Origin of the sequence: Nitrospirillum amazonense (assembly GCF_029594735.1) — a bacterium.
Taxonomy (GTDB): Bacteria; Pseudomonadota; Alphaproteobacteria; order Azospirillales; family Azospirillaceae; genus Nitrospirillum; species Nitrospirillum amazonense.
In genome coordinates this window covers 452,704-506,603 of sequence record NZ_JARPAF010000002.1, presented here as the reverse complement: position 1 = coordinate 506,603, position 53,900 = coordinate 452,704, and the positions used below count along the sequence as shown (strand labels likewise).

At 68.1% G+C, this 53,900-nt stretch carries 61 protein-coding genes and 3 tRNA genes (2 of these 64 only partly in view); 42 read left to right on the top strand and 22 right to left on the bottom strand.

Translation table 11 applies throughout. From position 1 onward, the window contains the following. Positions 1-642: the 3' end of an ATP-dependent DNA helicase gene (locus tag P5F91_RS08475; protein WP_277907006.1), read on the top strand. It extends 2,349 nt beyond the left edge of the window; only the last 642 of its 2,991 coding nucleotides appear in the window; the start codon falls outside the window, past its left edge; its stop codon occupies positions 640-642. A 41-nt stretch (positions 643-683) separates the two neighbouring features. Here the strand turns inward: P5F91_RS08475 and P5F91_RS08470 are convergent, their stop codons facing one another. After that, on the bottom strand, positions 684-902 hold the full coding sequence (locus P5F91_RS08470) for a hypothetical protein (RefSeq protein ID WP_145610682.1): 219 nt from the start codon (positions 900-902) through the stop codon (positions 684-686). Positions 903-1,179: 277 nt separating this feature from the next. Between P5F91_RS08470 and P5F91_RS08465 the strand changes: the two genes are divergently transcribed. The 20 genes from P5F91_RS08465 (at position 1,180) to P5F91_RS08370 (ending at position 21,102) form a co-directional block, all read left to right on the top strand. After that, positions 1,180-1,539: a DUF952 domain-containing protein gene (locus P5F91_RS08465; RefSeq protein WP_145610683.1), complete on the top strand. Its 360-nt coding sequence runs from the start codon at positions 1,180-1,182 to the stop codon at positions 1,537-1,539. Further along, entirely contained in the window at positions 1,539-2,606 is a 1,068-nt protein-coding gene (locus P5F91_RS08460; RefSeq protein WP_277907005.1) for a quinone-dependent dihydroorotate dehydrogenase, read from the top strand. Before P5F91_RS08465 ends, P5F91_RS08460 begins: the two co-directional genes overlap by 1 nt. An 81-nt stretch (positions 2,607-2,687) precedes the next feature. After that, entirely contained in the window at positions 2,688-3,914 is a 1,227-nt protein-coding gene (locus tag P5F91_RS08455; RefSeq protein ID WP_277907004.1) for an EAL domain-containing protein, read from the top strand. An 18-nt stretch (positions 3,915-3,932) separates the two neighbouring features. Next, positions 3,933-4,820, top strand: a complete 888-nt coding sequence (locus P5F91_RS08450) for a TIGR01459 family HAD-type hydrolase (RefSeq protein ID WP_277907003.1) — start codon at positions 3,933-3,935, stop codon at positions 4,818-4,820. A gap of 172 nt (positions 4,821-4,992) precedes the next feature. Further along, complete coding sequence (locus P5F91_RS08445) at positions 4,993-6,138, top strand: DUF2807 domain-containing protein (protein ID WP_277907002.1); 1,146 nt, start codon at positions 4,993-4,995, stop codon at positions 6,136-6,138. 146 nt (positions 6,139-6,284) lie between these two features. Beyond that, positions 6,285-8,042 carry a sensor histidine kinase gene (locus tag P5F91_RS08440; protein WP_145610688.1) on the top strand — a complete coding sequence of 586 codons (1,758 nt, stop codon included), beginning with the start codon at positions 6,285-6,287 and terminating at the stop codon, positions 8,040-8,042. 50 nt (positions 8,043-8,092) lie between these two features. Next, positions 8,093-8,368: a hypothetical protein gene (locus P5F91_RS08435; RefSeq protein WP_145610689.1), complete on the top strand. Its 276-nt coding sequence runs from the start codon at positions 8,093-8,095 to the stop codon at positions 8,366-8,368. Between the two features lie 95 nt (positions 8,369-8,463). After that, positions 8,464-10,353 carry an ABCB family ABC transporter ATP-binding protein/permease gene (locus P5F91_RS08430; protein ID WP_277907000.1) on the top strand — a complete coding sequence of 630 codons (1,890 nt, stop codon included), beginning with the start codon at positions 8,464-8,466 and terminating at the stop codon, positions 10,351-10,353. A 48-nt stretch (positions 10,354-10,401) separates the two neighbouring features. Beyond that, positions 10,402-10,692, top strand: a complete 291-nt coding sequence (locus P5F91_RS08425; protein ID WP_277906998.1) for a CopG family ribbon-helix-helix protein — start codon at positions 10,402-10,404, stop codon at positions 10,690-10,692. Next, complete coding sequence (locus P5F91_RS29865) at positions 10,647-10,970, top strand: type II toxin-antitoxin system RelE/ParE family toxin (RefSeq protein ID WP_422394457.1); 324 nt, start codon at positions 10,647-10,649, stop codon at positions 10,968-10,970. The genes P5F91_RS08425 and P5F91_RS29865 overlap by 46 nt, the downstream gene beginning before the upstream one ends. A gap of 96 nt (positions 10,971-11,066) precedes the next feature. Next, positions 11,067-12,080, top strand: a complete 1,014-nt coding sequence (gene meaB / locus P5F91_RS08415; RefSeq protein ID WP_145610693.1) for a methylmalonyl Co-A mutase-associated GTPase MeaB — start codon at positions 11,067-11,069, stop codon at positions 12,078-12,080. Between the two features lie 2 nt (positions 12,081-12,082). Then, positions 12,083-12,574: a DUF6265 family protein gene (locus P5F91_RS08410; protein WP_145610694.1), complete on the top strand. Its 492-nt coding sequence runs from the start codon at positions 12,083-12,085 to the stop codon at positions 12,572-12,574. A 259-nt stretch (positions 12,575-12,833) separates the two neighbouring features. Next, positions 12,834-13,130: a 50S ribosomal protein L28 gene (rpmB, locus tag P5F91_RS08405; RefSeq protein WP_145610695.1), complete on the top strand. Its 297-nt coding sequence runs from the start codon at positions 12,834-12,836 to the stop codon at positions 13,128-13,130. A 146-nt stretch (positions 13,131-13,276) separates the two neighbouring features. Continuing rightward, positions 13,277-14,065, top strand: a complete 789-nt coding sequence (locus P5F91_RS08400) for a queuosine precursor transporter (RefSeq protein WP_145610696.1) — start codon at positions 13,277-13,279, stop codon at positions 14,063-14,065. Positions 14,066-14,121: 56 nt separating this feature from the next. After that, positions 14,122-15,384: a tRNA guanosine(34) transglycosylase Tgt gene (gene tgt / locus P5F91_RS08395; protein WP_145610697.1), complete on the top strand. Its 1,263-nt coding sequence runs from the start codon at positions 14,122-14,124 to the stop codon at positions 15,382-15,384. Positions 15,385-15,490: 106 nt separating this feature from the next. Next, the gene (locus P5F91_RS08390) at positions 15,491-17,098 is read left to right on the top strand and encodes a lysine--tRNA ligase (protein WP_277906996.1); all 1,608 of its coding nucleotides are present in this window, start codon (positions 15,491-15,493) and stop codon (positions 17,096-17,098) included. Between the two features lie 57 nt (positions 17,099-17,155). Further along, on the top strand, positions 17,156-17,338 hold the full coding sequence (locus tag P5F91_RS08385; RefSeq protein ID WP_145610699.1) for a hypothetical protein: 183 nt from the start codon (positions 17,156-17,158) through the stop codon (positions 17,336-17,338). A gap of 97 nt (positions 17,339-17,435) precedes the next feature. Continuing rightward, entirely contained in the window at positions 17,436-18,446 is a 1,011-nt protein-coding gene (gene ltaE / locus P5F91_RS08380) for a low-specificity L-threonine aldolase (RefSeq protein WP_277906995.1), read from the top strand. A gap of 93 nt (positions 18,447-18,539) precedes the next feature. Continuing rightward, positions 18,540-19,199 (top strand): MarC family protein, encoded by a 660-nt coding sequence (locus tag P5F91_RS08375; RefSeq protein WP_186454741.1) that lies wholly within the window; start codon positions 18,540-18,542, stop codon positions 19,197-19,199. Positions 19,200-19,383: 184 nt separating this feature from the next. Beyond that, positions 19,384-21,102, top strand: coding sequence for an acyl-CoA dehydrogenase family protein (locus tag P5F91_RS08370; protein ID WP_145610702.1), 1,719 nt, complete (start codon positions 19,384-19,386; stop codon positions 21,100-21,102). A gap of 52 nt (positions 21,103-21,154) precedes the next feature. Here P5F91_RS08370 and P5F91_RS08365 read toward each other — a convergent pair whose 3' ends face one another. Both P5F91_RS08365 and pspF read right to left on the bottom strand, forming a co-directional pair. Continuing rightward, positions 21,155-23,443 carry a transglycosylase domain-containing protein gene (locus P5F91_RS08365; RefSeq protein WP_246134381.1) on the bottom strand — a complete coding sequence of 763 codons (2,289 nt, stop codon included), beginning with the start codon at positions 23,441-23,443 and terminating at the stop codon, positions 21,155-21,157. A 302-nt stretch (positions 23,444-23,745) separates the two neighbouring features. After that, a complete protein-coding gene (pspF, locus tag P5F91_RS08360; protein ID WP_277906993.1) occupies positions 23,746-24,822 on the bottom strand; it encodes a phage shock protein operon transcriptional activator in 1,077 nt (358 codons plus the stop codon). Positions 24,823-25,069: 247 nt separating this feature from the next. Between pspF and P5F91_RS08355 the strand changes: the two genes are divergently transcribed. The 7 genes from P5F91_RS08355 to P5F91_RS08325 all read left to right on the top strand — a co-directional run bounded on the left by P5F91_RS08355 (position 25,070) and on the right by P5F91_RS08325 (position 28,329). After that, positions 25,070-25,240, top strand: coding sequence for a hypothetical protein (locus P5F91_RS08355; protein ID WP_157999463.1), 171 nt, complete (start codon positions 25,070-25,072; stop codon positions 25,238-25,240). A 14-nt stretch (positions 25,241-25,254) separates the two neighbouring features. Next, positions 25,255-25,926, top strand: coding sequence for a phage shock protein PspA (gene pspA, locus P5F91_RS08350; RefSeq protein ID WP_004272574.1), 672 nt, complete (start codon positions 25,255-25,257; stop codon positions 25,924-25,926). A 7-nt stretch (positions 25,927-25,933) separates the two neighbouring features. Beyond that, complete coding sequence (gene pspB, locus P5F91_RS08345) at positions 25,934-26,164, top strand: envelope stress response membrane protein PspB (protein ID WP_040845458.1); 231 nt, start codon at positions 25,934-25,936, stop codon at positions 26,162-26,164. Next, entirely contained in the window at positions 26,161-26,697 is a 537-nt protein-coding gene (pspC, locus tag P5F91_RS08340) for an envelope stress response membrane protein PspC (protein WP_145610704.1), read from the top strand. The genes pspB and pspC overlap by 4 nt, the downstream gene beginning before the upstream one ends. Positions 26,698-26,918: 221 nt before the next feature. Then, positions 26,919-27,155: a hypothetical protein gene (locus P5F91_RS08335; RefSeq protein ID WP_138918615.1), complete on the top strand. Its 237-nt coding sequence runs from the start codon at positions 26,919-26,921 to the stop codon at positions 27,153-27,155. A gap of 14 nt (positions 27,156-27,169) precedes the next feature. Next, complete coding sequence (locus P5F91_RS08330) at positions 27,170-27,385, top strand: hypothetical protein (protein ID WP_040845461.1); 216 nt, start codon at positions 27,170-27,172, stop codon at positions 27,383-27,385. 107 nt (positions 27,386-27,492) lie between these two features. Beyond that, positions 27,493-28,329, top strand: a complete 837-nt coding sequence (locus tag P5F91_RS08325; RefSeq protein ID WP_186454742.1) for a substrate-binding periplasmic protein — start codon at positions 27,493-27,495, stop codon at positions 28,327-28,329. Between the two features lie 187 nt (positions 28,330-28,516). Here the strand turns inward: P5F91_RS08325 and P5F91_RS08320 are convergent, their stop codons facing one another. Beyond that, positions 28,517-29,182, bottom strand: coding sequence for a 3-oxoacid CoA-transferase subunit B (locus P5F91_RS08320; protein ID WP_145610706.1), 666 nt, complete (start codon positions 29,180-29,182; stop codon positions 28,517-28,519). A 12-nt stretch (positions 29,183-29,194) separates the two neighbouring features. Next, a complete protein-coding gene (locus P5F91_RS08315; protein ID WP_145610707.1) occupies positions 29,195-29,899 on the bottom strand; it encodes a CoA transferase subunit A in 705 nt (234 codons plus the stop codon). Positions 29,900-30,164: 265 nt separating this feature from the next. Here P5F91_RS08315 and P5F91_RS08310 point away from each other — a divergent pair, with 265 nt between their 5' ends. After that, the gene (locus P5F91_RS08310) at positions 30,165-30,800 is read left to right on the top strand and encodes a MarC family protein (protein ID WP_145610708.1); all 636 of its coding nucleotides are present in this window, start codon (positions 30,165-30,167) and stop codon (positions 30,798-30,800) included. Between the two features lie 153 nt (positions 30,801-30,953). Here P5F91_RS08310 and P5F91_RS08305 read toward each other — a convergent pair whose 3' ends face one another. From P5F91_RS08305 to P5F91_RS08290, 4 genes are all read right to left on the bottom strand, one after another. Further along, the gene (locus P5F91_RS08305; protein ID WP_145610709.1) at positions 30,954-31,394 is read right to left on the bottom strand and encodes a gamma-butyrobetaine hydroxylase family protein; all 441 of its coding nucleotides are present in this window, start codon (positions 31,392-31,394) and stop codon (positions 30,954-30,956) included. A gap of 11 nt (positions 31,395-31,405) precedes the next feature. Beyond that, entirely contained in the window at positions 31,406-31,591 is a 186-nt protein-coding gene (locus P5F91_RS08300) for a Trm112 family protein (protein ID WP_040845462.1), read from the bottom strand. Positions 31,592-31,795: 204 nt separating this feature from the next. Next, positions 31,796-32,461 (bottom strand): LON peptidase substrate-binding domain-containing protein, encoded by a 666-nt coding sequence (locus P5F91_RS08295; RefSeq protein WP_277906992.1) that lies wholly within the window; start codon positions 32,459-32,461, stop codon positions 31,796-31,798. Positions 32,462-32,486: 25 nt separating this feature from the next. Beyond that, positions 32,487-33,419 (bottom strand): thioredoxin family protein, encoded by a 933-nt coding sequence (locus P5F91_RS08290; protein ID WP_088870617.1) that lies wholly within the window; start codon positions 33,417-33,419, stop codon positions 32,487-32,489. A gap of 310 nt (positions 33,420-33,729) precedes the next feature. Between P5F91_RS08290 and P5F91_RS08285 the strand changes: the two genes are divergently transcribed. The 3 genes from P5F91_RS08285 (at position 33,730) to P5F91_RS08275 (ending at position 35,448) form a co-directional block, all read left to right on the top strand. Next, positions 33,730-33,804: transfer RNA gene (locus tag P5F91_RS08285), tRNA-Gly, on the top strand. Positions 33,805-33,903: 99 nt separating this feature from the next. Then, a tRNA-Gly gene (locus P5F91_RS08280) sits at positions 33,904-33,978 on the top strand. 231 nt (positions 33,979-34,209) lie between these two features. After that, complete coding sequence (locus P5F91_RS08275; protein WP_277906991.1) at positions 34,210-35,448, top strand: MFS transporter; 1,239 nt, start codon at positions 34,210-34,212, stop codon at positions 35,446-35,448. Between the two features lie 20 nt (positions 35,449-35,468). On the opposite strand, the gene P5F91_RS08270 is transcribed toward P5F91_RS08275, so the two are convergent. Further along, a complete protein-coding gene (locus P5F91_RS08270; RefSeq protein WP_277906990.1) occupies positions 35,469-36,365 on the bottom strand; it encodes a LysR substrate-binding domain-containing protein in 897 nt (298 codons plus the stop codon). A gap of 135 nt (positions 36,366-36,500) precedes the next feature. Between P5F91_RS08270 and P5F91_RS08265 the strand changes: the two genes are divergently transcribed. Both P5F91_RS08265 and P5F91_RS08260 read left to right on the top strand, forming a co-directional pair. Then, complete coding sequence (locus P5F91_RS08265) at positions 36,501-36,890, top strand: tautomerase family protein (RefSeq protein WP_277906989.1); 390 nt, start codon at positions 36,501-36,503, stop codon at positions 36,888-36,890. Between the two features lie 24 nt (positions 36,891-36,914). Beyond that, positions 36,915-37,316, top strand: a complete 402-nt coding sequence (locus tag P5F91_RS08260) for a hypothetical protein (RefSeq protein ID WP_277906988.1) — start codon at positions 36,915-36,917, stop codon at positions 37,314-37,316. On the opposite strand, the gene P5F91_RS08255 is transcribed toward P5F91_RS08260, so the two are convergent. After that, positions 37,307-38,125 carry an SDR family NAD(P)-dependent oxidoreductase gene (locus tag P5F91_RS08255; RefSeq protein ID WP_277906987.1) on the bottom strand — a complete coding sequence of 273 codons (819 nt, stop codon included), beginning with the start codon at positions 38,123-38,125 and terminating at the stop codon, positions 37,307-37,309. The two genes, P5F91_RS08260 and P5F91_RS08255, sit on opposite strands and share 10 nt — an antisense overlap. A 110-nt stretch (positions 38,126-38,235) precedes the next feature. Here P5F91_RS08255 and P5F91_RS08250 point away from each other — a divergent pair, with 110 nt between their 5' ends. Further along, positions 38,236-38,874, top strand: coding sequence for a TetR/AcrR family transcriptional regulator (locus P5F91_RS08250; protein ID WP_145610717.1), 639 nt, complete (start codon positions 38,236-38,238; stop codon positions 38,872-38,874). A 6-nt stretch (positions 38,875-38,880) separates the two neighbouring features. Here P5F91_RS08250 and P5F91_RS08245 read toward each other — a convergent pair whose 3' ends face one another. From P5F91_RS08245 to P5F91_RS08235, 3 genes are all read right to left on the bottom strand, one after another. Further along, entirely contained in the window at positions 38,881-39,879 is a 999-nt protein-coding gene (locus tag P5F91_RS08245; RefSeq protein WP_145610718.1) for a transporter, read from the bottom strand. A gap of 167 nt (positions 39,880-40,046) precedes the next feature. Then, the gene (locus P5F91_RS08240; protein ID WP_145610719.1) at positions 40,047-40,466 is read right to left on the bottom strand and encodes a CopD family protein; all 420 of its coding nucleotides are present in this window, start codon (positions 40,464-40,466) and stop codon (positions 40,047-40,049) included. Positions 40,467-40,598: 132 nt separating this feature from the next. Beyond that, positions 40,599-41,354 carry an SDR family oxidoreductase gene (locus tag P5F91_RS08235; RefSeq protein WP_145610720.1) on the bottom strand — a complete coding sequence of 252 codons (756 nt, stop codon included), beginning with the start codon at positions 41,352-41,354 and terminating at the stop codon, positions 40,599-40,601. A 139-nt stretch (positions 41,355-41,493) separates the two neighbouring features. On the opposite strand from P5F91_RS08235, the gene P5F91_RS08230 reads away from it, so the two are divergent. From P5F91_RS08230 to P5F91_RS08220, 3 genes are all read left to right on the top strand, one after another. Further along, the gene (locus P5F91_RS08230) at positions 41,494-42,411 is read left to right on the top strand and encodes a LysR family transcriptional regulator (RefSeq protein ID WP_145610721.1); all 918 of its coding nucleotides are present in this window, start codon (positions 41,494-41,496) and stop codon (positions 42,409-42,411) included. A 122-nt stretch (positions 42,412-42,533) separates the two neighbouring features. After that, complete coding sequence (locus P5F91_RS08225; RefSeq protein ID WP_145610722.1) at positions 42,534-43,088, top strand: flavin reductase family protein; 555 nt, start codon at positions 42,534-42,536, stop codon at positions 43,086-43,088. A gap of 85 nt (positions 43,089-43,173) precedes the next feature. Then, the gene (locus P5F91_RS08220) at positions 43,174-44,070 is read left to right on the top strand and encodes a DMT family transporter (RefSeq protein WP_145610723.1); all 897 of its coding nucleotides are present in this window, start codon (positions 43,174-43,176) and stop codon (positions 44,068-44,070) included. A gap of 6 nt (positions 44,071-44,076) precedes the next feature. On the opposite strand, the gene P5F91_RS08215 is transcribed toward P5F91_RS08220, so the two are convergent. Beyond that, positions 44,077-44,946: an NAD(P)-dependent oxidoreductase gene (locus P5F91_RS08215; RefSeq protein WP_145610724.1), complete on the bottom strand. Its 870-nt coding sequence runs from the start codon at positions 44,944-44,946 to the stop codon at positions 44,077-44,079. Positions 44,947-44,972: 26 nt separating this feature from the next. Continuing rightward, on the bottom strand, positions 44,973-45,671 hold the full coding sequence (locus P5F91_RS08210) for an SDR family NAD(P)-dependent oxidoreductase (protein ID WP_145610725.1): 699 nt from the start codon (positions 45,669-45,671) through the stop codon (positions 44,973-44,975). A 265-nt stretch (positions 45,672-45,936) separates the two neighbouring features. Here P5F91_RS08210 and P5F91_RS08205 point away from each other — a divergent pair, with 265 nt between their 5' ends. Continuing rightward, positions 45,937-46,293 carry a GIY-YIG nuclease family protein gene (locus P5F91_RS08205; RefSeq protein WP_246134382.1) on the top strand — a complete coding sequence of 119 codons (357 nt, stop codon included), beginning with the start codon at positions 45,937-45,939 and terminating at the stop codon, positions 46,291-46,293. A 171-nt stretch (positions 46,294-46,464) separates the two neighbouring features. Here P5F91_RS08205 and P5F91_RS08200 read toward each other — a convergent pair whose 3' ends face one another. Beyond that, a complete protein-coding gene (locus P5F91_RS08200) occupies positions 46,465-47,172 on the bottom strand; it encodes a glutathione S-transferase N-terminal domain-containing protein (protein ID WP_088870631.1) in 708 nt (235 codons plus the stop codon). 164 nt (positions 47,173-47,336) lie between these two features. After that, positions 47,337-49,805, bottom strand: a complete 2,469-nt coding sequence (locus P5F91_RS08195; RefSeq protein WP_145610726.1) for a glycoside hydrolase family 31 protein — start codon at positions 49,803-49,805, stop codon at positions 47,337-47,339. Between the two features lie 250 nt (positions 49,806-50,055). Between P5F91_RS08195 and P5F91_RS08190 the strand changes: the two genes are divergently transcribed. Continuing rightward, entirely contained in the window at positions 50,056-50,907 is an 852-nt protein-coding gene (locus P5F91_RS08190; RefSeq protein WP_277906986.1) for a pirin family protein, read from the top strand. A 45-nt stretch (positions 50,908-50,952) separates the two neighbouring features. Here the strand turns inward: P5F91_RS08190 and P5F91_RS08185 are convergent, their stop codons facing one another. Both P5F91_RS08185 and P5F91_RS08180 read right to left on the bottom strand, forming a co-directional pair. After that, positions 50,953-51,159 (bottom strand): helix-turn-helix transcriptional regulator, encoded by a 207-nt coding sequence (locus tag P5F91_RS08185; RefSeq protein ID WP_277906985.1) that lies wholly within the window; start codon positions 51,157-51,159, stop codon positions 50,953-50,955. Then, the gene (locus P5F91_RS08180; RefSeq protein ID WP_277906984.1) at positions 51,159-51,554 is read right to left on the bottom strand and encodes a hypothetical protein; all 396 of its coding nucleotides are present in this window, start codon (positions 51,552-51,554) and stop codon (positions 51,159-51,161) included. Before P5F91_RS08180 ends, P5F91_RS08185 begins: the two co-directional genes overlap by 1 nt. 350 nt (positions 51,555-51,904) lie before the next feature. On the opposite strand from P5F91_RS08180, the gene P5F91_RS08175 reads away from it, so the two are divergent. Both P5F91_RS08175 and P5F91_RS08170 read left to right on the top strand, forming a co-directional pair. After that, entirely contained in the window at positions 51,905-52,375 is a 471-nt protein-coding gene (locus tag P5F91_RS08175; RefSeq protein WP_277906982.1) for a hypothetical protein, read from the top strand. A gap of 76 nt (positions 52,376-52,451) precedes the next feature. Then, a tRNA-Arg gene (locus P5F91_RS08170) sits at positions 52,452-52,528 on the top strand. A gap of 76 nt (positions 52,529-52,604) precedes the next feature. Here P5F91_RS08170 and P5F91_RS08165 read toward each other — a convergent pair. Both P5F91_RS08165 and P5F91_RS08160 read right to left on the bottom strand, forming a co-directional pair. Beyond that, positions 52,605-52,871 carry a MafI family immunity protein gene (locus P5F91_RS08165; protein ID WP_145610731.1) on the bottom strand — a complete coding sequence of 89 codons (267 nt, stop codon included), beginning with the start codon at positions 52,869-52,871 and terminating at the stop codon, positions 52,605-52,607. A 70-nt stretch (positions 52,872-52,941) separates the two neighbouring features. Then, positions 52,942-53,900: the final stretch of a S9 family peptidase gene (locus P5F91_RS08160; RefSeq protein WP_145611104.1), read on the bottom strand. Its footprint extends 1,018 nt past the window's final position; only the last 959 of its 1,977 coding nucleotides appear in the window; its start codon lies off the right edge, out of view — the gene reads right to left on this strand; it ends in the stop codon at positions 52,942-52,944.

The following is a 53,900-nucleotide window of genomic DNA, read 5'->3' as shown; positions in this document are numbered from 1 at the left end:
GGCGGCGGCGCCATCGGCCTGTTCACGGCGGTGCAGCGCCTGCGCGCCGTGCATGAGCGCATCGGCGCGCCGCTGGAGGCCGCCGGCCTGCCGCTGCTGTCTCAGCACCTGGACGGGCTGGACGTGGCGACGCTGGTCGACATCTTCCGGGGGGAGGACAACGCCTGCCTGCTGGGCACCGACGCGGTGCGCGACGGCGTGGACGTGCCCGGCCGGTCCCTGCGCCTGATCGTCTTCGACCGCGTGCCCTGGCCGCGGCCAGACATCCTGCACAAGGCGCGGCGCGATTATTTCGACCGCACCGCCCGGCGGCGGCATTACGACGACATGATCACCCGGCTGCGGCTGCGCCAGGCCTTCGGCCGGCTGGTGCGACGGGCCGACGACACCGGCGTGTTCGTGTTACTGGACCCCATGATGCCCAGCCGGCTGAAGGGCGCCTTCCCGGGCGGGGTGGAGCCGCAGCGCGTGGGCCTGGCCGAGGCGGTGCGCATCACGCGCGACTTCCTGCATGCGCCGGGCCAGGGGCCGGATCTCACCCTGCCGCCCCTGACGAGACCCGCGCCGTCAAGGCTGTCATCACCGCACGAGGATCCGTGGGGGGACGAGCCCTTTCATCTGCAGGGCTTCGACCTGGAATGACCTCCACCAGCCTCAGGCTGGCTTGAGCATCCCTGTCGGCGTTAAGCCGACTTCAGCATAGACGTGTAGATGGCCCAGGCGGTGGCGACGCTGACGCCGCCGGCGCGGGCACCGGCAGCCAGCATCTCGGTCGTGGGCTTCAGCGGCACGGGGGTGTGAGTCATCACCGGATCCGCCAGCGCGGTGCGGCCGCCGCCCACCGTCAGGAAACCGGCGCTCAGGGTTTGGTCATCACGGTGCGGCGCGTCCAGCAGGCTCATCGTTCCATTCCCCTCGATTGCAGGTGTGGAGGCGGTTCGACGCAAGACTGATGCCATCGCAGCCGTCGCCTATTTCCGACGGGTAGATCCGGCGCTGCCCTAAGGAACGGGCCGCTTTCCGTTTGCGTCCGGGTACCGGTCACAAAATTTCAACGTCGGCGCGTTGTCATTTTGCGACGAGACCTGCGGCATTCGTCTCAATTTGCGACTCCCACATTTTCCCATCCTGCTGCACAGCGAAATGCACTAGGGTCGGCGCCAAGATGGGGGCGACAGCATGAGCGATGTGATTTTCCATATGTGCCGCGCGGACGAATGGCTGGCGGCCCTGGCGGCCGGCGTCTATCCGGGATCCTCGCAGGACCAGGCGGATGGCTTCATCCATTTCTCCACCGCCAGCCAGGTGGTGGAAAGTGCCGCCAAGCACCGCGCCGGCCAAACCGGCCTGCTGATCCTGACGGTGGACACGGCCCCCTTGGGCGAGGCCCTGAAGTATGAGCCGTCACGCGGCGGACAGCTGTTTCCCCACCTGTATGGCGGCCTTCCGGTGAGCGCCGTCCTGCGCGCCGACCCGCTGCCGCTGGGCGATGATGGCCGCCATGAGTTCCCGCCGCATGTCCTTGAGGGAACGGTCTGATGAGCCTGGCCTATCGCCTCGCCCGTCCCATCCTGTTCGCCATGGATGCGGAGCGGGCGCACGACCTGACCATCAACCTGCTGAAGGTCGGCGCCCTGCCCCCCGCCCTGTTCGGTGCCGGCGGCCCGGATGACCCGGCGCTGAGCCAGACCGTGTTCGGCCTGACCTTCCCCAACCCGGTGGGCCTGGGCGCCGGCTTCGACAAGAACGCCCGGGTGCCGGACGCCATGCTGGCCCTGGGCTTCGGCTTGGTGGAAGCCGGCACCGTCACCCCCCGGCCGCAGCCCGGCAACCCCAAGCCCCGGCTGTTCCGCGCCGTGGAGGTCGAGGGCGTCATCAACCGCTTCGGCTTCAACAACGAGGGGCTGGAAACCTTCGCCCGGCGGCTGGAGGACCGGCGCGGCCTGGGCCGCACCGGGATCGTCGGCGCCAACGTCGGCAAGAACAAGGACACGGCGGACGCGGCGTCCGACTACATCATCGGCATCCGCCGCCTGGCGCCCCTGGCGGATTACCTGGTGGTCAACGTCTCCTCCCCCAACACGCCGGGCCTGCGCTCGCTGCAGGGGCGCCAGGCGCTGACCGACCTGCTGGCCGCCTGCCTGGCGGCGCGGGGAAGCCATCGCACGCCCCTGTTGCTGAAGGTGGCGCCGGACCTGACCGAGGATGACAAGGTAGACGTGGCGGAGGTGGCGCTGGCCAGCGGCATCGACGGCCTGATCGTGTCCAACACCACGCTGGATCGGCCGGACGGCCTGACCCCCGCCCACCGCGCAGAGGCCGGCGGCCTCAGCGGACAGCCGCTGTTCGACAAGTCGACCTCCGTGTTGCGCGATTTCTACCGCCTGACGGGCGGCAAGATTCCCCTGGTGGGCGTGGGTGGTATCGGGTCCGGTGTGCAGGCCTACGCCAAGATTCGCGCCGGGGCCAGCCTGGTGCAGATCTATTCCGCCTTGGTCTACCAAGGCCCCGGCCTAGTCGCCGTCATCAAGCGCGACCTGGCCGACCTGCTGCGCCGCGACGGTTTCACCAACGTGGCCCAGGCGGTAGGGGCGGATCACAAGTAACGTACAAGGTTCCAGCAACTGCCAGGCCCGCAAGCGCGGGCCCCGGAGTGTGTACCGAAGGGCGGAACGAAGGACCTGAACATGCACGTGCTACGTCACATCATCTTCGCCGCCTGCTATGTCGCCGTGGCGGTGGCCGTGGCCTTGGCCCTGCCGCTGGCCGGCGTGGGCGTCGATCGGTCCTATGGCCTGCTGCTGGGCTTGGTGGTTTTCGTCTTCGGCGGCCTGCTGCATGAGTTCTATGCCCGCATGGAGCAGGCGGAACGGATGGAGCACCGGCTGGACCGCCTGCTGGACCGCCAGCGCGACGTGCTGGCCGCCCTGGACCGGCTGATGCGGCCCGGCACCGAGGCCGGCGGCGCGGTCGCCGCCGTGGTCAGCGACGCCCGCATGCTGCGCACCCTGGCCGACCAGATGCCCGCGGGGCCCGCCACCGCCATCGAACCCGCCCCGCAGGCGCCGCCGCCCCAAGTCGCCCCGGCGGCGGCCCGCGCCACCAGCGTGCCCAGCCTGGGCTCCGCCTATGGTCCCCTGCCTGGTGAGGCGCCGGCGGCGGAGGACGACGGCCCGGTGATGAACGGCATTCGCGAGGCGCTGCGGTCGGACCGGGTGGACATCTTCCTGCAGCCCATCGTCAGCCTGCCGCAGCGTAAGCACCGCTTTTACGAGGTGTTCTCCCGCATCCGGCTGGAGGATGGCAGCTATCTCACGCCCGACCGCTATCTGGGCGTGGCGGCCCGCCACAACCTGATGGCACCCATCGACAACCTGCTGCTGTTCCGCTGCGTCCAGTTGCTGCGTGAGACGGAGAAGCGGCACCAGAACGTGGGCTTCTTCTGCAACATCTCCGCCGCCACGCTGAACGACGGCACCTTCATGCGGGAATTCGTCCAGTTCATGGGCCAGCATCCCAACCTGGTGCAGAAGATCATCTTCGAGCTCAGCCAGGCCGACCTGATGCAGGGCGACATCTTCGCCACCGGCTTCCTGGACGGGCTGCGCAGCCTGGGCTTCCGCTTTTCCATGGACCAGGTCGATCGCTTCGACGTCGACTGGGACCAGCTTGCAGCGCACGAAATCCGCTTCGTGAAGCTGGACGCTGCCCGCCTGCTGGACCCCGACGGCCGCTTCGCCAACCCGGACAAGGTGACGCTGCTGAAGCGCCAGCTGGACCGCAACAACATCGACCTGATCGTGGAAAAGATCGAAACCGACCAGCAGCTGCTGGACCTTTTGGATCTGTTCATCGACTTCGGCCAGGGCTACCTGTTCGGCGAGCCGCGTATGGCCCGCCGCCTGCCTTCCTGAGAGTAGATTGTTCCCCTCATGAGCCCTGCCATTCCCTTATTTACCGGCCTGTCGCAGCTGGCGGACCGCTACGACGGATTCGTCCTGGATTTGTGGGGGGTCGTGCATGACGGCATCGCCCCCTATCCCGGCGTGCCCGAATGCCTGAAGACGCTGCGCGCCCGAGGCAAGCGCGTCTGTCTGCTGTCCAACGCCCCCCGCCGCGTGGATGCCGCCGCCGCCCGGCTGACGGAGATGGGGCTGACCCCCGACCATTACGACGCGCTGCTGACCTCGGGCGAGGCGACGCACGACGCCCTGCGCGATCCGCCGGACGCCTGGCACCGGGCCCTGGGGCCCAAGCTGCTGCACATCGGCCCCGACCGCGACGCCGGCGTCTACCTGGATCTGGGGGGCCGCTTGAAGGTTGACCGGCCGGAGGAGGCCGACTTCGTCCTGAACACCGGCATCGTCGATTTCAGCGAATCGCTGGCGGATTACGAGCCCACCCTGGCCGCCTGCGCCGCGCTGAAGCTGCCCATGGTCTGCGCCAACCCGGACCTGGTGGTGCATGTCGGGCCGCAGCTGGTGATCTGTGCCGGGGAACTGGCGCGGCGGTATGAGGAGCTGGGTGGCGATGTGCGCCAGCACGGCAAGCCTTATCCCGGCGTCTACGCCCGCTGCTTCGACCTGCTGGGCGGCATGGCGCCGGACCGCATCCTGGCGGTGGGCGACAGCCTGCGCACCGACATGGCCGGCGCCAACGCCGCCGGCATCGACGGCCTGCTGATCGCCGGCGGCATCCACCGTGAGGAACTGGGCGTGGCCGATCCGCTGACCGACCTGCCCGATTTGGACCGGCTGGCGGAAATCGCGGCCCAGGCCGGCCTGCGCATCAGCGCCGTCATGAACCGCCTGGGTTGGTAAGGCGCGGGGGCGCGCACCTGCCCCGGAGGTAAACCGCCTGCGCGCCTCACCGCCCCTGGCGGTCGTGTAACAGGCGGGTTAAAAGTGTAACGGTTAGGCAAACACTGCGGACAGGCGGGACCAAGTGGCCAATAGTCGGGGGAATTCTACGATGTCGCGCAGGGTGCGCCCCATGGAAACCAGTGTCGCCTCCCCCCGTCCCCGCCTCACGCCCGGCATACCCGCCGGCGGCGTCATCGCCGCCCTGGTCGCTGTCGGCTCGCTGGGCTTCATGCTGCTGGGCAGCCATGGCCACGGCTCGTCGCATTCGGTCAAGGTGGTGAAGATGGATGGCGTCATTCCGCCCATTCCCCCCATCCCGCCGATTCCGCCGATAGCGCCTGCGTCCCCCGCGTCGCCCACCGCCCCCATCAGCCGGGCCGACGCCGACCAGATCCGCCGCGATGTGGAAGAGGCGATGCGCGGGCTGGACGTCGAGTCCATCAAGCAGGAGGCCAAGGCCGCGGCGATGGCCGCACGGGCCGCCGCCCGCGATGCCCGGGCCCTGAGCGACAGCACGCAGGAATTCCCGGCGCAGCAGGTGGTGAATCTGTCCAACCTGTCCGGCAACACCATCATCCGCCCGTCCAGCAGCGCCACCACCATCGGCATTTCCGCCAGCGGCGGGGCGGTGCGCGCGGCGGCCGAAGACGGCGCCCTGCAGGTATCGGGCAGCGGCCGGTCGACCGAGCTGACCATCACCGTTCCATCCCACACCAAGCTGGTCGCCGCCGGGCTGTCCGGCGAGCTGACCGTGGATGGCGAACTGGACGGCGACGTGGTGCTGGACCTGCGCAAGGCCCAGGTGTCGCTGAAAAAGGTCAAGTCGCTGCAGGCCAACATCGTCGAGAGCGCTGAGATCAGCGTGGACGAGGTGGCGGAGTCGCTGAAGTTCGTGATCGCCGGCCATGGCGACCTGCATGTGGGCCGCGCGTCGGAGGCCGAAGTGCGCGTCATGGGCCAGGCCGACCTGTCGCTGGGCACTATCGACAAGGCGCTGCGCCTGGCCGTCTATGGGAACGGCGACATCTCCGCCGACCGGGTGGATGGCGTCATCGAGGCCGTCATCAACGGCAAGGGCGACGTGCACATCAACGACGGCAATGCCAGCGCCCTGAAGGTGGCCGTCCTGGGGCAGGGCGACTTCACCTTCGACGGCACCGCCAAGGATCCCAACCTGTTCATGGGCGGCAGCGGCACCATCACGGTGGCCAAGCACACCGGCACGCCGCGCATCGGCAAGTCGGGCAGCGGCGAGGTCGTGCTGGGCGGCGAATAAGCGCCCCTCTTCCCTATCCTGGCCTTCCGCTGATTGCGCCGGACCGTTGCCCGTGCCTACAGTATGTCCATTGGTAAAACCCAGCCGGCCAAGCACCTGACCTTTCGGGGCAGCGGCCCGCGCCGGTAAAAAGGACGGGACCCAGGGTGCGGTTGGGGGCGGCAACACGGATTTGCCTGGGCTACGCCTTGCTGGGCGGGTCGTGGGTCCTGGGTTCCGACATCGCGCTGGACATGATGCTGGGTCCTGTCCACGCGGCATGGGTGGGGCCGGTCAAGGGCGTGGGATTCGTCGTGGTCACGGCGCTGTTGCTGCACCGCGTGTTGGTGCGGGCCCTGGCCGCTGACGCGCGCAAGACCCGGGAGCTGGCCCTCAGCCAGGCACGCTACAACGCGTTGGCCGACATGGCGCCCGTGGGCATTTTCCATGTCGATTCGACGGGCCAGATCACCTACCGCAATCCGCGCCTGCGCGAGATCACCGGCATGCCGGCGGAGTTGGAGCCGGGCGGTAGCTGGGAATGGTGGCTGATCCATCCCGAGGATCACAAGCGCGCACAATCCCGCTGGCTGGCGGCCACCCAGCAGGGGGAACGCTATGCCGAGGAGTTCCGCATCTGCCGCCCCGACGGCCGCATCGTGTGGGTGCTGTGCGAGGCCTTGCCCGTGACGGCGCGCGAGGGCGAGCGTCTGGGCTATGTCGGCATGGCCATCGATCTGACGGCCCAGCATCAGGCAGCCGAGACCATGCGCCAGGAAAAGGAACGGTACGAGCTGGCGACCGGCGGCTCCGCCGTCGGCATCTGGGACTGGCATCTGGGCGACGGCAGTCTGCACTTGTCCGGCCAAGCCCAGACCCTGCTGCGCCTGCCGGCGGGCAGCCAGGGCCCCCGCCGCGTGCTGGGCATGATCCCCAAGGCGGAGCGGGCGCGGGCCTTTTCCCACGTGCGCAACCACCTGCGCCTGCGCCAGCCCTTCGACCTGGAACTGCCCATGGTCTGCGCCGACGGGGTCACCCGCTGGTTCCACGTGCGCGGCCAGGGCGTCTGGCCGGCGACGGACACCGGGGACGCGCCCCCTCGACCGGCCCGCCTGCTGGGCTCGCTCATGGACATTACCGTGCGCAAGGAGACGGATGGCCAGTTGGCCCGCGCCCGCCACGACGCCGAAATGGCCAGCCGCAGCAAGAGCGCCTTCCTGGCCAGCATGAGCCACGAGTTGCGCACGCCGCTGAACGCCATCATCGGCTTCAGCGAATTGATCACCCAACAGACCTACGGCCCGGTGGGAGACGCGCGCTACGCCGACTATGCCGAGGACATCCGTGTCAGCGGCCTGCATCTGCTGGAGCTGGTGAACGACATCCTGGACGTGGCACGCATGGAGGCGGGCCGGTTCGAGCTGGAGGACAAGGTGGTGGACATCGCGGCCGAGGTCGCGGTGGCGGTGCGCCAGATCCAGGCCGGCAACCTGCAGCGCAAGATCGAGATCACCGTGGTCGGCGCCGCCGGCCTGCACGCCATGCTGGACCCCACGGCCCTGCGCCAGGTGCTGTTGAATCTGCTGGGCAACGCCGTGAAGTTCACGCCCGACGGCGGCCGGGTGACGGTGTCGGCCGACATCCGGCGCGAGGGGCTGGCCCTGTCGGTCATCGACACAGGCCCCGGCATCTCCCGCTACGTGCTGGAGAACCTGGGCACTCAGCCCTTCCTGCAGGCGGAGCCCTCGCTGCGCCGGCGCCACGGCGGCAGCGGCCTGGGCCTGTTCATCGTCCGCCGCCTGATGGACCTGCACGGCGGCACCCTGATGGTGGAATGCCCGCCCGGCGGCGGCACCCACGTCACCGTCATTTTCCCGCCCGACCGCCAGGTGCCGCCCGGCCCGGCGCTGGCGATGTTGCCGTGACCGGGGCATGATGGGGCCGTTCCGGTCCCCGTATCCCGAGGGCGCCCCCCATGTCCCCGTTCAAACGGCCGTCCAAGCCGTTGTCGACCAAATCCAAAGGTGCTGCCCCCACCTCGGCGCCCACTTCGGCTGGGACGGCCGAGGTGCCGTCCACCCTGGACGACGTCCTGGCCGCCGGCGCCCGGGACGGCCTGCGCCGCGACCGGGGTTACGCCCGCTTCCGCGCCCAGGCGGACAAGGCGGCGGCCGCCGCCGACAAGGGCGACGACCGCGCCTACCGCCTGCTGGCCGAAGCCATCCGCCAATTGCTGAACGACAGGCGCTGACAGGTGACGGCCGTCGCTGCGCCACGGCCGGACCGCCCGCAATCACATAGCCGCCCCGCCCTACCCCATCCGCCCCGCCGCCCCATCTAGTGCTGATGACCCAGACCGCCATCCCCACCCATCCGTCACCCGCCGCGCCGGAACCCCGGCCCACCCGTCCGCAGATGGGGGAGGGCAAGGCGTTGGCCATGCTGCTGCCCTATGTCTGGCCCAAGGGCGAGTGGGGCACGCGGGGGCGGGTCATCCTCTCCCTGCTGCTGTTGCTGGGTGCCAAGGCGGCCAGCGTCACCATCCCCGTCTTCTATAAGCATGCGGTGGACCAGCTGGGCGAGGGCATCAAGGCCAACGCCGCCGTGGTGCCGGTGCTGGCCATCCTGTCCTATGGCCTGGCGCGCGTGCTGTCGCTGGCCTTCGGCGAACTGCGCGACAGCGTGTTCGAGCGGGTGGCCCAGCGCGCCATGCGCAAGGCGGCGCTGAGCGTCTTCCGCCACCTGCACGGCCTGTCGCTGCGCTTTCATCTGGAACGGCAGACCGGCGGCCTGTCCCGCTCTATCGAGCGGGGTACCAAGGCCATCGAGACCCTGCTGTCCACGGCCCTGTTCAACATCCTGCCCACGGTGCTGGAGATCCTGCTGGTCACCGGCATCCTGTGGCGCCTGTTCAACATCTGGTTCGCCCTGGTCACCTTCGTGGCCGTGGGCGGCTACATCGCCTTCACCGTCGTCATCAGCAACTGGCGCACCCGCATCCGCCGCCAGATGGTGGAAAGCGACACCAAGGCCAGCGCCCGCGCCATCGATACCCTGCTGAACTATGAGACGGTGAAGTACTTCGGCAATGAGGAGCACGAGGCCCAGCGTTATGACCGCGCGCTGAAGGTCTATGAGCAGGCGGCGGTGCGCACCCAGACCTCGCTGTCCATCCTGAACGTGGGCCAGAGCTTCATCATCGCCGTGGGCCTGGTGATCGTCATGTGGATGGCGGCCAGCGGTATCGAGGCCGGTACCCTGACCCTGGGCGATTTCGTCCTGGTGAACACCTATATGCTGCAGCTGTACCAGCCGCTGAACATCTTCGGCTTCGTCTATCGCGGGGTGAAGGAAGCCCTGATCGACATGGAGAAGATGTTCGTGCTGCTGGCCGTGGACCGCGAGGTGGCCGACGCGCCGGGGGCCAAGCCCCTGGCCATCGGCGGCGGGGAGGTGCGGTTCGAGGACGTATCCTTCGGCTATGATCCGCGCCGGCCCATCCTGAAGGGCATCAGCTTCACCGTGCCCGCCGGCCGCACCGTGGCCATCGTCGGGCCCAGCGGCGCCGGCAAGTCCACCCTGTCGCGGCTGTTGTTCCGCTTCTACGACGCCAACGGCGGCCGCATCCTGATCGACGGGCAGGACATCACCCAGATCACCCAGGCCAGCCTGCGCGCCGCCATCGGCATCGTTCCGCAAGACACGGTGCTGTTCAACGACACCATCCGCTACAACGTCGCCTATGGCCGCACTGAGGCGACGCAAAGCCAGGTGGAGCATGCGGCGGCGCTGGCCCACATCGACGGTTTTATCGCGGGATTGCCCGACGGCTGGGACACCACGGTGGGCGAGCGCGGCCTGAAGCTGTCCGGCGGCGAGAAGCAGCGCGTGGCCATCGCCCGCACCATCCTGAAGAACCCGCCCATCCTGATGTTCGACGAGGCCACCAGCGCCCTGGACACCCATACCGAGCGGGAAATCCAGCGCAACCTGCGCGAAGTGAGCCGCGGGCGCACCACCCTGGTCATCGCCCATCGCCTGTCCACCGTGGTGGACGCCGACGAGATCATCGTGCTGGAGGAAGGCCGCGTGCGGGAGCGCGGCCGCCACGCCGACCTGCTGGCCCTGGGCGGCGCCTATGCCGACCTGTGGGCGCGGCAGCAAACGGCGGATCCGGTGAAGGAGGGGGGTGTGGCTGCACCACATACCGTCTCAACTGAGACCGTTCCAGGGTGATGGGCGCGTGCTACACTGCACATACCGTGTAACACATGAGGCGGTCCCATGACCGAGACGACCTTCACCTTCAGGGTGGATGAGACGCTGAAAACCGCCTTCGCCGAGGCGGCCAAGTCCCATGACCGTACGGGCGCCCAGCTGTTGCGCGACTACATGCGTGATTTTGTGCGACAGCGGCAGGAGGCCGCCGATTACGATGCTTGGTTCCGGGCCGAAGTCCAGGCCGGGATCGATGAAGCCGATGCCGGTGACACGGTATCAGCGGAAGAAGTGGAGGCGGAAGCGGAAGCGTGGCGGGCAGAAGCACGACGCAAATTGGCCGGCTTCGCCTCGTGAGGCTGGTTTGGACGCGTTCCGCGACCATCAATCGCAATCGCATTCGAGAGTATATTGCCCAAGAGGACTTGGCCGCAGCTTTAGCTTTGGATGAGCTTTTCTCTAAACGGGCCGTTCTCCTGGTAAAGCATTATGGGGTGGGGCGGCCAGGCCGCATCGCCGGAACGCGTGAGCTGGTCATCCACCCCAATTACATCATGATCTATGAGGTGATTGGCGGCACCGTGCGGATACTCCGCCTGCTGCATGCTGCCCGCCAATGGCCACCTAGGCGATAGCCCCCAACTCGCAGCTTTTTGACATCGGCAATCGCCCGGACCAAAGTTCTGGGGTATGGACCGTCGAAGGACCCTTTGCCTGAGGCCGGCTGCGTCATGATCGCCGATACCCCCCTGCACCCCGAGTCGCCTGCTGATCCGACTGGCTTGGCGGAACCGCTGCTGGCGGGGGACCGGCGGGCCCTGGCGCGGGCCATCACCCTGATCGAATCGACCCGCGCCGACCATCGCGCCCAGGCCGACGCCCTGCTGGCCCGGCTGCTGCCCCATGCCGGACGGTCGGTGCGGGTGGGCATCACCGGCGTGCCGGGCGTGGGCAAGTCCACCTTCATCGAGGCCTTCGGCCTGCACGTCATCGGTCGGGGCCACAAGGTGGCGGTGCTGGCCATCGACCCGTCCAGCCAGCGCACCGGCGGCTCCATCCTGGGCGACAAGACCCGCATGGAGCGGCTGTCGCGCGATCCGGCGGCCTTCATCCGCCCCTCACCCGCCGGCAGCACCCTGGGCGGCGTCGCCCGGCGCACGCGCGAGGCCATGCTGCTGTGTGAGGCCGCCGGCTTTGACGTCATCGTGGTGGAGACGGTGGGGGTAGGCCAATCGGAAACGGCGGTGGCCGACATGGTCGACCTGTTCCTGCTGCTGCTGCTGCCGGCCGGCGGCGATGAGTTGCAGGGCTTGAAGAAGGGCATCGTGGAACTGGCCGACCTGGTGGTGGTGAACAAGGCGGACGGCGACCTGGTGGCCCAGGCCCGTCATGCGGTGGCCGAGTACCGCCATGCCCTGGCGTTGCTGCGGCCAGCCACGCCGGACTGGACCGTGCCGGTGCTGAGCTGTTCCGCCATCACCGGAACGGGCGTGGACGGAGTGTGGGACACCATAGGGCGGTTCCGCGACGCGCAGGCCGCCAGCGGTCGGCTGGAGGGGCGCCGGGCGGATCAGGCACGCGCCTGGATGTGGAACGAGATCCGTGAAAACCTGCTGTCGGCCTTCACCCATGACCCGGCCGTGCGCGACCAGCTGCGGGACGCCGAATCGGCGGTGACGGCCGGAACCCGGACGCCCGCCATGGCCGCCCGCAGCCTGCTTGCCCAATTCCGCCGTGAGGAATGAGTATGCGCCGCCCCGCCATCGCCCTGCTGTCCCTATTGGTGTCCACCCCCGCCTGGGCGGAGGATTGCAGCCTGGAAGGCCTGCATTGGCTGCAGGGCGCCTGGGGCAACACCGCCGTTGACACGGCGGGGGAGGAGCGCTGGGTGCTGCTGCCCGGCGGCGCCTTGGCCGGCAGCGCGTGGGAGACGGCCAAGGACGGCACGCCCCATTTCGTGGAAGCGCTGAGCCTGTCGCTGACCGATGGCAAGGTGACGCTGCGCATGCGCCACTTCGACGGCACGCTGGCCCGGGCGTGGGAGGACAAGATGACACCGGTCACCTTCACCGCCACCCGGTGCGGCCCCGGCGACGTGGTGTTCGAGGGCGTGGGCGGCCACGCTGGCGAGCGCATCACCTATGCCCGCACCAAGGACAGGCTGAGCTTCGTCGGTGAGTTCATCCACAAGGGCAAGCCGCACCGCGTCGATCTGGAGATGTCCCGGACGGGAGATTGAGTCCAGCGAATAACCCCAAGAAAAAGCGGCCGAGCATTGACTCCCGCATGCCGACTGGTCATCAGTGGCGCCCATGGTCGCCGGCCCCTGTTCTACGCCTGATTCTCCATCAGGCCATGGCAGGGATGCCGACGACTGGCCCCTGAATTCTCCAGGGGCGCCCTTGACTCTCCGCCGCCCCTTCGGTTATATCGCCGCTTCCCTCCGGAGCGGTGTGCGCCCGGGGTTGTCATTCTTGTTATTCCGTGAAGGTGCTCCAATGGCCCGCAAGTGCGATGTGACCGGCAAAGGTCTGCAGTTCGGCAACAACGTTAGCCATGCCAACAACAAGACCCGCCGGCGTTTCCTGCCCAACCTCCAGGAGACCTCGCTGCTGAGCGACGCGCTGGGCACCATGGTCCGTCTGCGCCTGTCCACCAAGGGCATCCGCACGATCGAGCACAAGGGCGGCCTGGACAGCGCCCTGCTGGACATGAAGGACAGCGAGCTGTCGCTGGATGCGCGCCGCGTGAAGCGCCGCATCGCCAAGGTCCTGGCCGCCAAGGCCGCCGCCTAAGCATCGCACGCCTTCCGGGAATGGGGCGGCTCCATGGGTGCCGCCCCGATCCTTGTGAGGGAATGCGGTTAGACGGGTCCGCCCGCGGCCTATCAAGCATTCCCTGCGTGACGATCGCCTTGCCTGCGGGCTGGGGCCTCACATCCATGACGCTCTCGCCCGCCGCTCTCGTCGATTTCCTGAACGGCCTGCCGCCAGCCGCACTGCTGGTGGGCCAGATGCTGTTCTGTTTCAGCGCCATCCTGGCGCTTGCCCGGCTGTTCGGACAGTCCGGCCTCTACATCTACATCATCGTCGCCATCATCGGCGCCAACGTCGAGGTGTTGAAGGCGGTTCAATTCCCCTTCTATGAACACCCCGTGGCCATGGGCACGATCCTGTTCAGCTCCACCTATCTCGCCACCGACATCCTGACCGAGCATTACGGTCGGAATGCTGCGCGGCGCGGCATCTATCTCAGCTTCGCGGGCTATTTGCTGTTCACGCTGATGATGCTGATCACCCTGGGTTTCCGCCCCATGACGGCGGAACAGGCGGGCGATGACATGGCCTGGGCGCTGTCGACGCAAGACCATCTGGCCGCATTGTTCCTGCCGGCCCCGGCGCTGTTCCTGTCCGGCATGGCCTCATACCTGGCCAGCCAGCTGTGCGACGTCTGGATCTATCAGAAGATCCGGGGCGCCACGGGGCAGCGGCACCTGTGGCTGCGCAACAACGGTTCCACCATGGTATCGGCGCTGATCGACAACACCGTCTTCAGCCTGCTGGCCTGGCGCGTCTTCGCCGAGACGCCGGTGGACTGGCACGCGCTGGTGTTCACCTACATCCTGGGCACCTATCTGATGCGGGTGGCCGCCAGCCTGCTGGACACGCCGTTCATGTACCTGTCGCGCCGCGCGCTGAAACCGCACCTGCCAGCCAAGGCGACCGCCTGACCGGCCCTTCATCCCTTTTGTTTCCCCTCATCCCTTTTGTTTCAGAGTCCGTCCCCATGTCCGACCTGCCGACCTCATACCCCGGGTTCTCGTTCGAGATCACCCACAAGGCCCCCGACAGCCGGGCGCGCCTGGGCCGGCTGACGACGCCGCACGGCACCATCTCCACCCCCAACTTCATCTTCTGCGGCACCAAGGCGTCCATCAAAGGTGTCACGCCGCAGCAGATGCGGGCGGAGAAGACGGACATCATCCTGTCCAACACCTATCACCTGATGATCCAGCCCGGTGCGGACATCGTCGCCAAGATGGGCGGCCTGCACCGCTTCATGGGCTGGGACGGCCCCATGCTCACCGATTCGGGCGGCTTCCAGATTTTCTCCATGGGCCACGGCTCGGTGGCGGACGAGATCAAGGGCCGGCGCACCCAGACGCGCGACACCACCCTGCTGAAGATCAGCGAGAAGGGCGCCACCTTCCGCAGCTACATGAACGGCGAGAAGCTGTTCCTGTCGCCTGAGCTGTCCATCGACATCCAGCGCAAGCTGGGCGCCGACCTGATCGTGCAGTTCGACGAATGCACGCCCTTCCATGTCGACCGCGCCTATACCGCCAAGTCCATGGCGCTGAGCCACCGCTGGGGCGATCGGTCCTTGAAGGAATTCGCCAAGGGCGGGGGCATGAGCTACAACGGCCTGCCCCAGGCCCTGTACGGCATCATCCAGGGCGGGGTGTATGAGGACCTGCGCAAGGAAAGCGCGACATACACCAAGGACCGCCCCTTCTTCGGCACCGCCGTGGGCGGCAGCCTGGGCGCCAACACCGCGCAGATGGATGAGGTGGTGGCCATGACCATGCCCCACACCCATCCCGACCGGCCGGTGCATCTGCTGGGCATCGGTGGCATCCGCGACATCTTCGCCGGCGTGGTCCAGGGCATCGACACCTTCGACTGCGTCAGCCCCACCCGCATCGCCCGTCACGGCTGGGCCCTGGCGCCCAAGGCGAAGGGAGAGCGGCTGAACATGCGCAATTCCCGCTTCCGCGAGGATCCGCTGCCCATCGATCCGGCCTGCGACTGCTACGCCTGCAGCAATTTCAGCCGCGCCTACATCCACCACCTGCTGAAGGCGGGTGAGTTGCTGGCCATGCAGCTGCTGTCCATCCACAACGTCGCCACCATGAACCGCCTGCTGCGCGACGTGCGCGAGGCCATCGCCACCGGCACCCTGCCCGAGGCGCGCCAGCGCTGGGTGTACGATCCCCAGGAGCAAGAAAATGGCGAGGGGGAACCGGCAGCGCAGGGCGGGGCCGCCTAGACCCCGGATTGACCGTATTCCTGGCAGCGCCTAGGGTGCCGAGCCCGACTCGGCACTGGTGTGGAGCCGGGCGTTTTCCACATCCGAATTGACGTGAGTGACCGCGATGGCGACGGAACAGGAACTGGCACGCGAGGCGAAGGCTTGGCCGTTTGAGGAGGCGCGCAAGCTGGTCGCGCGCTACGGCGACAAGGCCCCGCCCAAAGGCTACGTCCTGTTCGAGACCGGCTACGGCCCCTCGGGCTTGCCCCACATCGGCACCTTCGGCGAGGTGGCCCGCACCACCATGGTGCGCCAGGCCTTCCAGCGGCTGGCGCCGGGCGTGCCCACCCGCCTGTTCGCCTTCTCCGACGACATGGATGGCCTGCGCAAGGTCCCGGACAACATCCCCAACCGGGAGATGGTGGCTGAGCATTTGGGCAAGCCGCTGACCAAGGTGCCGGACCCGTTCGGTACGCATGAGAGCTTCGGCCACCACAACAACGCCCGCCTGCGCGCCTTCCTGGACAGCTACGGCTTCGAGTACGAATTCCAGAGCAGCACCGACTGGTACACCTCGGGCCGCTTCGATCACGCCCTGCTGGCCGTGCTGCGCCACTATGACGAGATCATGGGCGTGATGCTGCCGACCCTGGGCGAGGAACGCCGGGCGACCTACAGCCCCTTCCTGCCCATCAGCCCCAGCACCGGCCGCGTGCTGCAGGTGCCGATGCTGGAGATCAACCCGGATGCCGGCACCGTGGTGTTCGAGGATGAGGACGGCAAGAAAGTCGAGACCCCCGTCACCGGCGGCCATGTGAAGCTGCAGTGGAAGCCCGACTGGGGCATGCGCTGGTTCGCGCTGGGCGTCGATTATGAGATGGCGGGCAAGGACCTGATCCCCTCCGTCGAGCTGGCCAGCAAGATCTGCCGCATCCTGGGCGCCCAGCCGCCCGAGGGCTTCAATTACGAGCTGTTCCTGGACGACAAGGGCCAGAAGATCAGCAAGTCCAAGGGCAATGGCCTGACGATGGAGGAGTGGCTGCGCTACGCCCCGCCGGAAAGCCTGGCCCTCTACATGTTCCAGAAGCCGCGGGCGGCCAAGAAGCTGTTCTTCGACGTCATTCCGCGCGCCGTCGACGACTATCTGACCTTCGTCGACAAGCTGAAGAGCGAGGAGCCGGCCAAGGCGCTGGAGAACCCGGCCTGGCACATCCACAACGGCCAGGTGCCGGCGTGGGCCGCCGCTGCGGACCAGCTGAAGACCAACCTGTCCTTCGGCATCCTGTTGAATCTGGCCGGTGCCGCGAACGCCGAGAACGCGGACGTGATGTGGGGCTTCATCAGCCGCTACGCCCCGGCCGCCACCCCCGCCAACAGCCCCTTCCTGGACCGGCTGGTGGGCTACGCCGTCGCCTATTACCAGGACCGCGTGAAGCCCACCAAGGTCTACCGCGCCCCCACCGATGTGGAGCGTGCGGCCCTGGAGGAACTGCGGGCGGCCCTGGCCCGGTGGCCGGCCGATGATCTCACCAATGCCGAGTCCCTGCAGAACGAGGTCTATGAGATCGGCAAGCGCCATCCCTTCCCCGAGCTGCGCGCCTGGTTCCTGACCCTCTACGAGGTGCTGCTGGGCCAGAGCACCGGCCCCCGCATGGGCAGCTTCATCGCCCTCTACGGTGTCGCCGAGACCAAGGCCCTGATCGACCAAGCGCTGGGCGACGGCATCAAGTAAGAAGCCTGTCACGGGCGGGAATGGACAAAAGCCGTTCCCGCCCGCATATAATTCGGCATGACCCAGCGCATCGACACGCAAGATGCTCCCGCCCCGTCGGAGCAGTCGGAACTGGAAGCGCTCCGTGCCGCCATCAAGCTTGGTGCGGATGAGGCGGATGCCGGCCTCTTTTCTACCCGCAACGTGGAAGAGATTATTGCCGAGGGCATCGCCCGGGCCCGCCGACGCGATAACGGCTGACGGCCATTTGACGCGCCGCCTCTCCGATCCCGTCTCCGTCCTTCTGTGGTAAAGATCGCCGCGCCGTTGGCTGACTTCGCCTGAAAGGACCTTTCCCATGATCCGCTACGACTTCCGCAGCGACACCGTCACCCGTCCCTCGCCCGCCATGCGGCAGGCCATGGCGGATGCCGAGGTGGGCGACGACGTGTTCGGCGACGATCCGACGGTGAAGCGGCTGGAGGAGACGGCGGCGGCGATGCTGGGCAAGGCGGCGGGCCTGTACCTGCCGTCGGGCACCCAGTCCAACCTGGCGGCGCTGATGGCCCATTGCGGCCGGGGCGATGAGTACATCGTGGGCCAGATGGCCCATTGCTATCGCTGGGAAGCGGGCGGGGCCGCCGTGCTGGGCAGCATCCAGCCCCAGCCCATCGCCTACCAGGCCGACGGCACCCTGGCCCTGGCCGACATCCAGGCCGCCATCAAGCCGGACGACCCGCACTTCGCCCGAACCCGATTGCTGGCGCTGGAGAACACGCTGGGCGGCCGCGCCCTGCCCCTGTCCTACATGAAGGACGCCGTCGCCCTGGCCCGCCGCCACGGCTTGGCCACCCACCTGGATGGTGCCCGCGTGTTCAACGCCGCCACGGCCCTGGACGTGCCGGCGGCCGAGGTGGCGGCCGGCTTCGACACCGTATCCGTCTGCCTGTCCAAGGGCCTGGGTGCGCCGGTGGGCAGCGTGCTGGTGGGCGAGGGCGACCTCATCACGCGCGCCCGGCGCGTCCGTAAGATGCTGGGCGGCGGCCTGCGCCAGGTGGGCATCCTGGCCGCCGCCGGCCTCTATGCCCTGGAGCACAACGTCGGCCGGCTGGCCGATGACCACGCCAACGCCCGCCGCCTGGCCGGGGGTCTCTCGGCCTTCCCCGCCCTGACTGTCACCCCGCCCGACACCAACATCCTGTTCGTGGCCGTGGCGGCCGACGTGGCCGACGCCTTCAATGCCCACCTGAAGGCCCACGGCGTCGCCGTCACCAGCACCTACGGCATGCAGCGCTGGGTGACCCACCTGGACGTGGATGGTGCCGCCGTGGACGCGGCGCTGGAGACCGTGGCGGCGTTTTTCCGTTGAGGAACCGCACGCTGAGCGGTTGAAGCGCCGCCACCGCCAACGCTACTCTGCCCCCAAGCCGCGACTGGGCGCGGGTGTGGTGCGGGGGTGGCCTTGGATTTATCATCGTTCGTGGCGTCGTGGCAGGAATACAGCAAGTTCGTCATCGCGCTGTTCGCCATTCTGACCCCTTTCGCCGCCATCCCCATCTTCCTGGGATTGACCGAGGGCCGCAGCCAGCGGGAGCGTAACCTGATCGCCCAGCAGGCGGTGCTGACCGTGGCCACCGTCCTGATCGTCTCGGCCCTGGTGGGCGACCTGGTGTTGCGCCTGCTGGGCACCAGCCTGGACAGCTTCCGCGTGGGCGGCGGCCTGGTGCTGCTGCTCATCGCCCTGTCCATGCTGAACGCCAACGTTTCCGCCATGAAGCAGACGGAGGGTGAGGCCAGCGAGGCGGAGGGACGCAGCGCCATCGGCGTGGTGCCCTTGGGCCTGCCCCTGCTGGCCGGCCCCGGCGCCATCACCGCCGTCATCATCCAGATGCAGAAGGGCCACGGCCCCATCCACGGGGGCCTGATCATCGGCTGCATCGTCTTTGTCTGCCTGTTGCTGTGGGGGTCCCTGCGTCTGGCCGGCCCCATTGGCAACCGCCTGGGCCAGATCGGCCTGAACATCATGAGCCGCCTGTTCGGCCTGCTGCTGGCCTCGGTCGCGGTGGAAACCATCGCCACCGGCCTACGCAACCTGTTTCCCGGCCTGGCCGGCGGCGGCTGACTTCCCCTCATCGCCGCCATGGCGCACACTGCCTGACTGGCGCCACGGCCCGAGGCCACGTCTCGGGCCTAGGACGCGACCGCGTCCGCCGGAGCATTTCGGGGAACGCAGTGGACTGAAATGCGAGGATAGCCAAGGCCACGGATGTGGCCGCCCGGCGCCTGAGGGAACAAGGGAAAACTCCATGATCGAGCCGGATGAGGTTCCCCCCACCGCCCGGGGCACCAACCTGTACATCGCCGACATCAACCTGCAGCGCCTGCTGGAACGGCGCGCGTCGGAGGAATTGCAGCGGCATGAGGATCGGTTGGCCGATTTCGGCGCCTGGGCCGGCGGCCCGCTGGATGAGCAGGCGGAATACACCGACCGCTACGCCAACCCACAGCACGTGCCCCAGCCCTACGGTCCCAATGGCCCTCAACCCGGCCATATCGTCTTCAACCCCCGCTACGTGGCCTGCCATGCCGAGGCCTATGCCCGGGGTGCCGTCGGCCTGCCCTATCAGAAGGGCGCATCGGGCCGGCACTTGGCCTGCTTCACCATGGGCTATCTGCTGAGCCAGGCGGACGTGTCCATCCATTGCCCTGTCACCATGACGGGCGCGGTGGCGCATGTGCTGAACACCGTGGCGCCCGAGGACCTGCGGAAGCGCTTCCTGCCGCAACTGACCCGGATGGACGGCCAGGCGCTGTCCGGCGGTACCTGGGCGACGGAGTTGCACGGCGGATCGGATGTGGGCGCCACCACCACGCGCGCCGTGAAGACGGACGAAGGCTGGGCCCTGCACGGGCTGAAATGGTTCACCAGCAACGCGGGCTCCGGCCTGGCCCTGGCCACCGCCCGTCCCGATGGCGCGCCTGCGGGGAGCCTATTGAGAGGAGGCAGGGGCCTGGGCTGCTATCTGGTGCCCAGCCACCTGGAGGAGGGACGCCCCAACGCCTACAGCGTCCGCCGCCTGAAGGAAAAGGTGGGCACACGCGGCCTGGCCACGGCGGAGTTGGACCTCAATGGCGCCACCGCTTTCGAGGTGGCGGGACCGGGCGAGGGGCTGAAGGTCATGATGGCCGCCCTGGAGTACAGCCGCATTCACAACGCCGTCGCCTCCGCCGGCCTGTTGCGCCGCGCCTTCGTCGAATCCCTGGGATGGTCGGCGCACCGCGCCGCCTTCGGCCAGACCGTCATCCATTACCCCATGGTGCAGGACCAGCTGCTGGACATGCAGATGGAACTGGAGGCGGCGGTGGCGCTGTCCTTCGAGTCGGTGTTCGCCTTCGACGCCCTGGCGACGGGGGACAGCGATCCGGAACAGGGCGGCGATTGGCTGCGCCTGGTGACGGCGCTGGCCAAGTACCGTACCGCCGACCAGGCGGTGAAGGCCTGCCGCAATGCTGTCGAGATGGTGGGTGGCAACGGCTACACCGAGGAATTCCCCACTGCCCGGCTGTACCGCGATTGCCTGGTGACCGCCGTGTGGGAGGGGCCGGCCAACATCCAGGCGCTGGAGCTGCTGCGCCTGGTGGCGGGCAAGCGGCCCGGCGACCAGATCTTCCTCGGCCGCGTGGGGGCCGCCCTATCCGACCTGCCCCCGCAGGCGGGCGATACCGCCGGGTTGTTGGAAGGCGCCCTGGAGGAATGCCGGGCCGCCCTGTCCCACCTGCGCCGCAACCCGGACCAGGCGCCCCGCCACGGCCGGCGCCTGCTGGACCTGTTGTCCGACACCCTGGCCACAGCCCTGCTGTGCGAGGAGGCGGTGGCCGACCTGAAGCTGGGCGACAGCCGCAAGATGCTGGTGGCCAACCGCTTCGCCAACCGCGTCCTGGCCCACCACAACCCCATCGCCACGGAGATGGAGCCGGCCCTGGCGGCGTTCGAGGATGTGATCCTGTATCAGCCGGTGGGGTGAGAAGCGCCCGCCAAGGCGCGGATGCGCCGCCGGCGCCTGAGGAACCCCAAAACTACTGCTCTTTCTTCAGCTTGTTCAGCAAGTCGCCGATGGGGTCGGGCTTGTTGGACGGGGTCTGGTCGGGGACGTCCTTGTCGTCGTCCTGGTCCTCTTCCTTCTGCACCGCCTCAGGCTTGACCTGACCGGTGGTGTCGACCGTTGGGACACCGGGGGCTGGCGTGGCGGCGGCGGTGGGGGCCCCGTCCAGGGGCACGGTTTCCACCGTGGGCAGGGGCGGCACGGCCGGGCCGTCGGGGGCCTGGTCCTGAACGGCGGCGGGCTGCAGCGGAATCAGGTCGCGCACGGGCAGGCCCTGCTCCAGGTCGGTCATGATGGCCTTCCACAGCTTGGCCGGCAGGGTGCCGCCGGTGATGCGCTTCATCTCGTCGCCATCGTCGTTGCCCAGCCACACGCCGGTCACGTAATCGGCGGTGAAGCCCATGAACCAGGCGTCGCGATAGTCCTGGGTGGTGCCGGTCTTGCCGGCGATGGGGCGGTCGGCCAGCTGGGCCGATTTGCCCGTGCCCACCTGCACCACGCCCATCATCATGCGCACCAGGTTGGCATCCTCCGCCGCGGCGATGGCATAGCCGGCGCCGCTGCCCTTGCGCTGGTACAGCACGCTGTCGTCGGCGTCGCGGATCTCGGTGATGCCGTAGGGGAAGACGGCGCGGCCGCCATTGGCGATGGCGGTGTAGGCGCCCGTCAGCTCCAGGGGCGTCACCTCGCTGGTGCCCAGGGCCAGCGACAGGTCGCGCCGCAGCGGTGCCGTGATGCCCAGGCGGCGGGCGACGGCGATGGCCCGGTCGATGCCCACGCTCTCCAGCAGGCGGATGGTGGCCGTGTTGACCGAGTGGGCCAGCGCCGTGCGCAGCGGAATCTCACCCATGTAACCGGGCTCGTAGTTCTTGGGCTCCCACTTGCCGCGCTTGTAGGGGGCGTCCAGGATCAAATCGTCCGGCGTGCGGCCCGCCTCCAGCGCCGCCAGATAGACGAAGGGCTTGAAGGAGGAACCGGGCTGGCGCAGGGCCTGGGTGGCGCGGTTGAACTGGCTTTCGTCGTAATCGCGCCCACCCACCATGGCCTTCACCGCCCCATCGGGCGCCATGATGACCACGGCGGCCTGGTGGACGTTGGCGGCGGCGCCAGGGCCGTTCAGGATCTCCGCCACATGCGCCGTGGCGGCGCGCTGCATCTTGGCGTCATAAGTGGTGTGCACCACCAGGTCGCCATGGTTGGGACCGATGAAGGCGTTGACCTGGTCCGCCACCCAGGCGGCGAAGTAGCGGCCGTCGCCTTCCACCGAGGGGTTGGCGCGCGGCTGGGCCGGCTGGTTCACCACCGCCTTGGCCTGTTCCACCGTGATGTAGCCGGCGTCCACCATGGTGGCCAGCACCACGGCCATGCGCTGCTCGGCCCGTTCGTTGTTGGCGCTGGGCGAGTATTTGGAGGGCGCCTTCAGCAGGCCGGCGATGATCGCCGCCTCCCGCAGGTTCACCTCGGTCGCCGACTTGTCGAAATAAGTGCGCGCCGCCGCGTCCACGCCGTAGGTGCCGGAGCCAAGATAGACCCGGTTCAGGTAGGCGCCCAGGATCTGGTCCTTGGTGTAGCGGTGCTCCAGCATCAGGGCCAGCATGGCCTCCTGCACCTTGCGGCGCATGGTCTTGGCCGGCGACAGGAACAGGTTGCGCGCCAGCTGCTGGGTGATGGTGGAGGCGCCCTGGCGCATGTGGCCGGTACGGTAATCGGTCCAGGCGGCACGGGCGATGCCGATTGGATCGACACCGAAATGACTGTAGAAGCGCCGATCCTCCACCGCCAGGACGGCGTGGACCAGGTCCGGCGAGATCTCCGACACCTCCAGCGTCTCGCCGCGCATGTCGCCGAAGCGGGCCAGCTTGCTGCCGTCGGCCGCCAGCACGGTGACCGCCGGGCGGCGCTGGAACTGCGCAACCTGGCTGATTTCCGGCAGGTCGTAGGCGAAATAGGCCACGACGCCGGCCAGGACCATGACGCCCCAGATGCCCAGCACCACCAGCGTCTTCAGCCACCACGGCATGCGCGGACCGCCGGAGCGGCGTTTGGGCGCCGGGCGCCGGCCGGGCGGCGGACGACGGCGCGGCGGCTGTCCGCCACCACCATTGCCGCCACCGGCACCACCGTCCCCCTCATCGGGGCGCGGACGTGGCGCCACACGGGGGGTGGCGGCCTTGGCCGGGGCGGTGGGCTTGCGGCGCGGCGCCGGCTGGCTGCCCACGGGGCGGAAGGCACGCAGCGAGGTGTCGGTGTCGTCAGGGCTCAAGGCGGCGACTCAACTAAGGCGTCCCTTTGGGAGCGCCGGTCATCGGGGAAAAGGCAGGCGGTGACAGGCCCTATCTAGGGGATGGGTGACCCTGCGGAAAGCGCCGGCTGGTCAACCCTGACCTCTTATCCCTTCGCCATCCCCAGGCGCTGCGTCCGCCCGGTGGTGCGGGCGGCCCCATCGGCCCTGATCCAGCGGTAGAGGGCAAAAAGGGCGTTTTCAGGGCGGCGTTTGGTCGCATGTTTTACATGGCCCCTCAAGCGCGGGGCGGACGCAGTCGCCTCCCAAATCAAAAATCCAGATCACTCCGCGGCGCTGCGGCGGTCCAGCAATTCATATTTGCGCAGGTAGCCGCGGAACTGATGGTAGTTCAAGCCCAGGTCGGCGGCGGCGCGTTTCTGGTGGAACTGGTTGCGCTCCAGCGCCGCGCGCAGCAGCGCCTTTTCAAAATCCGCCACCTGCTCCAGGAAGTTGCAGGGACCACTCGGCGCCGTCGTGGCGGGGCCGGGCGCGGTGGAGGAGGTGGGTGCCGCCTCGGACTCCGCTTCCGCCGGTGCCGGGCCGGCGCGCCGATCGCCAGGCATGGCCACGGGGCGGAAGGGGGAATCGAAGGGATCGAAGATGACCTCGTCGATGGGCCGCTCCGCCCCCTGCGCGCGATAGACCGCCCGCTCCACCACGTTCTTCAGTTCGCGGATGTTGCCCGGCCAGGGATAGGCTAGCAGTTGGCTCATGGCCTTGGGCGCGAAGCCGGGAAAGAAAGGCCGCCCCAGTTCGCGCGCCATGGCGATGCCGAAATGGTCGACCAGCATGGGGATGTCGTCGGCCCGCGCCCGCAAGGGGGGGATGGTCACCACGTCGAAGGACAGGCGGTCCAGCAGGTCGGCGCGGAACTTCCCGGCCATGGCCATCCTGGGCAGGTCGGCGTTGGTGGCGCCCACCACGCGCACGTCCACCGACACCGTCTGGGTGCCGCCCACGCGCTCGAACTCGCCATACTCGATGACCCGCAGGATCTTCTCCTGCACCGAGGCGGAACTGGTCGCGATCTCGTCCAGGAACAGGGTGCCGCCGTCGGCCAGTTCGAAGCGGCCGACATGGCGCTTGGCGGCACCGGTGAAGGCGCCCTGCTCATGCCCGAACAGCTCCGTCTCCAGCAGCGTCTCGGACAAGGCGGCGCAGTTCAGCTTGATGAAGGGCTTGTCCCAGCGGGACGACAGGTAGTGCAGGCGGGCGGCCACCAGTTCCTTGCCCGTGCCGCGTTCACCGATCACCAGCGTCGGGCGGTTCAGCGGCGCCGCCCGCGACACATGCTCCATCAGCTGCAGGAAGGACGCGGCCTGGCCGACCAGGGACGGCGGGGTAGCGGAGGAGGCCATGGGTGATTCGCTCGCGGGGCGGAAACTACCGCGTAAGGGGGGCGTTCTGGCCGATCATGGCACCGGTTGGCGAAATTCGCCACATAATCGTGGATTTGGATAAGTCGCCCGGCTCCGCCCAGAGCGCCGTCTGGTGTGTTTTGTTTATTTTCAATATCTTACACTCGCCAGATACAATTGGCACGCCCCTTGCTGATGTAGGGACACACGATCGAATGCAAGGAACTCATCGAAGGGGAATGCAGCGATGACCGACCACACGATCCACGACAAGGCCGGCGATGCCGGCTTCTTCGCCAGCCGGGCCCAGAGCCAACTGGCCATGTTGGCGGACGATTTCCGCGCCGTGCCGGCTGAAGCTTGGATCATCCTTGCGGTCGCCACCGTGTTGAGCAACCTTTTCATCGCCCTTGCCTGAAGGAGACCTGACTCATGGGCATCTTTTCGCGCCTCAGCGACATCATCAATTCCAACCTGAACGCCATCCTGGATCGCGCCGAGGACCCGGAGAAGATCATCCGTCTGGTCATCCAGGAAATGGAAGACACGCTGGTCGAGGTTCGTTCCTCCGCGGTGAAGACCGTGGCGGAGAAGAAGGAGATCGAGCGCCGCCTGGTCGAACTCCGCCGCGAGGCCGAGGAATGGCAGCGTAAGGCCGAGCTGGCCCTGTCCAAGGACCGTGAGGACCTGGCCAAGGGCGCCCTGATGGCCCGCGCCAAGATCGCCGAAGCCGCCGACGGCCTGACGACCGACCTGGGCCGCCTGGATGAGGCCCTGGCGAAGACCAACGACGATATCGGCCAGTTGCAGGCCAAGCTGCAGGACGCCAAGACGCGGGAACGCGCCATCGTCGCCCGCCAGAAGACCGCCACGGCGCGTCTGAAGGTCAAGACCCAGCTTCATGACGACCGCATCACGGACGCCTTCTCGCGTTTCGACCAGATCGAGCGCAACCTGGATGTCCTGGAAGGCAAGGCGGAAGTCCTGGACATGGGACGCAAACGCAGCCTGGCGGACGAGATCGCCGAGCTGGAGAACAACGACAAGGTCGAATCCGAGCTGCAGGCCCTGAAGGCCAAGCTGGCGACCAAGAACCAGGGGTAATCTGTCCATGGACCTGGACGCACTTGTCGCCGTACCCATCATCTTCATGGTCATCGTGGCGCCGGTGTGGATCATCGCCCACTATGTGACCAAATGGCGGGTCGCCAAGACACTGTCGGTCGATGACGAGCGCATGCTGTCGGACCTGTGGCACAGCGCCACTGAAATGGACAGCCGCATCCAGCAGCTGGAGAAGATCCTGGATGCGGAGGCCCCGGGCTGGAGGGCACGGCAATGACTGGTAGAGGCTCTAACCCGCCGCCCTTCCCCGGGCGGCGGCCCCCCGGCGGAACCTCCGGTGGCGGTTCGGGCGGGTATGGCGGCGGCAGCCGCTGGACCAACCCCGCCGCCGGTGCCCAAGGCGGCACCTACGGGGGCGGCGGCACCTTCGGCAGCCCCAACCCCCACCGCCTGTATCGCAACCCCCGCGCCGGCAAGGTGGCTGGTGTCTGCGCCGGCGTCGCCGACTACTTCAGCGTTGACGCCTGGCTGGTGCGGCTGGGCATGGTTCTGGGCTTGGTGTTCTTCTTCCCGGCCACGATCATCGCCTACATCGTGCTGGCCGTCGTGCTGAAGCCGCAGCCCCAGGGGCTGTACGGCAGCAACGAGGAAGAGGTGTTCTGGCGGTCAGTCACCACCCGCCCCGACCAGACCCTGGCCGGCCTGCGCGCCAAGTTCCGCGACCTGGATCGCGAGATCGGCGCCATGGAGACCGCCGTCGCCTCTCGCGAGTTCGACCTGCGGCGGCAGTTCAAGGACCTGGAGAAGTAGGTCTCCAGGTGTGCACGGGGGAATGCGGGGAAGGCCCCTTCGGTCCCCTTCCCCGGCGGCGGCCACCCCGGCCGTTTATTGCGGCAGCCCATCCCAATGGTTGCCAGGGCCTGTCACCAGGCACAAAATAATCTAAGATTGCGTGGCCTGACGGGACCGGCCCGGTCCCGTCGACGCCCCAGGTTTACCCGTCACACGACCCTTAGCAGGTGGCCTTCCCCATGTCGCCGATACTCGTCCCCCTCTTGGCGCTGTGCATCCCCATCGTGGCCATCGTCTTGCGGGCGATGCAGAAGCTGCAGGATATCGAGGCCATGGCCCAGGCGCGCCGCGGCCAGCAGGACCAGCGCTTCCGCTGCTATGATGATCTGGAGCGCCGCGTGACCCAGATGGAGCGGCACGTCACCAGCCCCGAATTCGACCTCAACCGCAAGCTGAGCCAGCTGGCCCAGCGCTGATAGGACGAAGCCCCATGTCCCCCCTGCTGATCCCCCTCGCCGCCCTGATGATCCCCATCGTGGCCCTGGTGACCCGTTACATGATCCGCGCGCGCGAGCTGCAGGCCCAGGGCCTGTCGGATCATGCCGCCGGCGACCTGCTGGCCCGCGCTGATCGGCTGGAGCAGCGGGTGCAACAGCTGGAACGCCTGCTGGACGCCGAATCCCCCGGCTGGCGCGCCCGCGCCTGACCCTTTCTCCTATCCCTTCGCCCCGCCACGGCGCGCTTGAACGGCACCGCGGCGGGGCCTTAGATGGGAAGATCGTCATCTTCCCCGCGATAGGACACCCAGCCCCCGTGCCGCGACCCACCCTTGCCGGGGCTGTCTTGCTGATCACGGCCGCTGTGGCCGGCTTGGCGGCGTTGTTTTCCGATGACGCCGGCGCCCAATCCCCCACCGGCCAATCCCTCACTGGCCAATCCCCCACCGGCCTGCCCGCCGCCCTGGTCTTCGGCATCCTGGAAACGGAACAGCCGCCCCTGGTGGACCTGCGGAACGGCGAAGTGGCCGGCGGCCTGATCAAGGCCATTGGCGACGAGATCGCCCGGCGCACGGGCTTCAAGCCCCTCTATCGCCTGGTCCCCCGCAACCGCCTGGAGGCCGACCTGGCCGACGGCCTGATCGACCTGGCCTGCGGTTACAGTCCCGATTGGCTGCCCAAGGTGGCCATCACCCGCTTCTCACCCCCCATCCTGGTCAGCCACAGCGTGCTGGTCGTCCGCCGGGCCGACAGCGAGCGCTTGCGCACCCTGGGCGACCTGGCCGGGCGGCCCATCGGTGCCATCCTGGGTTTCCGCTACCCGCGCGAGGTGGAGGCGGCCTTCATCGACGGCACCTGGCAGCGGGAGGACGCGCCGTCCGCAGAAAGCAATTTCCTGAAGCTGCGCAACCAGCGGGTGGACGCCATCCTGACCACCGACCTGGAGGCCGACTACCGTCAGACGGTGGACAAGACCTGGGCCCGGGCGCTGACCGTCCTGCCCCAGACGGTGGGCGATCATGAGGAACGCTGCGCCAACGCCCCCCGGTCGCCCTTGGCCATGGAAACGCTGGACGCAGCCATCGAGGCCATGCGGGCCGACGGCACGCTAACCCGCCTGCGCCTGGCCGCCACCGGGCGGGCGGCGAGCTGAGTCTTTCCAGCCCTCAAGCGCCGGGCGCCGGCATCCGCTGGCTGGGCTGATCCTCGCTTTCCGGTCCGCTTGCGCTCCCTGGAGAGCTCCGGCGGCCCCAGCGGGGCCTCCAGCGGGGCCTATAGAATAACAAACGGGCCGCCCCCGAGGGGACGGCCCGCTGCCCATCAAGCGACAAGTCGACGTCTTAGAGGCCCGGCCCCACCTTGAACTCCGCCTCAGTCTTCTGGCGGATCTCGTCCACCGTCACGCCGGGGGCGACCTCGGCCAGGGTCAGGCCGCTGCCGCCTTCCTTGTCGACCTGGAAGACGCCCAGGTCGGTGATGATCATGTCCACCACCTTGGTGCCGGTCAGCGGCAGGGTGCAGGCCTTGAGGATCTTGGGCTCCAACGCGCCGGTCTTCTTGTCGACGGCGCAGTGTTCCATCACCACGACCACCTTCTTGACGCCGGCCACCAGGTCCATGGCGCCACCCATGCCTTTGACCATCTTGCCCGGGATCATCCAGTTGGCGAGATCGCCATTGGCCGCCACCTGCATGGCGCCCAGCACGGACAGGTCGATATGGCCGCCACGGATCATGGCGAAGCTGTCGGCGGAGCTGAAGAAGCTGCTGTAGGGCAGTTCGGTGATGGTCTGCTTGCCGGCGTTGATCAGGTCCGGATCCTCCTCCCCCTCATAGGGAAAGGGGCCCATGCCCAGCATGCCGTTCTCGCTCTGCAGCGTGACGTGCACGCCGTCGGGGATGTAGTTGGCCACCAGCGTCGGGATGCCGATGCCCAGGTTGACGTAGAAACCGTCGCGCAGCTCTTTCGCAGCGCGGGCGGCGATGTCCTCACGGGTCCATGCCATAGGTCAGCTCCTTCACGCGCGCGGACGGGTGGTGCGCTGCTCGATGCGCTTTTCGAACTTGGCGCCCTTGATGATGCGCTGGACGAAGATGCCGGGGGTGTGGATGTGGTCGGGGTCGAAGCTGCCCGGTTCCACCAGCTCCTCGACCTCGACCACCGTCACCTTGCCGGCCGTGGCCATCATCGGGTTGAAGTTCCGCGCCGTCTTGCGATAGACGAGGTTGCCCTCGGTATCGCCCTTCCAGGCCTTGACGATGGACAGGTCGGCGACGATGCCGCGCTCCATCACATAGGTCTCGCCGTCGAACTCGCGCAGCTCCTTGCCCTCGGCCACCAGCGTGCCCACGCCCGTCTTGGTGAAGAAGGCGGGGATGCCGGCGCCGCCGGCGCGGATGCGCTCGGCCAAGGTGCCCTGCGGGTTGAATTCCAGCTCAAGCTCACCGGACAGGTACTGCTGGGCGAACAGCTTGTTCTCACCCACGTAGCTGCTGATCATCTTCTTGATCTGCTTGGTTTCCAACAGCACGCCCAGGCCGAAGCCATCAACACCGGCGTTGTTGGAGACGACCGTGAGCCCGGTCACGCCCGAGAGGCGGATGGCCTCGATCAGGTTTTCCGGGATGCCGCACAGGCCGAAGCCGCCGGCCATGACGGTGATGTCGTTGCGCAACAGCCCGGCCAGGGCGGTTACGGCGTCGGGGTAGACCTTCTTGCTCATCGTGTCTCCGGACGGCCCCCTAGGATGTTTGGATTTCCGGTGCCTGCCCCTCTCCCGGGCACTATGCACCGCAGCATTGCTTACGGCCCCGATGGGGGTTAAGTCAACTTGAACGACCCTTCAACTTCGGCAGCCCTGCCCCTTGCCAGCCGCCGCTTGCAGCAGGCGCCCCAACGCGCTAGACCCTGAGGGGTCTGCCGGGACGCCCGCGACCCCTGGGTCCTGCCTCCCACGGCCTACCCCTTTTCCTCAGGCCCGTCCTCCCGTGCTGGACCTCATCCTCACCACCGCCGTCGCCCTGTTCGTCACCATCGATCCCGTCGGGCTGGGCCCCATGTTCGTGGGCCTGACGGCCGGCATGGACCAGCGCTACCGCCGGCGCATGGCCATCAAGGGCACGGTGATCGCGGCCCTGATCCTGTTCTTCTTCGCCTTCGCCGGCGACCTGTTGCTGCGGGCTCTGGGCATCGGCTTCGCCGCCTTCCGCATCGCCGGCGGCGTGCTGCTGATGCTGGTGGCCATCGACATGGTCTTCGCCCGCGAAAGCGGCGTGCGCACCGCCACGGCGGATGAGCGGGAAGAGGCGCGCCACCGCGCCGACATCTCCGTCTTCCCCCTGGCCATCCCGCTGATCAGCGGCCCCGGCACCATGACCACCATCGTGCTGTTCATGGGCCGCGCCCACGGCGACCTGGCCAAGCAGGCCGTGGTGCTGGGCGTCCTGGCCGGCATCCTGGCCCTGACCCTGTTCGTGCTGATTTTCGCCACCAAGGTCAGCCGCATCCTGGGCCGTACCGGCATCACCGTGCTGAACCGCGTGCTGGGCATCCTGCTATCCGCCCTGGCCTGCCAATTCGTGATCGACGGAATTTTGGCGAGCGGCTTGATTCATACGAGTTAGCTTCAGGCGCCAGCGCCGCCATCCGGCGGCTCGGCTTCCTCACATTTCGGTCCGCTGCGCTCCCCAAAATGCTGCGGCGGCCGCGGTCGCGGCCTTGTCGCTGCGCTCCGTGGCGCTCCAAGGGTGTGTTTGGGCGGAGGTAGGCCGCCTGCTTCAGCCGCAGCCCCCACCGGAGCCGCAGCTGGGGCCGTGGCGGTGGGGGGCGGTGTCGCGGTTGAGGCCCTGGGCCTCCAGCTCGGATAGATAGCGGGCCCAGCGCTCGTCGTACTCCATGCCCAGCTCGTACAGGTATTTCCAGGAGAAGATGCCGGTGTCGTGGCCGTCGTCGAAGATCAGGCGGACGGCGTAGTTGCCGATGGGCTCCAGCTCCGCCACCGCGACGGTGCGCTTGCCCGGCACCGTCTGCTTCTGATCCGGGCTGTGGCCCTGCACCTCGGCCGACGGGCTTTCCACCCGCAGGTACTCGGCCGGCAGGGTGGCGCGGGCACCGTTGTCGAAGGTGATGACCAGTTCACGCTCCGCCCGCTTGTAGCGGATCTCGGTCGGCCAATGCTGGGTGCCGTGGGCGTCGGTCGCGAAGTTTTCCTGGGTCATGACTGTCAGCCTCAGTCGTCGAGAGACCGGGCCTCGTCCACCAGCATGATGGGGATGCCGTCGCGGATGGGATAGGCCAGGCGCGCCTGCTGGCTCACCAGTTCCTGGCGCTGGGCGTCGTAGCTGAGCGGCCCCTTGGTCAGGGGGCAGACCAGGATCTCCAACAGCTTGGGATCGACCTTGGCGGTATCGGACATGGCGGCAAAACCTTGCGAAAAAGGAAGTCATAGCAGCGGTATGAGATTTTGCCTCATCCCGCTATCGGATGCGACCGCATCCGCCGTAGCGAGCACCCTCTCTTATACAGAAAAGGGGGCGCGGAGCGAGGAAGCCAAGCCGGCGGATGCCGGCGCCGGCGCTTGAGGGGGCATTTGAGCGGTTACGATCACATGCCCGTAGTATCAATGCCGCGCGGCATCGCCGTCCGCCGATTCATGCACCGCCATCTGCACCAACGCCAGCAGCATCGACGCGCGACCGATGAAATCCGGTGCCTCCAGCAGGGCCTGCTTCTCGGCCGGTGTGAAAGGGCACAGCATGGCGATGGTGGCGACCAGCTGTTCATCCGACGCCGTCTCAAGCGCCTGCCAGTTCACCGTCAGCGACCGCCGGGTGAAATAGGGCCTCAGCGCCGCCATCAGGCCGGCCCGGTCGAAGCCGCCATCGGCCGGGGCGACGAAGTCGCCGGCGAAGGGCGACCAGTCGGCCATGACGCGGCGGTAGCCTCGCATAGTCGACACCTCTTCCCGGATGCGGAAGCGGCAAAGGCCGGACAGGGTGATGAGATAGCGGCCGTCGTCGGTCTCGGCGAAGGCTGTCAGCCGGCCGCAACAGCCTACGCCGGCCAGCGGCGGATCAATGCTGCTGTCCGTTTCCGTTCCCGGTTCCACCGGCTGGATCATGCCGATCAGCCGGTCACCGGCCAGGCTGTCCTGGACCATGGCCAGGTAGCGCGGCTCGAACACATTGAGCGGCAGGCGGGCCCGGGGCAGCAGCAGCACCCCCGTCAGGGGAAAGACGGGGATGCTGGCCGGCAGCTGCTCGAAGGTGGGGGCGAAGGGGCTCATCACTTCGTTACGACAGCGAAATCACTTAGGCGAACAGGATGGACGAGAGCTTGCGCCGCCCCGCGATGGCCAGCGGGTGCTTGAAGCCCAAGGCTTCGAAGAACTTCACCAACTGCTTGCGGGCCGCCTGCTCGTTCCATTCGCGGTCGCGCTTCACGATGTCCAGCAGGTGGTCCACCGCCGCCTCCTGCTGGCCGCCGGCATAGAGGGCCAGGGCCAAGTCATAGCGGGCCTGGTGGTTGTCGGCGTCGGCCGCCACCGCGCGCTCCAGATCGCCCACCGGGCCCATGTCCGCCGCCTGGCGGGCCAGGTCCATCTGGGTGCGCAGGGCCACGATCTCCGGCGCCTTGGCCAGGGCCGCCGGCGCCTGGTCCAGCATCTCCTGCGCGGTGTCCGCCTGGTCGGCGGCCAGCAGGCAGCGGATCAGGCCGGCGTAGGCCGCGGCGTTCTCCGGCTCCTCACCCAGCACCTCATTATAGAGGGCGGCCGCCGTCTGGGCGTCGCCCGACTCCAGCAGCTGGCCCGCCTCCTCCAGCACGGCGGCGATGTCGGCGGCGCCGGGCACGCCGCCCGCGGCCTGCACCAGGCGGTCGATGAACTGCTTCACCTGGCTTTCAGGCAGGGCGCCGGTGAAGCCGTCCACCGGCCGGCCCTGGAAGAAGGCATAGACGGCCGGAATGGACTGGATGCGCAGCTGGCCGGCAATGGCCGGGTTCTGGTCGGTGTCGATCTTGACCAGCTTCACCGCCCCCTTGGCGGCCAGCACAGCCTTTTCGATGATGGGGCCCAGGGTCTTGCAGGGGCCGCACCACGGCGCCCAGAAGTCCACGATCACCGGCACCTCGCGTGAGGCTTCGATGACGTCGGCCATGAAGGTGCGGTCGCTGCCGTCCTTGATCAGGTCGGACTTGTCCACCGGGGCGTTGCCACCGGGGGCGGCGTTGGTCGGAAACTGCATGGCCTCGTATATCCCTTCTCAGCCGCAGAGCCGGCTTCCACCAGCCGCCGCCCACCTGGGCACGGCATGGGGGGCCCCGCGCATAGGTCCCTGAAATGAGCCCGCCGGGCCGCCGCCGCAAGGGGCACGCGCGCCCCACGCGCCGTCGGGGCGGGTGACCGGTCCCTTATAGCCGCCCCCGCGCGGGGAAAAAAGACACCCGATTTTTCCCTGAAAAAAGCGCTTGCATTCGATCCGCACCTGCATATTATCCGCGCTCACCGCCGGGGGGCACCGATCGCAGGGTCGGCGCCAGACGTCGGGATGGAGTGCGGGCGTAGCTCAGGGGTAGAGCACAACCTTGCCAAGGTTGGGGTCGAGGGTTCGAATCCCTTCGCCCGCTCCAGTCTTCCTCAGGGAAGAACAAGCGAGAAAAGGCCGGGCCGGCTGGTTCGGCCTTTCGCTTTTAGGTGAGCCTTCGACGTGAAGGCGGAGAGTCGGGTATGCGGGCGTAGCTCAGGGGTAGAGCACAACCTTGCCAAGGTTGGGGTCGAGGGTTCGAATCCCTTCGCCCGCTCCAGTCTCTCCAGAACACGGCAAAGACCGCAAAAGCATCAAAGGCGCCCCCCCGGGCGCCTTTTGCGTTTCCGGCGTCACCTTTCCTCCCCCTCTCTGCATCGATGTGCCGGCGCCGGCGAAAGCCGCTGGCAGGCGGGGCCCTCTCCTGCTTTCCTGAGGCCTGGACATTGGCGGGGCTTTGGGGGCCTGGGGAGCGATGGCGGCGTGGGGGCGGTCACGGGTGGGATGGTCAATGGGCGGCAGGTCGCTGGGCCCTCAGTTCAATTGGCTATGGACGGCCTACGCCGTCAGCGTCGCGGGCACCTGGCTGGCCTGGGGCGGCTTTCCCCTGATCGCGGTCACGGTGTTGCACTGCGGCCCCGCCGCCGTGTCCCTGATGATGGCGGGGGGCCTGGCCGCGGGGGCGGTCGCCGCCATTCCCATGGGGCCCTGGGCCGAGTTCCGGGCCAAGCAGGGCGTGCTGATCACCATGGACCTGGTCCGCTTCGCCGCCATGATCACCGTTCCCATCGCCTATCCGCTGGGCTGGCTGAGTTATGCCCAGTTGCTGGTCGTCTCCATCATCGTCGCCACCGCCAACATCACCTTCACGGCGGCCAGCGGCGCCTACATCAAGGCGCTGGTCCCCCGGGAGGACCTGATCACCGCCAACGCCGTGCTGGAGTCCACCAGCTGGGTCGCGACCATCGCCGGGCCTCCCCTGGGCGGGATGGCCATCGGGCTGATGGGTCCCGTGGCGACCATCCTGGTCGACGCTGTCAGCTATCTGCTCTCGGCCCTGGGCATCGGCATGATCGAGGGGCGGGAGCAGCCGCCGACGCGGCCCGCCGGTCCCAGCCGACGGCTGGCTGAATTGCTGGACGGCTGGCGTTTCATCCTGGCGCACCCAACGCTGTGGCGGCTGTTCCTCAACACCGTGTTGGTGAACGCCATGATCATGGTCAGTGCGCCGCTGATGGCCTTCCTGATGCTGGGGCCGCTGGCCTACACGCCCTGGCAGTATGGCCTGGCCTTCGGCCTGCCCTGCGTCGGCGGCCTGATCGGGTCGCGCCTGGCGCGGCCGCTGGCGGCGCGCCTGGGCCAGCGCACCACCATCCTGGTGACGGGAACCCTGCGGGCCGGGTGGTCGCTAGGCCTGGCCTTCATCGGCCCCGGTACGCCCGGCCTGGTCCTGGTCATCGCCGTACAGTTCGGGCTGGTGCTGTGCTGCGGCGCCTTCAACCCGGTCATGGCCTCGTTCCGCCTGGAACAGCTGGCCGCCGACCGCGTCGCCCGCACCCTGTCCGCCTGGTCGGTCACCAACAGCCTGACCACGGCGGCGCTGATCGCCCTGTGGGGCCTGCTGGCCGACATGACCAGCCCCCGCATCGCCATAGCCATCGCCGGCATCCTCATGCTGGCGACGCCCATCCTGCTGCCCTGGCGCCAGATGCGACCGGCCGCCAGCCTGGCCCCAGGCCTGCCGTCCTGACCCCGTGGCGGGGACGGCGGTCAGCCTTCCGCCGGCAGCCCCAGTTCATCCCGGATGGTGTCCAGCAGGATACCGGCCAGACGGGCGGCGGCGGGGGGCGGATCCGCCTCCGCCCGGTGGAGGGCCAGGGGCACGCGCGGCAGGGGCGGCAGGCCGGTGGCGGCGGGGTCCAGCACCGACAAGCTGCGGGGCATGGTGACGGTGGTGCGCACCGTCAGGCCCAGCCCCCCCTCCGCCGCCGCCCACAGCCCGGACAGGCTGGGGCTGGTGAAGGCCAGGCGCCAGGGCAGGCCGGCACCATCCAGCGCCGCCACCGCGGCGGAACGGAAGGCACAAGGGGCCGGCAGCACGGCCAGCGGCAGAGGCTCCCCCGCCAAGGCCTCCATGCCGGGCCAGTCAGGCCGCCCGATCCAGGCGATGGGCAGGTCGGCCACCTGCCGGGCATAGGGCGTGCCCCGGCCGTCACCCCAGATGAGCGCCAGGTCAAGTTCGCCCTTCACCGTTTTTTCCGTCAGGGGGGTGCTGCGGTCCACCTGCACCTCCACCCGCACCTTGGGATGCGCCCGGTTGAAACGGTTCAGCACGCCGGGCAGCCAGGTCTCGGCGAAGTCCTGCGGCAGGCCCAGGCGCACCCAGCCCGCGAGCTCGGCCCCCCGGATGCCGTCCACCGCCTCGTCGTTCAAGTCCAGAAGGCGCTTGGCGTAGCTCAGCAGGCTTTCGCCGGCGGGGGTCAGGGCTAGGCCACGCCCGGATTTCTGCACCAGGGGCCGGCCGATCTGATCCTCCAGCTTGCGCAACTGGGTGCTGATCGCGGACTGCGACCGGCCCAACCGTTCCGCCGCGCGGGCGAAGCTGCCCAGCTCGAAGCCAGTCATGAAGGTCCGCAGCACATCCATGTCCAGGTTGACGCGCGCCATCAAAGTCCGGCTCCAACAGTTCGATTCTATGGATGTATATGTTCGGAAGTTTCAAATTTTCCGAATGATTGTGCGCTCTTACCTTCAAGGTCGTCAAGCGGGTCCGCCCGCCCTTTTCGAAGAACGGAGCGTATCATGCCCCTCGTCCGCATCTCCCTGATCAAGGGCAAACCGGCCGCCCATATCCGCGCGATCGCTGACGGCGTCCACCAGGCCTTGACCGAGACCTTCGGCGTGCCAGCCGACGACCGCTTCCAGCTGATCGACCAGCATGAGCGGGACACCTTCCTCTACAACGCCGATTACCTGGGCGTGCGCCGCACCGACGACCTGGTGATCATCACCATCCTGGCCAGCAACTGGCGCGACACCGCGCAGAAGCAGGCTCTGTACCGCGCCATCGCCGAAAATCTGACCCGCGCCCCCGGTCTGCGACCGGAGGACGTGATGGTGGTGCTGGCGCCCAACCAGCGGGACGACTGGTCCTTCGGCAACGGCCTCGCCTCTTACGTCAACCCCACCTGAACCCTTACATGCAGGAGAACCATCATGAACGCCCTCGCCCATGACAGCCTGGCCCGCGAGGCCTATGCCCGCAGCCCCCTGGCCAATTCCCCCTTCGCCCGCCTGGGGCCGCTGGTCCCGCCCCTGTCGTCCATCGCCGGCGGCCTGGCCCTGGTGGCCTTGCGCCATAATCCGCACGGCGCGGGCGGTGTGGAAATGGCCGCCTGTGCCATCGCCGCCCTGGCCGGGCTGGCGGCCACCCGCCAGCGGCTGAGGGGGGCCGGCCTGTTGCTGGCGGCCCTGGCCCTGCTGCTGGCGGCGGCCGCAGCGCTGGTAGGCATGGCGCTGGATGGCGCCGCCTTCCTGCCCGCGAGCGCCAGCGCCCTGGCCGCCCTGGCGCTCGGGTCGCTGGCGGCCGGGGCCGGGCTCGGGGCCGGTCAGCGCTGACCGTGGGCCGCGGCCGAGACCTCCGCCCATTCCTCCCACGCCGCCAGGCGGCGGGCATAAACTTGGCGGATCAGGGGCAACGGCCCCGTGCCCAGCAACAGGCGCAGGGGCGGGGTCTCGGCATCCACCACTTTCAGGATGGCGTCGGCGGTGGCGTGGGGATCGCCCGACATCTCTGGTTTGAAGTTGGCCATGACGGCGGCGCGCACGCCATCGTAATCGGCCATCGCCGGCGCGAAGGCGATGGAGGCGCGGAAGTCGGTGGCGAAGCTGCCGGGCTCGATGATGGTCACCTTGATGCCGAAGCCCGCGACCTCTCCGGCCAGGGCCTCGCTCAACGCCTCCACCGCATGCTTGGTGGCGGTGTAGACGCCGGCGGTGGGGAAGCTGACCACGCCGCCGATGCTGGACACCGTCAGGATATGGCCATGCCCCTGGGCCCGCAGCAACGGCACAGCCGCCTGGATGACGGACAGCGTGCCGAAGACGTTGGTGTCGAAATTGGCGCGCGCCGCCTCCGCCGTCATCTCTTCCACAGCACCCATGCAGCCATAGCCGGCGTTGCTGAGCACCACGTCCAGCCCGCCGAAATGGGCGTGCGCCCGCACCACCGCCCGGAACACGCCGTCGCGATCGGTGACGTCCAGGGCCAGGGGTGCCAGCCGGTCGCGATATTCGGTGGCCAGGTCGGCCAAGGTCCCGATGTCGCGCGCGGTGGCGGCGACCCGGTCGCCCCGCCGCAGCGCCGCCTCCGCCCAGATACGGCCGAAGCCGCGGTTGGCGCCGGTGATGAACCAGGTCTTCGTCATCTGCCTCTCCAATAAATTTACACCGTGCGCGAATTCGCACTGAGTGCGATATCAAATATCGCACCGGGTGCGATATTTCAAGAGAAGGCCATTCATGCGATAAGGGGCCCATGGATACCGCCCCCCCATCACCCGCGACGCCGGGCAAGACCGAAGGCCTGCGCGACCGCAAGCGCCGGGAGACGATGCAGCGCATCGCCGAGACCGGCCTGAGGCTGTTCATGGAAAATGGGTTCGAGGCGACGACCCTGGACGCCATCGCCGCCGCCGCCGGCATCGCCCGGCGCACCTTCTTCTATTATTTCAAGTCCAAGGAGGACGTACTGCTGGCCTGGCAAGGCAGCGGTTTCGTGGAGGCCATCGGCCCGGCCCTGCTGCAGGAACCAACGGACCAGTCTCCCTTGGCCGCGGCGCGGCACTGCCTGCTGACCTTGACCGCCCGCTTCGAAACCAAGGCGTCCATCGCCGCCGACACCCTGCTGCGCTCTACCGAGACGCTGCGCGCCCGTAAGCTGGCCAAGATGGTGGATATGGAACGCGACCTGGCCCAGGTGATGGCGGAACGATGGCCCGACCGCGCGGCGGAGGAACTGCGGGTTGCGGCCATGCTGGCGATCGGCGCCCTGCGCCTGGCGCAGGAGGAGTGGCGTCTGGACCACGCGGCCCATCCAGACACAGCCCGCCCCCTGGCCGAGCACCTGAAGGCCACGTTCGCCCTGTTGGACCGGCAGGTGCCGTCCACGGCCTAGGATCGCCTAGAACAGCCGGCGCCAGTGCAGCACCACCAGGGACACCAGGATGGTGAAGACCATGACGCCGCAGACCCACATGAAGCCGGCGTCGTGGCCGCTCCACGGCAGGCCGCCCACGTTCATGCCGAAGATGCCGGTGATCAGGTTCACGGGCAGCAGGATGGTGGTGACGATGGACAGAATATAAAGGTTGCGGTTGGTGGCCTCGCTGAAGCGGTTGGACAGCTCGTCCTGCAGCAGGCGGGCGCGTTCCTGCACCAGATCGAGATCCTGGCCGACGCCGTCCAGCCGGTCGATGCCCTGGCGCAGGCGGGCCTGATCCTCCCCCCCGCACCAGCCGGGCAGGCGGCCCAGCGCCACGTTCAGCGCCGTGCGCTGCGGGCCGATGTGGCGGCGCAGGCGGGCGGAGGTGCGGCGGATGCGCCCCAGCTTCTCCCCCTCATCCTCCAGCCGGTCGGCCAGCAGGGCGTCCTCCACATCATCGACATCGTTGGCCAGCTCACTGACCTCCGCCGCCACCGTGTCGGTTAGGTGGAACATGAGGTGGGCGATCAGGTCGACGGCACTGGTGGGCGCCAGGCCTTGGCTGATGGCGCGGCGCAGCTGGTCCACCGCCATCAGCGGCTGGCGCCGGGCGGTTATGACCAGGTGGGAATCCATATACAGGCGCAACTGGCCCAGGCCGCCGGCAGGGTCATCGAAGCGGTGGTGCAGGTCGGCCAGAACGCCGGTGAGGCCGTCGCCCACCGGTTCCAGGCGGAAATGGCTGTCCTGGCCCAGCAGCGCCTGGCGGGCGCCCCGCGGCAGGGTGGGCATGGCCTCGATCCACTGCCGCGCCCGCACGTCCACCAGGTTGAAATGCAGCCAGAGCAGGCCGCCGGGTTCCGCCATGGCGTCGTTGATGCCGGGCCAGGGGACTGGCGCCACCGTTCCGTTGCGGATCAGGAATCCGCAGATCAGCCCGTGTTCCTCGCTGATGTCCGACGCCGCGCGCGTGCCCATGGCCCCTCCGCCTATCGGGGCGGCCCCAACGCTGCCGCCCCTTCCCTGTGATGCCGGGCGGAAACGGCCAACGTCAATGCCTTGGAATCTTACGACTTTGTGACAGGACCGCCCCAGGCCCTGCGACGCGATGGCGTGCGTCGCTTTGCCGCAAGAAAGCGCGACGATCAGAAGGGCTTGCCGATCACCAGGACCAGGATGCCCACCACCGCCAGCACGATCAGGGCGGGCATGAAACGGCCCAGGGCGGTGCGGCGGCGCCCCTCCCCGGCCGCCAGGCGGCGCAGGGCGCCGGCCTGGGCGCCGTGCAGGCCCGACAGCGCCGTGACCAGCGCCAGCTTGGCCCACAGCCAGCCGGCGGAGGGCAGCCAGCCGCCCTGGACCGCCAGGGTCAGGCCCAGGCCCCAAACCAGCAGGATGGCCGGTCCCGTCACCCAACGATGCCAGGCCCGCGCCGCGCGCCAGAAGGCGGGCGACAGGGCATCGGCGCTGGGCACGAAGGCCAGCAGCAGGGCCGCCGCCAGCAGGCCCGCCACGAAGGTGACGGCCGCGGCGGCGTGCAGCGATTCCAGCCAGAGGTAGGGCATGGGTCCGGGTTCCCGATCTTAAGTCCGCCCCCTTGATACACCAGCCGCCAGCCTGCCGGATGGGGCCAATTTGACCAAGCGGAACGGCCCCGGATCGCTCCGGGGCCGCCAACCGCATCATCTTGCGACGTCTTAAACCTGGGCCAGGCCGCCGTCGGCGAACAGTTCGGCGCCGGCGACAAAGCTGCTGTCGCTGGAGGCCAGGAACAGGGCGGCCTTGGCGATCTCCTCCACCTCGCCCACGCGGCCCAGGGGCACCTGGCTGGCCATGTAATCCAGCAGGCCCTGCTGCTGGGCGGCGTCCGGGCCGGCCAGTTCCACCAGGCCCGGCGTGCGGATGGGGCCGGGGCTCAGCACGTTGACGCGGATGCCGCGTTCCTTCAGGTCCAGGGTCCAGCTGCGGGCCAAGTTGCGCACCGCCGCCTTGCTGGCGCTGTAGACGCTGAAGGCCGGCGTGCCGGTGCTGCCGGCGGTGGAACCGGTCAGGATGACCGAGGCGCCGTCCACCAGCAGGGGCAGGGCCTTCTGCACCGTGAACACCACGGCCTTCACGTTGCGGCCGAAGATGTCGTCGTAGTGTTCCTCGGTGATCTGGCCCAGGGGCAGCATGGTGCCGCCACCGGCGTTGGCGAACAGCACGTCGATGCGGCCGGCCTGGGCCTTCACCTGTTCATAGAGGCGGTTCAGGTCTTCCGCCTTAGCGCTGTCGGCCTGGACGCCGGTGGCGTTGGGGCCGATGGCCGCCACCGCCGCCTGCAGTTCCGGGGCGCGGCGGCCGGTGATGAACACCCGGGCGCCTTCGGCGGCGAAGGCCTTGGCGGTGGCGAGGCCGATGCCGCTGGTGCCACCGGTGACGACCGCGACCTTGCCTTCGAGTTTGCGAGCCATTTTATCTTTCCTTTCAGTGCCTTGGTTTGTGCCGCCCGTCTCTGTCCGTGGTGGGCGGCGGCTGATGGACAAAAGATGTCGCCAAACCCGAATTTCTAAAATAGAAAGGATTGAAAATTATCGTTGCAGGTTTGATGCGATGACCAAGGTGCCGGATTTTGAAGGCCTCGCCATGTTCGCCAAGGTGGCGGAGGAACGGTCCTACGCCGCCGCCGCCCGGGCCATGGGCGTGTCGGTCGCCACCGTGTCGCGCGGCGTCAGCCGACTGGAGGACAGGCTGGGTGCCCGCCTGTTCAACCGCACCTCGCGCCGCCTGGCCCTGACCGACGTGGGCGCCGCCCTGGCCGCCCGGGCGTCCCAGCTGTATGCCGAGGCCGAGGCGGTGGAGGACGCGGCGCGGGAGCTGTCCAGCCGGCCGCGCGGCACCATCCGCCTGGCCGTGCCCATGTCCTTCGGCGTGCGCTGGGTGGCGCCGCTGTTGCCGGCCTTCCTGCGCGCCTATCCCGAGATCACCGTCGATTTGCACCTGAGCGACGCCACGGTGGACCTGATCGGCGAGGGCTTCGACGCCGCCCTGCGCATCGCCGTGCTGACCGACAGTTCTCTGGTGGCGCGCCAGCTTTGCCCCATCGCCCGGCACATCGTGGCCGCCCCGGCCTACATCGCCCGCTACGGCCGCCCCCGGCATCCGGGCGAACTGGCGGCCCATCACTGCCTAGGCTACGCCTACCGCGCCCGCCAGGACGTCTGGCGCTTGATCAACACCGATGGGGAGGAGGTGGCCGTGACGCCCACCGGCCCCTTGCGCGTCACCAATGGGGAAGCGCTGCTGCCCACCGTGCTGGACGGCCTGGCCATCGCCGAGTTGCCGGAGTTCCTGGCGGCTGAATACCTGGCCGACGGCCGGCTGGTGGATCTGTTGGACGGCTGGTCGATGCCCCTGGGCGGGCTGTACCTGGTGACCCCCACTACCCGCGCCCGCCCCGCCAAGGTGGAGGCGCTGGCGGATTTTTTCATCAAGCACATGGCCCGCCCCGCGTGGCGCCAGCCGCGATAGGAATCCCCGCCTGCCGCCAGCCGCGAAAGGAACCCCCGCGTGGCGCCAGCCGCGAGAGGAACCCAAGCCACTGCCCGGGGTTCACACCCGGGGTTTACAGCGGCAACCGCGGGAGACGAGACATGACCGAGAAAGCGGAGTTTCCAGTGTCCAAGGTGCGCCGCTATCTGGAACCGGGCCCCATCGTGCTGCTGTCCAGCGCCCATCGGGGGCAGCGGGACATCATGGCGTTGGGCTGGCATACGATGATGGAGTTCACGCCGGCATTGGTGGGCTGCGTCATCGCCGCCGGCAACCACAGCTTCGAGCTGGTGCGGAGCAGTGGCGAATGCGTGCTGAACCTGCCCACCGCCGCCATGATCGACACCGTGGTGGGCATCGGCAACACCAGCGGGACGGAGGTCGACAAGTTCGAGCATTTCGGCCTGACGGCAGCCCGGGGGGTGAATGTGGACGCCCCGCTGATTCGCGACTGTCCCGTCAACCTGGAGTGCCGGCTGGCCGACGCCAGCCTGGTGGAGCGCTACAACTTCTTCATTTTCCAGGTGATGAAGGCCCACGCGGTGCCGCAGCCGGAACACCATGAGACCCTGCACTACACCGGCGACGGCGTGTTCATGGTGGCAGGCGGGACCGTCAGCCGCCGCGACCAGTTCCGGCCTGAACTGTTGGACTGATACCTGCCGTCGCAAAGTCGCTCTACAGCCGGGGCGCGTCCGGCATTAGGGTCGCCCTCCCAAGGATGATGACCCGGCACGTTTCATGTCGCCCCGCCTGTACCTGACCTTTCCCTTGCTGGCCGTGCTGATCTGGACCGGCAACAATCTGGTGACCAAGGCGTCGGCCGGGGCCATCCCGCCCAGCGTCATCGCTTTCGACCGCTGGCTGCTGGCCTTCGCGCTGCTGACGCCGTTCTGCCTGCGCGGGGCCTGGGCGCGGCGGTCCGTCATCCGCCAGCACCTTCCCCAGATCGCCATCCTGGGTCTGCTGGGCATGGCCTTGTATCAGGGGTTGGCCTACTACGCCGCGGCCAGTACCAGCGCCACCAACATCGGCATCTTCGTGGCCCTGGTGCCGCTGCTGACGCTTGGCCTCAGCAGTGTCTGGCTGCGGCAGAAGCACGGGCCCCTGGCCCTGGTGGGCGGGGTGGTGTCGCTCGCCGGCATCCTGTTCGTGCTGGGCCAGGGCGATTACGGCCGCCTGCTGTCGCATGGCGTGGGCCGGGGCGACGCCTTCATGCTGGGTGCCTGCGTCGCCTATGCCGGCTATGGTGTCTGCCTGAAGCGCTGGCCCCTGCCGCTGCCGGTATGGACGGCGCTGTACGTCCAGGTGGCGGCGGCGCTGGTCTTCCTGCTGCCGGGTTACCTGCTGGCGCCGCCGGCACCGGTCACGGCGGCCAACGCGGCGCTGGTCCTGTACGCCGGCATTCCGGCCTCCATCGTGGCGCCGGTGTTCTGGATGCAGGGGGTGAAGCACCTGGGACCGGGCCGCACCGCCATCTTCATGAACCTGCTGCCCATCACCACCGCCGTGCTGGCGGCCCTGCTGCTGGGCGAGGTGCTGCACCCCTATCATCTGGTGGGCGGCGGCCTGGTGGTGTTGGGCATCGTGCTGGCGCAACGCCCCACCCGCCCGCGACCGGCCGCCACTCAGCCCTGAACGGCCTCATCCCCCCGTGTAGAGGCGGATGAGGGCGGAGACGTTCTCGGCGCCATGGCCGGCCTCCCGCGCGCGTTCCAGCACCCCCAGTGCAACGTCAGCGACGGGGGTGTCGGCCTTCAGCGCATCCGCTGCCTGCGTGGCATAGCGGAAGTCCTTGGCCATCAGATCCACGGGGAAACGCACGGCGAAGTCCCCGGCCTGCATCAGGCGGGCATAGCCAGCGGCGGCCGGGCTGGCCACCGGCAGGGTGGTCAGGACATCCAGGGCGGCGGCACCGTCGAAGCCGGCCTTGGCGAGGAAACCCATCATCTCCGCCCAGGCGGCCAGCTGGATACCCAGCAGGCCGTTCACCGCCAGCTTCATCGCCGCCCCCCGGCCCACCGGGCCGACGTGGCGGACGGCCGCCGCAAGGGGCGCCAGCACCGGCTGCGCCCGGTCGAAGGCCTCACGCCCGCCCCCAGCCAGGACGATCAGCTTGCCATCCTGCGCCTGGGGCAGGCTGCCCACCACCGGCGCCTCCAGGAAGCCCGCCCCGGTGGCGGTCACCGCCGCCGCCAGCTGGGTGGCCCAGGCGGGGGAGACGGTGCTGCACTCGATGGCGACAGCGTCCTTGCCTAGGCCCCCCAGGGCGCCGGTCGTGTCATCCAGCCACACAGCCCGGGACGCCGTGTCATCGGCCACCATGGTGATGACGAAGTCCGCCCCCGCCGCGGCTGCGCGCGGATTGGCGGCAGCGGTGGCGCCGAGCGCTGTCAGGTCCGCCGTCGCGGCGGGCGAGCGGTTCCACACCGTGACGGCGTGACCCGCCCTGACCAGGTTCGCGGCCATGCGGGCGCCCATGGCGCCCAGGCCCAGGAATGCGACCTTGCTCATGTTTTCAATGCTCCTTGAAGGGCGGCTCACCAGGGAACCGTCGCGCCCGTGTAATCCAGATACTGCAGGCCAGGCTTTCCAGCCTGGGCGGTCACCACATCGACCACGCGGGGAATGCTTTCCGACACATCCAGGCTGGCGGCCGGCCCGCCCATGTCGGTGCGCACCCACCCGGGGGCGATGACCAGCAGGGTACGGCCGTGCGCCGGCTGCCGGGCGGCGTAGGAGCGCATGAGGGTGTTCAGCGCCGCCTTGCTGGCGCGATAGACCTCCCACCCGCCGCTGAGGTTGTTGGCCACGCTGCCCAGGCCGGAGGACATGACGGCGATGGTGCCCTTGGGCGTCACCAGCTGGCCCAGCACCTCGACACAGCGCATGGGCGCCAGGGCGTTGGTCACCTGGATGCGGACGAATTCCTCGGTCGACACCCCGCCGATGGTCTCTTCCGGGTTGTTGGTGACACCGGCGTTGACGAACAGCACGTCGACCCGGCTGCCTTCGAGGCGCCGGCGCAGGGCTGCGATCTGGTCGGCATGGACGATGTCCACCGTTTCCACCGTCAGGCGGCCCTGCGCCTCGCCGGCCAGTTCATGCAGGGGCCCCGGCTCGGCACCGGGACGGACGGTGGCGATAACCTGCCAGCCGCGGGTCAGATACTCCTGGGCCAAGGCCAGGCCCAGGCCACGGGAGGCGCCAACGATGAAGGCGGTGGGGGAAGCGGACATGGGAGGGGACCCTTTCTGCTAGGGGCGCCGGCCGCCCCGGTGCACGCCGGGATCGGGCCATGAGGAAGAGGAGACGCCTGATATGGGGCGGCCCCGGCGAAAGTCAGGGGGCGAAAGTCTCCGGGGGCCTGGGAATAAGCATGCCGCAGCGCGCCCGACGCGCGCGATTGACGATGAGTCATCAGGCGGCTGACCCGTCGTCATAGCCACCAGGCTTGACCTCATTTTACCCGGGTATTATATCTCCCGCCAGGATATCACCCGGGTGAAACAGGATCGCGCCATGCAGAGCCAGGACAGGAAGACGGCCATCGCCGACTACAAGAAGCGAGAGGATGAGCCCGGCATCTACGCCCTGCGCTGCGCCGCCCTGCCGGACACCGTGTGGGTGGGGCCGACGCCGACCCTGGACACCATCCGGAACCGGCTGTGGTTCAGCCTGCGCCACGGCGGCCACACCCACCGGGGCCTGCAAGCCGCCTGGAACACCCACGGGGCCGACGCCTTCACCTTCGAGGTGCTGGAACGGCTGGAGCCGGAGGAAAGCCCCTATCTCGCCCGCGCCCAACTGAAGGACCGCGCCGCCCACTGGCGGGCGGCGCTGAAGGCGGAAGGGATTTGATCCACGCCGCATTTGATCTCAACCGATCAAATGCCCTTCAAACGCCGGGCGCCGATATCCATCGGCTTGGCTTATCCTCGCCTTTCAGTCCGCTAACGCTTCCCAAAAGGCTCCGGCGGCCGCAGTCGCGGCCTACGGCATGAGCGGAAGCTCATGCCGTCAGCTTCCGCCTCACCCTGGCCGCTTCGGGATATCGAGGCCCCGCTGCACCGCCGGACGCGCCAAGCCGCGTTCCAGCCAAGCCGGAACGTTCTTGAGGCTGTCGTAGTCGACCAGCTCACCCGCGCCGTAGAAGCCCACCAGGTTGCGCACCCAGCCCAGGCAGGCGATGTCGGCGATGGTGTACTCCTCGCCCATGATCCAGGGGCGGTCGGCCAAGCGGCCCTCCAGCACGCCCAGCAGGCGCTTGGATTCGTCGGCGTAGCGCTTCAGGGGGCGCTTGTCCTCATAGTCCTTGCCGGCGAATTTGTGGAAGAAGCCCACCTGGCCGAACATGGGACCGATGGCCGCCATCTGGAAAAACACCCATTGCAGGGTCTCATAGCGGGCGGTCGCGCCGGCGGGCAGGAACTTGCCCGTCTTTTCCGCCAGATAGACCAGGATGGCACCGGACTCGAACAGGGCGATGGGCGTGCCCTCCGGCCCGTTGGGGTCGATGATGGCCGGGATCTTGCCGTTGGGGTTCAGCGACAGGAATTCCGGCGTCCAGCTCTCGTTCTGCATGATGTTGACGAGATGCGGCTCGTAGGGCAGCCCGGTCTCCTCCAGCATGATGGAGACCTTCACGCCGTTGGGCGTGGGCAGCCCATAAAGCTGGATGCGGTCGGGATGCTGGGCCGGCCAGCGGCGGGTGATGGGGAAGGCGGACAGGTCAGTCATCGGGGCTTCTCATCAGTCGGCTCAGGATGCGGCATTGAACCGCCAATCGGCCCCCGCTTCAACGCCCCCGCTTCAACGCCCTCGCTTCAACGGCCGCGGTCACAACGCGAAAGAAAAGGGCGGCCACCCGCGACCGCCCTTTCCCATGACCTTGGATGCCGGCCTTACTTGGCCTGGACCACGTCCACCACCTTGGCGTCGGGCTCGCTCCAGCCCTTGGCGCCGGTATGGCCCAGGCTGTGGCTGGCCTCAGACCAGCTGAGTTCGGTGACGTTGCCGCCGCCCTGCTCATAGGCGTAGGTGAAGCCGTCGTCCTGGAACAGGGTGAAGCGGCCATCGGCCCCCGGATAGACCTTCACCTTGGCGATGGTCTGCTTCTGGTGCGTGTTCTCGATGGGGGAGCCCAAGGGCAGGATGGACCCGGCCTTCACGAACACCGGGATGCGGTCGATGGGCGCCGCCACCGTCACCGTCTGGCCGCCGGTGTAGCGCTTGTCCGTCCAGAAGTCGTACCAGTCGCCGCCTGCCGGCAAGTACACCTGCTTGGTCGTCGCCCCCTGCTCCGTCACCGGGGCCACCAGCAGGGCGGGGCCGAACATGTATTCGTCCCGCATGTCGGTGACGGCCGGGTCGTTGGGGAAGTCCAGCGGCAGGGCCCGCAGGAAGGGCGCGCCCGTCTTATAGGTCTTGTAGCCCAGAGAATAGATGTACGGGATCAGCTGGTAGCGCAGCTTGACGTACTTTTCCAAGATGGCCTGGGCGTCGGGCCCATAGGACCAGATCTCGTTGGCCGGGCGGCTGCCGTGGGTGCGCAGCACCGGCAGGAAGGTCGCGTACTGGAACCAGCGGGTGTACAGCTCGGGATAATCGTCATAGCCGCCGACGACGCCGCGCGCCGGCGTCGGGTCAAGCAGCGGCGCCTTGGCGGGCTTATGCTCTTCCGGCAGGTACTGCCAGCCGCCGGTGTCGTTGCTCCAGTAGGTGATGCCGCTGGCGGCGAAGTCCAGGCCCGTGGGCACCTGGCGCTTGAACGCGTCCCAGGTGGGGGTGATGTCGGAGGACCAGACGATGGCGCCGTTGCGCTGCACGCCCAGATAGGCGTCGCGCGACAGGATGACGGTGCGCTTGTCCTTGAAGTCGCGGCGGAAGCCGTCATACAGCGCGCTGGTGTGGAACAGCGGGTAGACGTTGAAGTACTTCGTGCCCGGCCCGATGTGGTAGTAGCTGCCGTTGGGCGGCAGGTCCGGCTCCGTCTCGTCCGACCACAGGCTGTCGAACCCCTGGCTCAGGATGTTGTCGCGGATGGTGTTCCAGTACCACTTGGCGGCGTCGGGGTTGGTGGTGTCGATGTCCGACCCGGCCTTGTCATAGGGCAGGCCGTTGGTGGGAGTGCCGTCGGCCTGGGACAGGAACCAGCCGTTCTTCTTCAACAGATCGTAATAGCGACCGTCGGATGTGAAGCGCGGCCACACGCTGATCATGGTCTCGAACCCCATGTCGTGCAGTTGCTTGTTCATCGCCTTGGGGTTCGGCCACAGCTCCGGCACGAAATCGAACTGGCCCATGATGGTGTAGTAAAACCAGTCCACCACCAGCACGTCGGCCGGGATGTGGCGCTCACGATAGCCCTTGGCGACGTCCAGCACCTCCTGCTGCGAACGGTAGCGCTGCTTGGACTGGATGTAGCCGTAGGCCGACTTGGGCAGCATGGGGGTGGCGCCGGTCAGCTGGCGGTAGCCGGCGTAGATCTCGTCCGGCGTCTTGCCGGAGATGACGAAGAAGGAGACGCGGTCGCCCACCTCGGACGTCCAGCGGGTGACCTCATTGAAGCCCGGCTCGATGGTCGTCTTGGACGGGTTGTCCCACAGCAGGCCGTAGCCGTAGTTGGTGATCATGAAGGGCACGCAGGTGCTCTGCCCGCCCGAGGCGTTGTAGTCGTTCCAGCAGCGCACCACATGGCCGCGATGGTCCAGGAAGCCCTCCTGGTTCTGGCCCAGGCCGTAATAGTGCTCATCCGCCGGCGAGGCGAAGGTGCCGTTCACGGTGTAAAATTGCTCATCCGTGGGCCGGCGGTCGTGCAGCAGCTGGCTGTTGCCATCCTTGAAGTTGGGCACGCCCATGGACCAGCCGGTGAAGTCCAGGATGGTCTTGCCCGCCGCGTCCTTGAACAGGATGTGGGCGCCATTGGTGGTGCCGCCGAAATAACGGCTGATGTCCACGGCGGTCTGCTGCGGCGCCACGGCGTGCGGCGGCGGGTGCCAGCCGACGATGGTGGCCGACATCTGGCCGGACTTCAGCACGGTGTCCCCGCGCTCATCCTGGCCTTGCGTCCAGCCGGCGGTGTTGGTGCCGGGGATGATGCCGTAGCCGGGGCCGGCCAGGGCCGCGTCCTTCTTCAGGCTGAGGGTGACGCGGATGATGTTGGGGCCGTAGGGCTCCAGCACCAGGGTCTGTTCCTGGGTCTTGGTCGACTGGTCCACCACCACGGCGGCGGTAACATCCCTGTCGGCCGCGAGCGCGGGCGCGGTCAGGGCCGAGGCGGCGGCGCCCAGGCCCATGGCCAGTGCCAAGCCCCGGTAAATCAACATGGATTTCGGTGTGGCGCCGCGCGTGGGCTGCCCCTGCGTCTTCATGGTCCGGATTCCCCCTGGAGGATTCTTATAAATCATATGATAGCGGTACCATCGGCCATGCCCAGGCCGGGGTCAACCCGAAACTCCCCGTCCCGGCTCCCGGTCCCGCCGTGGTCCATCGTTCCGGCACAGCAACAGTCCGTGCCGCCGCTATGCCCTATCGCGCGGGCCCGCCACCGCTTAGATGTAGGAAGATGACGGGTGCGCCGATGCCGCGCCCCGGTGAGATTTGCCCTGAAGGGACCGGCCGATGAGCCCGCTGAAGACTCTGAAACGCCTGCACGCGGCCTATCGCGACGACATCGCGGACCTGACGACGCGCCGCCCCCTGCCGGGCCCGGCCCTGCCGCAGCTGAGCCCCTTCCTGTTCCTGAACCACCATGGGCCGCAGGTCTATCCGCCCAATAACGGCGGCCTGCCCTTCGGCCCTCACCCCCACCGGGGTTTCGAGACGGTGACCTTCATCCTGGAGGGGGAGCTGACGCACGCCGACAGCGCCGGCCATGAAAGCGTTATCAGGGCTGGCGGCGTGCAGTGGATGACGGCCGGGCGCGGCGTGGTGCATTCGGAGCTGTCGCCGGCCGAATTCCGCCGCAAGGGCGGGCCGCTGGAGATATTGCAGCTGTGGGTGAACCTGCCGGCCCGGCTGAAGTTCTCGGACCCCGGCTATACCGGCCTGCAGCGCGACGCCATACCGGCCCTGCCCACCCCCGACGGGCGCGGCACCGTAAACCTCATCTCCGGGAACTGGGGCGGGACGAGCGGCCCCGTCACCTCACTGACCGGCGTGTTCATGAGCACGGTGACCTTGAGCGCCGGCGGTACCGTGCGCTTTGACGGCGCCGCCGGCCGCAATGTCTTCCTTTACGTCGTGCGCGGCGCGATCAGCGTGGGCGGCGGCACCGCCCCCGCCCACCAACTGGTGGAACTGAGCCTGGAAGGCGACGCGGTGGAGATCACGGCGCAGGAAGACGCGGTGCTGCTGTTCGGCCATGGCGAGCCCATCGCCGAACCGGTGGTGGCCCATGGCCCCTTCGTCATGAACACCCGGGAAGAGATCATCGCCGCCATCCGCGATTACCAGGCGGGATTGTTCGAGTAATCCCTCAGGCGGCGGCCCCGGTCGGGGCCTACGGCGGCATGAAGCTCATGCCGCCGGCTGGTGGGGATTGGTGAAGATCGCCTCCACCGGCAGGCCGAACAGCGCAGCGATGCGATAGGCCAGGTCCAGCGACGGGTCGTGCTTCTCCGTCTCCAGGGCGTTGACCGCCTGGCGGGACACGCCCAGCCGCTCGCCCAGGTCGTTCTGCGTCCAGCCGCGCTCGGCCCGCAGGACCTTCAACGTGTTCCGCATCAGCGCGTACTCCGGATGAAGGGCGAGACGATGCAGAAGGCCACCCAGAAGATGGCGTAGACCATGTAGCCCGGCAGGTGGTCCACCCGCGCGAAGGTTTCCAGGAAGCCCCAGGCGCTGGCGACGATGAAGGCCAGGCAGGCGGCGATGATGAAGCGCCGGGCCAGCAGTGCCCGCATGAACTCATCCACCTGGGCCATGAGCCTTAGCGTCGCCCACAGCTGCACCGCGATGCAGCCCACCGGCACCAGGATCGCCGCCCACAGCAAGGGCCCGTCCAGCTGCGATTGGCCCCAGCTGATGGCCTTGATGGACAGGACGTAGAGGACCGCGGTGGCGATCGAGGTGAGAATGTAGCGCCGCGAGGCGGGAGGGAAGAGAACGGCGACGGACATGATGTCATGATCTCCTGACGTTTTGTCAGGTAAACATGACTCCATTTTTATGTCAGGTCAACCTGACTTTTGACTCCTCAGAATCTACTACGCGCCTTCCCCCGAGTCGCGCCCCGGCACATCCGGCATAAGGGTGCGCATCCCCGCCTTTCGGATAGGGTCGCCCGATAAGAAAGCCTTAAGGAAGCCGCCTTAATATCCCGCATACCAGGTGGGACAAGACTCAGGCCTTCCCTTAGGACGGCCGTGCTAGACTAAATAACCCGCCCGGTTTTGAACCGTGAACCGTTGCCGTCCCAGTATTCACTTTGATCCCAGCACTAGCGCTGGCCACAGGAACTCGCCCCGGAATGACCCGCGACGATGAACGCCTGCCCCGTGACGGCCGCCGCGGCGCCATGCTGCGCGGGGTGCTGGCTGGCGCCCTCCTGGCGCTGGCGGCCGCCACGGCCCTGCCGCAGGCGGCCTGGGCCGGCGAAGGCGGCGGTCAGAAGTCGGAAGATCCGGAGGTCCTGCGCAAAATCAAGATGAGCCCCATGCTGCTGCCGGGGAAGGACCGCTTCTCCTACGTCCGGCTGCAGGTGATGCTGGTCGTGCGCATGAGCAAGCATCTGAATGAGGACGTCGACCTGGTCACCAACCTCAAGCCCCGCATCAATGGCGAGCTGACCGAGGCCCTGACCGTCGACCACCTGACCCATAACCGCCTGAACACCGCCGACGTCCAGGCCCTGAAGGGCCGCATCATGGAAGTGGCCAACGAGGCCGTGGGCAAGCCCCTGGTGGACGAGGTGCTGATCGTCAGCCTGCTGGTCGGCTGATTGAATTCCGGACGCCCGAGCCTTGCGCGCCCCGGGGCTGTGCAAGCCGCCCAAACCTGCTATAACCCGCCCCGGCGTCTCCGTAGCTCAGCAGGATAGAGCACAGGATTCCTAATCCTGGGGCCGTGGGTTCGAATCCCGCCGGGGACACCATTCCCCCGCCCTCATAAATCTGTGCCCAGGCGAATGCCCGCCACCGTGATGGCGCACCCAGTGCTCGCCCTTGTCATTACTTGAGGGGAGCAAGCACCGAAGGTGGCAGCGCCATCAGTGATGCGAGATGCGCCATTTCCTGACGCTGTTCTTGGTTTAACAGCAGTTCCATATCCGAGATCGTTTCTATCAACTCTTCGAAGGCGATACCGAATTCGTTGTGGTCGATATAGTCCCGCATGGATTCTCGCTTAATGTCAGGTAGACCGGCGATCGACATCACCAAGGAACCCAGGTGTTCCTCCAGGATTTCCCACAGCGCTAAAAAGTCCGTCGTCGCCATCCATCCTCCCCCGCCTACAAAAAGGGGCAGAGACTTCTCCCCGCCCCTTCGGCTCTTCAAGCGCTCGCCCTCACTTCAAATTGTCGATCGTCACCCCCGGCAGGGTGTCCGCCGGCGTGAAGCCGAAGATGCGGCCGTAGAAGTACAGCTCCGCCTCCTGCGCGCGGATGATGCTGTCGGCCTTGCGGAAGCCGTGCTGCTCGCCCTCGAACTCGATGTAGGAGACGGGCACGCCCTTGGCCTTCAAGGCATTGACGATGCTGCGCGACTGCGCCGGGGGCACCACCGCGTCCTCCGACCCCTGGAAGGTGATGAGCGGGGCGGAGAAGCCGTCTAGGTGCTGCAGGGGGCTGCGGGCGTCGTAGACGGCCTTGCCTGCTGGGTAGGGGGCCACCAGGCTGTCCAGGTAGCGGCTTTCGAACTTGTGGGTGTCCTTGGCCAGGGATTCCATGTCCGACACGCCGTAATAGTTGGCGCCGGCCTTGAACACCTTGGTGAAGGCCAGGGCCGCCAGGGTGGTGTAGCCGCCGGCGCTGCCACCCCGGATGGCGGCGCGGTTGGCGTCGGCCAGGCCGGCCTTGTCCAGGTAGGCCACCACGGCAGTGGCGTCCTGCACGTCGGTGATGCCCCAGTTGCCGCGCAGGCGGTTGCGGTAGGCGCGGCCGTAGCCGGTGCTGCCGCCGTAGTTCACATCCACCACGGCGAAGCCGCGGCTGGTCCAGTACTGCACGCTCATGTCCATTGAGGGCTTGGCCGCGCTGGTGGGGCCGCCATGCACCTTGACCAGCAGGGGCGGCTTCTCCCCCGCCGGGGCCTGGAAGGCGGGGTTGGTGGGGGCGTAGTAGAAGGCGTGGGCCGTCCGCGCCTGGCCGTCCGGACCGGGCGCGGTGGGGAATTCGATGGGCCGGGCGCGCGACACCAAGCCGGCCTCCAGGCCTTCCGGCGCCGGGCGGCGCAGCACGGCGTGGGTGCCGGTCGACAGGTTGACGGTCACCACCGCCGGGGTGGCATCGGCGAAGCTGGCGATCA

Excerpts from the sequence above, each read along its gene's own strand:
- P5F91_RS08470 (WP_145610682.1), bottom strand. The coding sequence starts at position 902 with ATGAGCCTGCTGGACGCGCCGCACCGTGATGACCAAACCCTGAGCGCC.
- P5F91_RS08465 (WP_145610683.1), top strand. The coding sequence starts at position 1,180 with ATGAGCGATGTGATTTTCCATATGTGCCGCGCGGACGAATGGCTGGCG.
- P5F91_RS08460 (WP_277907005.1), top strand. The coding sequence starts at position 1,539 with ATGAGCCTGGCCTATCGCCTCGCCCGTCCCATCCTGTTCGCCATGGAT.
- P5F91_RS08455 (WP_277907004.1), top strand. The coding sequence starts at position 2,688 with ATGCACGTGCTACGTCACATCATCTTCGCCGCCTGCTATGTCGCCGTG.
- P5F91_RS08450 (WP_277907003.1), top strand. The coding sequence starts at position 3,933 with ATGAGCCCTGCCATTCCCTTATTTACCGGCCTGTCGCAGCTGGCGGAC.
- P5F91_RS08445 (WP_277907002.1), top strand. The coding sequence starts at position 4,993 with ATGGAAACCAGTGTCGCCTCCCCCCGTCCCCGCCTCACGCCCGGCATA.
- P5F91_RS08435 (WP_145610689.1), top strand. The coding sequence starts at position 8,093 with ATGTCCCCGTTCAAACGGCCGTCCAAGCCGTTGTCGACCAAATCCAAA.
- P5F91_RS08430 (WP_277907000.1), top strand. The coding sequence starts at position 8,464 with ATGACCCAGACCGCCATCCCCACCCATCCGTCACCCGCCGCGCCGGAA.
- P5F91_RS08425 (WP_277906998.1), top strand. The coding sequence starts at position 10,402 with ATGACCGAGACGACCTTCACCTTCAGGGTGGATGAGACGCTGAAAACC.
- meaB (WP_145610693.1), top strand. The coding sequence starts at position 11,067 with ATGATCGCCGATACCCCCCTGCACCCCGAGTCGCCTGCTGATCCGACT.
- P5F91_RS08410 (WP_145610694.1), top strand. The coding sequence starts at position 12,083 with ATGCGCCGCCCCGCCATCGCCCTGCTGTCCCTATTGGTGTCCACCCCC.
- rpmB (WP_145610695.1), top strand. The coding sequence starts at position 12,834 with ATGGCCCGCAAGTGCGATGTGACCGGCAAAGGTCTGCAGTTCGGCAAC.
- P5F91_RS08400 (WP_145610696.1), top strand. The coding sequence starts at position 13,277 with ATGACGCTCTCGCCCGCCGCTCTCGTCGATTTCCTGAACGGCCTGCCG.
- tgt (WP_145610697.1), top strand. The coding sequence starts at position 14,122 with ATGTCCGACCTGCCGACCTCATACCCCGGGTTCTCGTTCGAGATCACC.
- P5F91_RS08390 (WP_277906996.1), top strand. The coding sequence starts at position 15,491 with ATGGCGACGGAACAGGAACTGGCACGCGAGGCGAAGGCTTGGCCGTTT.
- P5F91_RS08385 (WP_145610699.1), top strand. The coding sequence starts at position 17,156 with ATGACCCAGCGCATCGACACGCAAGATGCTCCCGCCCCGTCGGAGCAG.
- ltaE (WP_277906995.1), top strand. The coding sequence starts at position 17,436 with ATGATCCGCTACGACTTCCGCAGCGACACCGTCACCCGTCCCTCGCCC.
- P5F91_RS08370 (WP_145610702.1), top strand. The coding sequence starts at position 19,384 with ATGATCGAGCCGGATGAGGTTCCCCCCACCGCCCGGGGCACCAACCTG.
- pspF (WP_277906993.1), bottom strand. The coding sequence starts at position 24,822 with ATGGCCTCCTCCGCTACCCCGCCGTCCCTGGTCGGCCAGGCCGCGTCC.
- P5F91_RS08355 (WP_157999463.1), top strand. The coding sequence starts at position 25,070 with ATGACCGACCACACGATCCACGACAAGGCCGGCGATGCCGGCTTCTTC.
- pspA (WP_004272574.1), top strand. The coding sequence starts at position 25,255 with ATGGGCATCTTTTCGCGCCTCAGCGACATCATCAATTCCAACCTGAAC.
- pspB (WP_040845458.1), top strand. The coding sequence starts at position 25,934 with ATGGACCTGGACGCACTTGTCGCCGTACCCATCATCTTCATGGTCATC.
- pspC (WP_145610704.1), top strand. The coding sequence starts at position 26,161 with ATGACTGGTAGAGGCTCTAACCCGCCGCCCTTCCCCGGGCGGCGGCCC.
- P5F91_RS08335 (WP_138918615.1), top strand. The coding sequence starts at position 26,919 with ATGTCGCCGATACTCGTCCCCCTCTTGGCGCTGTGCATCCCCATCGTG.
- P5F91_RS08330 (WP_040845461.1), top strand. The coding sequence starts at position 27,170 with ATGTCCCCCCTGCTGATCCCCCTCGCCGCCCTGATGATCCCCATCGTG.
- P5F91_RS08320 (WP_145610706.1), bottom strand. The coding sequence starts at position 29,182 with ATGGCATGGACCCGTGAGGACATCGCCGCCCGCGCTGCGAAAGAGCTG.
- P5F91_RS08315 (WP_145610707.1), bottom strand. The coding sequence starts at position 29,899 with ATGAGCAAGAAGGTCTACCCCGACGCCGTAACCGCCCTGGCCGGGCTG.
- P5F91_RS08305 (WP_145610709.1), bottom strand. The coding sequence starts at position 31,394 with ATGACCCAGGAAAACTTCGCGACCGACGCCCACGGCACCCAGCATTGG.
- P5F91_RS08300 (WP_040845462.1), bottom strand. The coding sequence starts at position 31,591 with ATGTCCGATACCGCCAAGGTCGATCCCAAGCTGTTGGAGATCCTGGTC.
- P5F91_RS08295 (WP_277906992.1), bottom strand. The coding sequence starts at position 32,461 with ATGAGCCCCTTCGCCCCCACCTTCGAGCAGCTGCCGGCCAGCATCCCC.
- P5F91_RS08290 (WP_088870617.1), bottom strand. The coding sequence starts at position 33,419 with ATGCAGTTTCCGACCAACGCCGCCCCCGGTGGCAACGCCCCGGTGGAC.
- P5F91_RS08275 (WP_277906991.1), top strand. The coding sequence starts at position 34,210 with ATGGGCGGCAGGTCGCTGGGCCCTCAGTTCAATTGGCTATGGACGGCC.
- P5F91_RS08270 (WP_277906990.1), bottom strand. The coding sequence starts at position 36,365 with ATGGCGCGCGTCAACCTGGACATGGATGTGCTGCGGACCTTCATGACT.
- P5F91_RS08265 (WP_277906989.1), top strand. The coding sequence starts at position 36,501 with ATGCCCCTCGTCCGCATCTCCCTGATCAAGGGCAAACCGGCCGCCCAT.
- P5F91_RS08260 (WP_277906988.1), top strand. The coding sequence starts at position 36,915 with ATGAACGCCCTCGCCCATGACAGCCTGGCCCGCGAGGCCTATGCCCGC.
- P5F91_RS08255 (WP_277906987.1), bottom strand. The coding sequence starts at position 38,125 with ATGACGAAGACCTGGTTCATCACCGGCGCCAACCGCGGCTTCGGCCGT.
- P5F91_RS08250 (WP_145610717.1), top strand. The coding sequence starts at position 38,236 with ATGGATACCGCCCCCCCATCACCCGCGACGCCGGGCAAGACCGAAGGC.
- P5F91_RS08245 (WP_145610718.1), bottom strand. The coding sequence starts at position 39,879 with ATGGGCACGCGCGCGGCGTCGGACATCAGCGAGGAACACGGGCTGATC.
- P5F91_RS08240 (WP_145610719.1), bottom strand. The coding sequence starts at position 40,466 with ATGCCCTACCTCTGGCTGGAATCGCTGCACGCCGCCGCGGCCGTCACC.
- P5F91_RS08235 (WP_145610720.1), bottom strand. The coding sequence starts at position 41,354 with ATGGCTCGCAAACTCGAAGGCAAGGTCGCGGTCGTCACCGGTGGCACC.
- P5F91_RS08230 (WP_145610721.1), top strand. The coding sequence starts at position 41,494 with ATGACCAAGGTGCCGGATTTTGAAGGCCTCGCCATGTTCGCCAAGGTG.
- P5F91_RS08225 (WP_145610722.1), top strand. The coding sequence starts at position 42,534 with ATGACCGAGAAAGCGGAGTTTCCAGTGTCCAAGGTGCGCCGCTATCTG.
- P5F91_RS08220 (WP_145610723.1), top strand. The coding sequence starts at position 43,174 with ATGTCGCCCCGCCTGTACCTGACCTTTCCCTTGCTGGCCGTGCTGATC.
- P5F91_RS08215 (WP_145610724.1), bottom strand. The coding sequence starts at position 44,946 with ATGAGCAAGGTCGCATTCCTGGGCCTGGGCGCCATGGGCGCCCGCATG.
- P5F91_RS08210 (WP_145610725.1), bottom strand. The coding sequence starts at position 45,671 with ATGTCCGCTTCCCCCACCGCCTTCATCGTTGGCGCCTCCCGTGGCCTG.
- P5F91_RS08200 (WP_088870631.1), bottom strand. The coding sequence starts at position 47,172 with ATGACTGACCTGTCCGCCTTCCCCATCACCCGCCGCTGGCCGGCCCAG.
- P5F91_RS08195 (WP_145610726.1), bottom strand. The coding sequence starts at position 49,805 with ATGAAGACGCAGGGGCAGCCCACGCGCGGCGCCACACCGAAATCCATG.
- P5F91_RS08190 (WP_277906986.1), top strand. The coding sequence starts at position 50,056 with ATGAGCCCGCTGAAGACTCTGAAACGCCTGCACGCGGCCTATCGCGAC.
- P5F91_RS08185 (WP_277906985.1), bottom strand. The coding sequence starts at position 51,159 with ATGCGGAACACGTTGAAGGTCCTGCGGGCCGAGCGCGGCTGGACGCAG.
- P5F91_RS08180 (WP_277906984.1), bottom strand. The coding sequence starts at position 51,554 with ATGTCCGTCGCCGTTCTCTTCCCTCCCGCCTCGCGGCGCTACATTCTC.
- P5F91_RS08175 (WP_277906982.1), top strand. The coding sequence starts at position 51,905 with ATGACCCGCGACGATGAACGCCTGCCCCGTGACGGCCGCCGCGGCGCC.
- P5F91_RS08165 (WP_145610731.1), bottom strand. The coding sequence starts at position 52,871 with ATGGCGACGACGGACTTTTTAGCGCTGTGGGAAATCCTGGAGGAACAC.